The sequence below is a fragment of the Pararhizobium qamdonense genome (genome assembly GCF_029277445.1).
Classification (GTDB): domain Bacteria; phylum Pseudomonadota; class Alphaproteobacteria; order Rhizobiales; family Rhizobiaceae; genus Pararhizobium; species Pararhizobium qamdonense.
The window spans coordinates 378,173-435,049 of record NZ_CP119568.1; the positions used below are offsets into that span (position 1 = coordinate 378,173).

The following is a 56,877-nucleotide window of genomic DNA, read 5'->3' on the forward strand; positions in this document are numbered from 1 at the left end:
AGCGGCGGCAAATGCGCTCGCATCTTATAGCGGTGCCATTCAGGCGCATTTGGAATCAAAGGCCAGCGAGCGGGACTGTGAGAGCGTTCAGTCGGCCGTCAGCCACAGTGGCGACCCGAACGCGCAGTTCGCGGCAGAAGCTGAAGCGCTTTTCGTTTGGCGATCGGCAGTTTGGAGCTACGCCACAGCCGAGCTGGAAAAGGTGACGGCGGGGGAACGGGCGCAGCCGGGGATCGAGGAATTTGTCGGAGAGCTGCCGGCATTCGTATGGCCGTAGTTATCAAACAAAAACCAGCAGCGGCAATCCCAGTACGAGTAGCGCCAATGCTGCGCCTGTTGTGATGCGTGCCGTAGTGAAGTCGCTTCACTGAATCCGGCGAGACTGCAAGAAGAGGAATACTGCCACCGTGGTGAAATTGACTCGTCTTTCGCCGGAGCGATCGACTATGCGATCATCTCTCTTGACCTCGACGGCTTGGTCACGAGCTGGAACGAAGGCGCTTACCGGATCTTGGGGTGGAGCGCCGAAGAGATGATCGGGATGCCCGCGACGTCTTTCTTTACCGAGGAAGACAGGGCAAATGGCGTTCCTCAACGCGAAATGACCGCAGCACTTGACGAAGGTCGCGGAAACGATGAGCGGTGGCAACCTGCGCAAGGATGGGGCTTGCTTCTGGGCTTCCGGCGAAATGATGGCGCTTAGAGACGAAAACGAGGCCGTCGTGGGGTTGCCGGACTCTTGCCGGTGCCATCAAAGGCCATATCTACACCCACAAGTTCGTCGTATCTGACAGGCAAAGCCATGAAGTTTCTGAAAGACAACGGTCTCACCATCATGCTGATCGGCCTATCCGTCGCGACCATTGTCGGGATGCTGCTGACAGGCTGGTTCGTTTCTAACAATGAACTGGCAGAGCACGGATCGGCTGAGATCGGTCTTCGGTCATACGCATTCTCTGGCCACTTCTTGTCATCGCTGTTCGAGAACTGGGAATCCGAGTTCCTGCAGATGTCGGCTTACGTGATGCTGACGGCATTCCTGTTCCAGCGCGGTTCGGCGGAATCGAAGGATCCGGATGGTCCTTCCAAGGTGGATGAAGATCCGGCCGCGAAAGCAGGCGGTCAGGATGCACCTTGGCCTGTCCGCGTGGGAGGCTGGGCGCGGTCCGCATATTCTTATTCGCTAGGCGTCGCGCTCGCTTCGCTGTTCGTGCTGACATTCCTCCTGCACCTAAGATACAGCGCCGAAGCGGTAAGCGCGGAAGCCCTGATGCACGGACAACCCGCAGTGTCGATGATGGATCATCTGGGCAGCGCGCAGTTTTGGTTCGAGTCCTTGCAGAATTGGCAGAGCGAGTTCCTATCGACTGCTGTTCTGGTCGTGCTGTCGATCTTTCTGCGGTTCAGGGGATCGCCGGAATCCAAGCCTGTTGCCGCGCCACATAGTCAGACAGGCGATTGAGACAACATACCCGCCGGAACCAACCACGAACCCGAAAGTTTCGGCAAGGGAAAGTTGAGTGGGAAGACGGGTCGCACTGGTGACAGGAGCAGGGTCTTGAATCGGACGGGCGTTTGTTCTTTCACTCGCCGCCAATGGTTATGCAATCGGGGGCCTCGGCCACAGCGGTAATGAACTCTAAGACGTGGTCAAGGAAATCGAAAACAATGGTCAAAAGGCTGTTCTGCTCAATGCCGACATCTCAGATGAGGCCCAGATGAGGGACGCGGTCGATAAACTCATTGACAATACGGCCGCTTGGACGTGGTCGTCGCGAACGCGGGCATCAACGGCGTCTGGGCACCCATCGATGATCTCAGCCTGGAGGAGTGGAACAAGACGATCTCGGTAAACTTCACGGGCACCTTCCTGACGATATTTACATCGGTTCCACATCTCAAGGTATCAGGGGGAGGATCGGTTACCCTCGATCAACGAAATCAGAACGTTCACGACGCCGGGCGCAACCGCATATGCCGGGCGCGTCCTCGATGCACCGGAGCGGTGTATGGCGACTGGGAGTTGGGCGCACGAACGCTGCAGCTAAAAGCGAATTTTTCCGACAACGACGTTGTATTGCTGAATAGACTGGGGGGCGGGTTTTTCCGTGAATGACCTCGATGGAGTCCGACTTGGTAAACTCACAGTGGAAATTTTCATTCGTTGAAATCGCATCGCGTGATCCGGTCGATTTCAGATGGGGCCTCATCTGAAGACGGGCGCGGCTCAATGGGGAAGGATTCCGCTGTGGGGACTGGATACAGTTTCCGCTTGCGCCGCTCATCGCGAACGGCCTGATAGAGCCGACGCATTTCAGGCATGTCTATCTCGTGATTTACCCAGCGTTCGGCCAGCGATAAAAAGTCGGCATCGTCCGCGATTGGTCGGCCCGCAATACCTTCAAAGTCGATCAGCTTCTGAATTGTGGCCCGGCGGCTTTCGATAGTCATCTGTTACTCTTTTAACGCAAAAAGGCCCGCCAGAGCGGGCCTCGCATTTCATCATGTAGGGGCTTTTTAAGCAACCTTCTTCTTGCCGGCCTTAGGGTTCGCCGAAGCCTCACCGAGCTGGGTGAGCAGCTCGTCGGTGGCGATTTCCTCCTGGAGATTGGCGTCAAGCAAGGCAACGGCTTCAGTGTAGCCAAGCTGCTCTGCCCACGACTTCAAGGTACCGTAGCGGGCAATCTCGTAATGCTCGACAGCCTGCGCAGAAGAGATCAGTCCAGCGTCAAGCGCAACCGAGCCCTTGTATTCGTCAATGATCTCCTCACCCTCCGCAATAATGCCCTGGATCGCTTCACAGGTCTTGCCGCGGGCTGCCTTGCCGATGATTTCGAACACCTGTTGCAGGCGCTCGATCTGGCCGTCGGTTTCGTCGCGATGCTTCAAGAACGCGGCCTTGCCTTCTTCCGACTGTGCGGCGCGGGCCATTTTCGGGAGTGCTTTCAGGATCTGCTTTTCGGCGAAATAAATGTCCTTGAGCGTGTCGAGGAACAGATCGTCGAGTGTCTTCTCAGCCATGGTGGTTCTCCTCTTGGCGGGGTGGTTTGAATTGCACGACTCAAACCACGCTTGCGAAAAATTGTTCCCTCGGAACCACGACTTGCGCGTAGTTGAAGGTGCCGGAGTCAGCGACATGACAAACTTTGGGAACTGGAGACACCTGGGTTCGACATGCAGCGCATGTTCGCAGACGACACGCCATGGCATGACGAGTGGATAAATGAGGTGCTTTCGCAAATAGAAGAGCTGGCGGAACGATTTCCGGAGAAGACGATCTTCACGCGCTTCATCTCGCCAGTGCGACCGGAGGACATGCCCCGGCGCCTGACAGGCAACGCCCCATGCTCGCCTCTCTGCGCCAGCATCTCGCGTCTGGCGGGCCACGAAAATGATGCGACGCTCTACAGTGGGAGCTGCTCGTCACCCTCCGATTGAATGAAATCAGGCTGTTGGCTGGTAACGTTTAAAGCGTGATAATTTTCGTTGGAAACTGCCGGAGAAATCTTGTCCACGGCATCAATTCCTATCTCGAATCCAAAGCCCTCGACCTGGGAGCCCGAGATGGAAGATCAAATCCAAACCAGTGACGTTATCGACCGCGCCGTCGAATCGTTCGGCCCGCCGCTGATCAACACTGCTTCAGCAAAAGGGGTGCCTGCATGTGTTGTGGACACCATGCCCTAATGGATGAGGATGGGTGCGGGATTTGCGAAGAGTGTCTCGCTCCTGACGAATTTCTCGTCGTCGCGGAGAGCGAGCTCCCTGATCCGCTCTATCGCGACTTCGCGTGAGGAGCCATTTGTCGCTAACTGCCCTGGCCTGTACCACGGACCGAACTGGATTAGTGTCTTGACTGCGAAAATCAGCGGATATGTGGGAACTCTTTCCCCTGCTTTGGCAGGGCGGAACCAATGTTGACCAGTGTCGTGAACGAGGGAAATAGACGAAAGGGAATCATTGCAAAAAATACTCGCGTTGGTGCTGAATCAAAATTGATCAAACTCAGGAACCTAGCGACGTCCCAGTGGTTCTGACCGACACCTTTAAGGAGCGCGTAGATGTCGGACACCAATCGCCCAAAGCCCCTGCAGCCGAAACAGGAACAAGCGCCTCCCGGTCAAACGAAGCTCATGCAGCCGGTCCCTGACCATGGCGAAGAATCGTACAAGGGCTCTGGGCGGCTCTTTGGCAAGGTGGCGCTTATCACTGGAGGTGATTCTGGCATCGGCCGTGCCGTTGCCATCGCCTTTGCGCGGGAAGGTGCGGATGTTCTGATTTCATACTTGAGCGAACACGAGGACGCCGAGGAAACAGAACGCTGGGTCACGGCGTCAGGAAGGAAGGCAATCCTTGTACCCGGAGATATCAAGAGCGAATCATTCTGCATCGAGCTGGTCAGCAGGGCCGTTGGTGAACTCGGCGGTCTCGATATCCTCGTTAACAACGCCGCGTTTCAGCGCAGCTATACGGGCATCGACGAGATTGAAGATGCCGAATGGGACGAAACATTCCGGACAAATATCTATGCACCTTTCTATCTGTCTAAGGCTGCAATTCCGCATATGAAACCCGGCAGCTCGATCATCAATACGACATCGATCCAATCCCGTCAGCCATCGTCGCATCTGCTGGCCTACGCCGCGACAAAGGGAGCCGTTTCCAACTTCACGGCAGGGCTGGCGGAGATGGTCGCGGACAAAGGCATCCGCGTTAATGCGGTTGCTCCTGGCCCGATCTGGACACCGCTGATCCCTTCCACGATGCCGCCGGAGAAAACGGAATCTTTTGGAAAGCAGACGTTGATTGGCAGAGCCGGTCAACCGGCAGAACTCGCTGGTGCGTATGTTCTTCTTGCCTCGAGCGAGGGCAGCTACATGACGGGAGCGGTCATCCCGGTCACCGGCGGCGAGATCATGATCTAGGCGTCCAGAAATCTCGAAGCCGCGATATTCATGGTGATATTCATTCACCTCTCTCGACGGAACAATCGATCAAACCCTTAGTTCCCCGCGCAACAGGAGGCCTCAATGCGTTTCATTCCAACCCTGTTTCATGGAATGGCTGATTATGTCGTCGGCTTTGTAGTCATGATCCTCCCCTTCATGCTTGGCCTTCAGGACACCCCGCGGGTGACGCTCTTCCTATTGGGGGCAATTGTGATCCTCTACAGCCTTGGCACCGACTACGAGCTTGGCGCAATCCGGTTCTTGCGCATTCGCTTTCACCTCGTGTTGGACGCCCTCTTCGGCGTCGCGATGTTGGCAGCGCCTTGGATTGTCTCTTTTCCGTCGGATGCGCGGTGGCCGGTCTATGCGATTGGCGTACTTGCGCTGGTCCTTGCGGCGACAACTGAAATTCGTGCGGTCGGAACAGCCGCCCCAGATCACACATAAGGAGAATTGGCATGAAGGCACTTTGCTGGCACGGCAAGGGCGATATCCGGTGCGACAGCGTACCGGAACCGACGATCGAAGACGGTCGCGACGTGATCATCAAGATGACGGCCTGCGCCATATGCGGGTCGGACTTGCATTTAATGGATGGCTATATCCCCTTTATGGAAAAGGGCGACATTCTTGGCCATGAGTTCATGGGTGAGGTGGTCGAAGTCGGCCGGGATAACAAAAAGCTGAAGGTCGGCGACCGTGTGGTCGTGCCCTTCACGATTTGCTGCGGCGAGTGCCAGCAGTGCCTGAAGGGGAACTGGTCGGTTTGTGAACGAACCAATCGCAATGCCGACAACGCCATCAAGGCGTTCGGATACCAAACGGCCGGCTTGTTTGGCTATTCTCATCTGACGGGCGCGTACGCCGGTGGTCAGGCGGAGTTTGTGCGCGTCCCTTATGCCGACGTCTCACCGATCATCATCCCGAACGGGATGAGCGACGAGCAGGCGCTGTTCCTCGGCGACATCTTTCCGACCGGCTGGATGGCAGCGGCCAACTGCGAGATCGAGCCGACCGACATCGTTGCCGTCTGGGGGTGCGGGCCCGTCGGACAATTCTGCATCAAGAGCGCCTTCTTGCAGGGTGCGGCACGCGTCATTGCCATCGACAACGTCCCGGAACGCCTGGCACTTGCCCAGCAGGCCGGTGCGGAAATTATCAACTTTGACGATGAAGACGCCACGATCCTTGACCGCATCAAGGAAATGACCGGCGGCCATGGGGCGGACAAATGCATTGACGCCGTCGGTGCAGAATCCCACGCGACGGCGTCCTTCGACGCCGTCATCGACAAGGTCAAAGCAGCGACACTCTTGGGGACAGACCGGCCACATGCCCTGCGTGCAGCCATCATGGCTTGTAGGCCGGGCGGAATTGTTTCCGTTCCCGGAGTCTATGGAGGATTTCTGGATAAGATCCCCTTCGGCGCTGCCATGAACAAGGGACTGACGATCCGCACAGGACAGACGCATGTGAACCGTTACTCGCTCGACCTGCTGCGGCGCATCGAGGAAGGCGAGATCGATCCGAGCTTCGTCATTACCCACCGCGCCAAGCTGGAAGACGGACCTGCTCTTTACGAGACGTTCCGGGACAAAAAGGACAACTGCATCAAGGTCGTCCTTACTGCATAGACGACTTCTCACAGTGAATAATTGGATGCGGCGCTGTAGCCGCATCCTTCGCCGATCCAGTCTCACACGGAGCCGAACAATGTCGAACTCGAATAACGATCAGAACAACCTGGGGCCGACCAATGCGACCAGCCCAACAACGTTTGGTCAATCTGTTGAAAGCAAGGCGCAGAAAGACGACGCCGCCACCACAGACGATACACGCGAGCGTCTCAACGTTTACCGGTTGGAGCCGATAGCGGAAGCAAATGACCCCCGGTGGGATAACTCGCCATACCAGGGGGTTGTCGTTGTCGCCGCGCGCACCTCTGGGGATGCGCGCATTGTTGCCTCCGAACGCGAGCTGGATTTTATGGAAATCGATGCCGCTCCCGCCGAAGACGTTACCACCAGCAACGCAAGTGCCTTCCGTTCGGAGAAGCTTTACACGGTCATCGAAATCGATCACGCAAGGTCGGATCTGACACGCGGCGTCTTGGAAGGGGATATTTCGATTGCGACCATCAAGCCGGTTCAGGTTTGACGGTGATGGAGCGCAAATATGCGTTGCCACGACACCCCATTTTTTCTCGTCGTGACCTCGATCTGAAAGCAAGTCAGAAGGCGTCAACCGACCCTGGCGACACCCATACCTTGCGCGTGTAGCAGATGGAGCGCACAGCCGATGTGATCGCAGCGCGACGCCTGAAACGAGCCGAGCGCCGTCAAAAACAACGTGACGCAAATCTTGGTCGTGCGAGCAAGATGCACGACGTCCGGGTCAACGATCTCAATGTCGCAGCCGTTGTCGTAGAGCACAGCCAATTGGCAGGGCGAGTCCATGTTGGGTGCTCCGGTTGGTACTACTGGCATTGGAAGGGAAACTTTTATCCGACGAACACTCCGAGCAGCCAATGGTTCTCAATCTACCAGGGGCACTTTAAAACGGTCGAGCTGAACGCACCGTTTTATTCTTGGCCCACCGTCGCAGCCGTGAAAACATGGATTCGTCAGGCAGATCCAACCTTCGTCTACACCATCAAAGTCTGCGAACTGATCACGCACATCAGACGCTTTGAGGAAACCGAAACACTGGTAGCTGACTTCGGCTATATTGCAGACCTTCTTGGCCCCCAGATGGGCTGTTTCCTGTTTCAACTCCCTCCAAGCGTGCGGTACAGCAATGAACTCCTGCACTCGATTGTGTCGCAGCTTGATCCAAGACGCAGGAATGTCGTTGAATTCCGCCACAAGAGCTGGTGGAATGAGGACGTCTATAGTGCGTTCAGAGCTGCTGGTATCATCTTCTGCTCGTGCAGTGGCCCCCGGTTGCCTGAAGAACTGGTGCGGACGGCCGATGACATCTATGTTCGCTTCCACGGGATTAAACAATGGTATCGTCATGATTACAGTGATGCCGAGCTGGCTGTATGGGCCGAGCGGATAAGAAATAGCGGCGCAACGACGGTCTGGATTTATTTCAACAACGATCGCGATGGCTATGCCATCAAGAACGCAAAAAAGATGGCGGAGGTGCTAGCGGTGGAATGAGGTGCGGTCATCCCGCCTGGGCCGAGAGGCCGGCAGGCGCAATCGAAAGTGTAGACACCTCAATCATCGCTTGTTGAGGGTAGATGAAGCTCAACCTCTCTGCGCCTCTTGTCATCCAACGGGGCAATATTCGCGTTCCAGAATGCGTCAGCCTCCGCCGGTTCGTCTTGCCATTTCCGGGTACTGACGATGTTTATCCGCCCTCACGCGCCGGCTTCCTCCAGGTCCGCATTGGGGCTGACATTGTTGGTCAACACGCTGCAGTACGGAACCATAAACAGGCATTAGAGTTGGGAACGCGCTGTAGCCGCCATTCAGCATCCCGTTGATCAACCCCGCAAGGCTAGGTTCTTTTGCCGAGAGGATGTTTCGTCAAGTTGCGCTATTATTTTCAAATTAAAACCTTGGACGGAATCGAAAGTGACTGGGATGGCATCGAATTTGTCAGCCTTGACGCCGCACTTGACGATGCTAGGGCAAGCCTGTTTGAAATGGTGGCAGAGGATCTGAAAACCGGTCATGCAACCAAGCTTCTCGGTATCGACATTACAGACGGTAACGGTAACTTCCTCGCGAAGGTTAGGATTGAGGATGTGATTCAAAATAATCCCAGAGATGTCTAACCTCGTATTTTAACATCGTCCATGATGATCCTGGGAAAGAAAAAACGTATAACGCGGGGAGAGTTACCCATGGCAGGGAAGGCGCCAAAATCGTTGCAGGTTTGAGTGAACACGATCGCCTTACCGCGGCATGGATGAAAACAGATGCGATGCGAACGGAGGTATTGGGAGGGCGATCTGGCAAAATCACTGCGAACTTCGGGCCTCCCCATCAGAGCGACACCGTATCAGCCTAGCCTCATTTTATTTCATCAACTGCCGAAAGCTGTTCAGCATTTAATTATTGCGCGATACGCTTTGGATGCCTTCGACCTTTCGACGGCGCCTTGCGAACGCTGAGAAGGCGTTGCAACCTGAATGCGTGTACGTCCAGTTGAAGGGGAGGGAGACCCAAAGGGCCTCCCTCCTTTGACGATACTACCGCTGGCCACCGCCCTGCTGGCCACCCTGGCCACTGCCTTGCTGTTGATTGGTCATTGGGTATTCCTCCTTGTGAGCGTCGCTCCTCGGCGACGTAACGGCCTAACCGGGCGCTTTCCGCGCAGTTTCTTCGCCGCAAAAAAAGATTTGATGAAACTGCGCTGGTGGTCCTTCCGAGCGTGCCGAGTGACAACCGGATTGATACGGCTTTCGCCAGAAGCCGAAACATGCCCCACCCTTGTGCAGGCCCGCAGTCATCAACTACTAGCCGTACCCAATTTGGTTCTTGCCGCAACCAACCTCTGTGACATCGCGTTGGTGTTGGTCAGCAGCACCGATCACAAGATAAAGATCGGATAGCGCGTACTGCGCCATTGTCCTCACTGATCATGGGAGGATCGGGGTCGGCGCGGTCCAAGCCAAAGGACTACAATCGCCGCGAGGAGTGGTATGGCACCCGTTAGCAGGAAAAAAATTGCTGATACTGACATTGCCGTCTCCTCCATCCAGCAGGCCTTCAATCGAAAATCAAGCAAGGGCAGGGGACAGCAGCGCTAGCTTCGCACGATGACAGAAGCACGGGCGTTTTCGCGTCCCACCCTACACTGTCTCTCCAACTGCCGATAGACACGATAGTTCATCTTTTGTTTCCAAAAAATTGAATAACGTTACATTGGTCGGCTCGCGTTAAAGGCTGACACTTAAGCGTTGAACGCGAATAGTCTAGGCTCGGGATGTAAGGACCGTCGTGTTTGACTAGCGGACGACAAACGCTCGACGCTCGAGGCCAATGTTTGTGCTTGGATACTTGGGCGAAAGAGGTGCGAGCCAGGGCGGAGGGTTGCTCCGCGTGCACGCATCGCCGTGCGGGAACGCTTCAGACGGCTGCGAACGACGGAATGAGCCCCCAACCACGAGCGATATGTTTAGTAGAAGAAATTCCGATATCAAGCAGGAATGGTCCAGCTCTGCCGTAACCGCCAGCAGTGTCGAGCGGCGTGCCATGCCCCATGTCCTTGATGCGATGAAGTTCGATCATCTCGTGCCCACAAACATCTGACCAGACAAAATGATCATGGCCCTCAACATTCGTGTGCTTTGCCGGAGGGGAACGTACATCATACACCGCGCTCCACTGTTCAACGATCGCCTCCGCATTCACCTGGTCTACAGTCGTATCTGCAGTACCCTGCCACACGGAAATGGAGGGCCAAGGTCCGGCGTGGGAAGAGGCAGCACGGAGTCTTTTCTGCGATGATTCCGGCGACGATAGCCCATATCCACGCATCCGGTCGAATGCCTGTGGGATCGTTACGGCTGCACCATAAGGCAGTGCCGCAATGATTGCGCCGCCAGCAAACACTTCCGGATAGACGGCGAGCATTGCGTTGGCCATCGCGCCGCCTGCTGATAGCCCCGTGACAAAGACGCGCCTTGGGTCAATGCCTTGGTCGGCGATCATCGTCGCAATAATCTCACGGATAGATTTGACCTCGCCATGTTCACGATCAACGTCGCTCCCATAGAACCAGTTGAAGCAAAGGTTCCGATTGTTCTGCCTGGCCTGCTCGGGGAAGAGAACGGCGAACCCGAAGTCGTCCGCCAACTTCGACCATCCTGATCCCTCGTCATAACTCGCAGCGGTCTGCGTACACTCGTGCAGCACGACGACGAGAGCTGGCAATACCAGGCCGTGAGGAACGTGGTGCCACCCCGTCAGTTCGCCAGGGTTCTTCCCAAAATCTTCCAGTTCACACAATCTGCTTTCATCATAAATGGAATCAGGCCGTAGACTATAGCGCTTGAGGCGTTCAACAGTATCGGAAAGGCTTCTCATCTCGGCCCCAGGTTATCGCGGAAAGCTAAATAACTTCAGCGAGGATCAGGAAGTGCTGCATTGGTACAAACGAATACGCCGTGGACATTAGATCGGTTGGCATCTGACGACAGGACTGCTGCGTCGTTCCCGCAGATTGCCCTAGTCAGAATTCATTGTCGGCAAGTTGGTTTCCACCTCGCGCCGCCGTTCGTCTGGCAGCGATTGAATCCGCTCATTCCAGAAAATTGCGGCTTCTTCAGGCTCGTCGTCCCATTGCCTCGTGTCGACAATGTTATCGTCGAGCTTACCGCGACGCGTGCCGCCGAGTTTTAGGTAGTCGGCTGCTAATTGTGCCGCATTTGTTTGAGGCGTGGTCATCGCGATTTCTCCAGACAGTGCAGCAAGAAGACAACCACCAGCGGTGGCTGAAGTTCCATGGCGGCGTCACGAGTTTCTCCAGCGACGTTTATCCCAATGATAATTCGATCAAAACTAAAAGTTGATCTGAAACGCTATTTCCTCTATCAATGGTTTTATCTGCGCTTGGGCGCGCTCATGATCTGGTGCGACCGCTGCCAAACGGGCAGGGCAATGCGGCACTGCTCGGCGATATCATCACCGTGCTGTTGGCGCCGTATGACGACGATGGAGCTTTCGCGGGGCGGGTTAGGGTCGCGGTTCCACGGTTGGGTGTTGGCGAGACGGCCGCCACCGGATTGGCGCTCGTCATCCACGAGCTTGCGACAAACGCCTTGAAATAAGGTGCGTTGTCGTTACCCGAAGGAATGCTCGACGTGTCAGGCAATGTCGTCGGCGACAACGTGGAAATCCAGTGGACGGAACGGGGTGGGCCAGAGGTAAAGAAGCCTAACGGTCCGGGCGGCTACGGAAGCAAACTGCTTCACCGCACGCTGGCTGGACATCTAGGCGGGGAACTGGAACACGACTGGTCTCAGCAGGGCCTGATCGTAAAGCTGAAAATATAGTGCGGCATGCAGCGCCTCCAACCAGTTCAAAAATGACCCCGCCTTAGGGGGGCCCGGTCTTGTGCTGGCTGAGGATTGGCAACAGCTCAGCGATCCCGGGCAACCCACTGATCTGCTCGTTACCTGTTAGCAGAGCCACATGGTGAAATGAACGAATAGTCGCGACTGCGTTACGGGATTCTTCTGTATGGAGTAGCGAAAATGATCACCGGAACAGACTTGCTGCAGATTTCACGCGCTCGCGTAAGTATGAACCGCGCAGACCTTGAGGTGGCCGGGGTTATTGATCGCGGCGAGGCGGGTGATAAGGCCTGGTCGAACTTCGGGCGCGACATGGATACCTTCATTTTGAAGCTTCCCGCGCAGCGCCGTGGCGCGCTCGCGGCGGCCATCCAAGATCAAGCCGGCAGACCAGGCCCGTCGCATTAGTTGGACGGGACGGGACCTATCTCAGTGGCCTGCGCCACGTGCTCGCAGCAGCGCCATTCAGTTTCGTGACCTCGCTCACTTCCTTGCTGCTTTTGGTCCCTCCCAAAGTCGTTACCGTTCGGTGGCACTAGCCGTTGGTTCGCCTTCGCTTCGCGACACGCTTTGAAATGCGTATGACCGATAGATTGCGCGTGCGAACGCTGATAACGCGCTGCAACGTGTATGTGTGCGCCGAGTTCGAGGGGAAGGAGACTGAATGGCCCCCTCGTTCGCCGGTCCTATCGCTGGCCGTCGTCTTGCTGGCCACCTTGGCCGCAACTCTGGCCAGTGTCTTGCTGATAGCTGGTCGTTGGGTATTCCTCCGTGTGATCGTCGCTCCTCGGTGACGTCGAACCGCCCTTAATGTCGTTTGCGTCGGAACCCACCTCTGAGAGATCATGTCTGTCTTGGCCAGCACCAAACACAAGCTAAGGGTCGGATAGCTCTCGGAGCGAGAACTACGAAGGCTGCGGTTCCCGTCACGAGATGGACGCAAAATAGCTCGCATATAAGCCGACAGAAGGAAGAACTAACTCTTCTGAAGTGCAGGCCCTGCCTAAATATTCGTTAGGGGAATAGGCAAGAGCCCCACGCTTCGGTTGCAGCGAACTGCTGTATGCGAAAATGCACAATTTCACTTGATGCAATATGCTTTCTGTTTTTTCATACTCTGATTGTTTGATAGACGTTACCCCAATTTATAGCTTTACAGCGATAAATCGCGGCGCATGCTGTTTTTCATGACAATACACGACCTCACCGAAACGTCTCTCCCTTCGCCCTCAATCTCCGGAGATCTGTGCGTGGTCGGAGGCGGCATTGCGGGCCTTTTATTGGCGATGCGCATTGCGAACGCAGGTCGTAAGGTAATTGTCGTGGAGAGCGGCAAAAGGTTCTCAGATCAAGCAATACAGGCCTTAAATGCTGTAGAAGAGCCTACCGCCCGATATGGGCGCGAATTATCAGGCCGTTCCCGAGGGTTAGGAGGAACTTCAAGCCGTTGGGGAGGACGGATGATACCGATCTCCAATGAAGACGCCGCTGAGCGATCTTACTTAGGAATGCCGGCTTGGCCGATTGATTTGGGCGTTCTTGACAAATATTCTGAGGAAATCGAACGGGTTTTTGGCGTTGCGAGCGGTCCGTTCGAGGGCGAGCCAAACTTTCGTTTTCGAGAGGGCCTATCCACGAACGACGCTCTAAACGTCCGATGGGCAAAATGCCCTTCATTTCGCAAATGTAACCTATCGACACTACTGGCAGGAGAGCTGCGGCAAAACGTTAACCTCCAAATCTGGACTGACGCAACCGTATGCGAGTTTACTCTCAGTCGAGAGACAGGCCTTTTGATGGGCGTGACAGCCCGCAACCTTGGCGGCAAGACGCTGCATGTTTTTGCAAAGCAGTTTGTTTTGGCAGCCGGAACAATTGAGACAACAAGGCTACTGCTGCTGATGGACCGAGGCGCGGACAATCGGATCTTTGGAAAGGCCAGCGTACTTGGCCACTACTTTCAAGACCACCTCAAGCTTGAAGTCGCGAAAATCGAGCGACACAAAGCTGTCGAAACAAATCGGTACTTCGCCTATCGATATTTGCGATCGACCCGGCGCGACCTTCATCTTGAGCTGCCACATGGAGCGCAGGCTGAACATGCCGTCGGGAGTGCATTTGTATACGTCGCGATGGATTTGGGGAGCAGTCCTCTCGCTACACTTAAGGCTTTGATGCAAGGTTTGCAGCGCAGAGAGTTCGACTGGCGAGCGCTGTCGGTTCTCTCACAGAATGCGGGCATTTTGGGGAAAGCAGCTTATTGGCGGGTTGTGAAAAAGCAGCTGTATGTCCCACCCCAGATCAATTTCAAGATTATGCTATGCGGGGAACAGCTGCCCCACTGGCAGAATCGAATTTCCCTTGCGCCTGTTTTAGATCGATTGGGACTTCCGAAGTCACAGCTCGACTGGCGCCCGAGGGACTCTGAGGAGAGGACGTTCAGGGCCATAATATCGCGATTAGGCGACTATTGGCTGCGGACGGGACTTGATCAGGTCTGTCCGCTTATTTGGAACCTAGCCACTTTGGATAACGATATGCCGTTGGTCTCTCAAGCTGAAGCCTGCGCGCATCCTTCCGGCACCACAAGGATGGGTACCGATCCAAAAACGTCGGTGGTGGGCCCTGACCTCAGCTGCCACGCAGTGCCCAATGTTTCGATCGTCAGTGCTTCTGTGTTCCCGACTGCAGGGAGTGCTAATCCCACTTTCACGATAATGAAAATGGCATATTATTTTGCCGATATTTTTTTGGGCAAGCTATGACAAAGCTGTTCAAAATGGCCGCGCGGTCCAAAAGTGCGGCTATGCAAATCCTTGCCACTGAAAATGAACCGACCCCTGGTCATACATCCCGTACATGAGATTTAATCCAATGCTTCGTTCGCTTACGCGATCGACATCGAGTTTGCTTAAAATTAAGTTATGGACGACGGTCAGTTGGCCGCTGAAGAGTCGGCACCGGTCTGAGTTCTTGCTCTTCAAAATGGGCCGCCCCCGCCCCGGCATTTTGTCTATATTATCTCGAAGCCGTTCATCTAGGACCTTTCGCAGCAACGTGGATCCTTCTGTCTATAGTTTGGTCTGGAAAAGCGAAAAGATAGTTCACTTGACGCCTATGATGTCAGAAAAGTGAAGGATACACAGGGTGTCTCTTGGTACGGGGCTGGATGGAAAAAGCTGGCGGCGAGACCAGAATGCTCCATGCGACCGACTATGTTGCGTGCAACTTTGCTTGGAAATCAACGGCTTCAATACCGGTTGTGTGCGGGATTGTAAACGCCTACCTGAAGGAGTATAAATTACCGTTCCCCAGTATTCGGAGGGCATTGTGCACGAGAAACGACCAACGGCGCCGAAATTCGGTTTTGGGTGAGGCGGGTTCGGGTAGAACACGACAGAGATAGATCAATCGAACAGACCAGCGCCGTTTTCCATCAGATGATCGAAAATTGGCGGGCTGTTGAGATTATCTCCGCTGGAGTTACTGAACCCGCCGCAGCGGAGATCATTGCTAGGGATACCACAGCTAAGGCTCCCGGCGCGATTTAGCCTCGAAAAGCCTCGCATTGAAATTTTAACGCGCGCAGCTATTTTAAACGGCGCCTGAACGGCAGAATTACGGCGGATCGCTTCGCCTGATTCCGTCTCGTCATCTCGTAGAAAATGGTTTCATAATCGAGAACGACGCTGTACGCGACGGCGATGCTTTTGTCGTGCATAAGTATTGCTTGATCGACCTCTGTTTGCTTCGCCGCCAAGGCGCTGCGGAGTGACTTAAGTTCTTTTTCTGCACCCATCATCTTCTTGCCGCCCTTGGTGTTCCAGCAGAATCCTAGCCCGAGACCGCATACGAACGCGACGATCACGATAGTCATGATTGATGTTAACATCGAGAGCCACCCGTTCAGGAAAAGGACTACAAAGTATGCAAGTAAAAACAAAATACCGCTTGATGCCGTAGGGAATGCAACTTGAAAAGGATTGGAATATGGCTACATATTATTAGCATAGACTAATAATGTAAACGGCCTAAAAGCACTATTCATGGTGGTACGGATGACTAGCGATGTGGATGATTTGAAACTGACGTCGGCAGCCTCTGTCTTATTGGTAACCCGAATGCCGTAATGGACCGTTTGTCTAAGCTACTTCAAAAGTTGGCTGCATCAGGGCGTCTTGGTCAGCTCGCGACGGTCCCCGGCGTCGATTGCGAGGAGCGCGTGCCCATTTTGAAATCCATGCGGGGTTGCGCTGTAAATGATATCCAGATGAGGTGCTTGGACGTGGGCTTCGTAAGTTTCGTAGACCGTCGGAATGCCTGAGTCGAGGCAATGAACTCACCCGAAGTCCTGAGCGGATGCCGATGGCGGCAATCATTTGCTTTGTATGCGCCATGACCGACTCGGTGAATTTTGCGGCAATCCATCCCAACTCCAAATCCCCATCGAAGGGCCGGCGTTTCAATAGCGGGGCGCAGCCAAGACTGTAGGATGACCTTGGAAACTTTATAGCACCTTATTTCCAGCGTTCGTGTGTATTCATACCTGCCGATAAAACAGCCCTTGATACCCATATGCACTGTCATCTGCCGCTCGATCAGCTGTGCCGCAAAGGGGCGGAGCTGGGTTAGGTTATGAGCTCATCGAATCGTCGCCACGCGACGACTTCATTCCCTGGTGGGTGCGTCCGCGCACTCACAAGAAGCGGATCCTCGAATTCTAGAAAACGTTGACCAAGCACAGCGTCAAGCTGGCCTCAATCTTACCGTTGTACCGTTGGCAAGTCCGTACGAGGATGAGCGGCAGGCGGCTGTCCCCCCCTGGAAGGAAGCCATTCGTATCGCGGTAGAGATGGATCGCGATACGATGAACTCCGCGTTCGGCGGGGGCCTTCCCCGGATTGCGTCCATCGACCAAGCTGTTGCTGCTGCGGCATGCGCACCCGAGCAACGGTTTGACAGCGAAACCGGGGCTCAACTTTCGCCGGACCCCGACTAAAATTCAGCCTTCGGCTTTTTGGTTCACCACAGACGTGGCGATGGCAGTCAGTGCCAAATCGGTGGCTTGTTCCTCGTCGAGCGTCGACTGAAGAATCTCCGCCGCTTCCTCATAGCCGAGCTCAAGCGCCCAAGTGCGTAGTGTACCGTAGCGTGACATCTCATAATGTTCGACTGCCTGAGCAGCTGCCAAGAGCCCAGCATCAAGGGCTGGCGAGCCTTCGTACTCTTCCATGATTTCGGCACCTTCGTCGGTAATGCCTAGAATGGCGTCGCATGTCTTCGCCTCTGGCTCCTCGCCGATCACGTTAAAAATGGCCTCCAGACGCGTCACGTGGATTTTAGTCTCGTCAAGATGCTTGCGGAAGGCGGACTTCAGCTGAGAGTTTGTCGCCGCCTGCTCCATTTCCGGAAGAGTCGCGACAATTTTCTGTTCAGCGAAATAAACGTCCTTGAGGGTGTCGAGGAACAAATCTTCCAGTAATTTAGCCATGAGATGATTTCCCTTAATCATTGCCGCGCCAACCGGGCAACCGTGCGCAAACAACCCGCTGGCGGATCCAATGTTCCGTCATATCATCCCACCATCCGCCATACTTGCAGCACCTGCTTGTTTCGCCAATGCCGCCCTTTATCGACAGTGAGGGGAGTCCGCTTTGTCCTGGCCAAACGATACTGCGGAAACGTTCTGGTTCCTGCGCTTGGATCCCGGCATGGAAACGGCTCGACACGCCCTTGAGATTGTCGAGCCGTACCTGCTTTGCATTATTCAAAGTACGTTAGGGCTGCACAGGTTTTTGTTCGGAAACCCCCTGTTTAAAAGCATCGACCTCGTCAACAACACGGTCCTTGATAGTGTCATGGGTGTCAGACGCTACTTCCACGACCCTTTCGTACACTTCTGACGCAACCTCTTTTCCACGGTCCACCACATCCTGAGAGGCTGCCGTGACTTTCTCCATGGCGGTGTCGGAGGCATCCCCCACCAACTCATCCTCAAGGTCGGTGTGCGGCAGTGCCGCACCTATTGCAGCTCCTACCGCGAAGGCTAGGGCACCCCCGACCAGGGGCTGATCACGAAAATGCGTCAGGATGGCATCGTTCAGCTTGTTGGTTTGTCCACGCAGCGAGCTGGCTGTCGACGAGGTTTGGTCCGACAGTGAACTGGCCGCACCCGAAGCCGCAGCCCCAAGGTTGCTCGCCGCGCCCTTTGCCTGTTCCCATTTTTCCGCGACCCAGCCAGATGCGGCATCCAACATAGCACCAGTCTCGTCAGCGATTTGGTCGATTTGCCTGCCACTGGCGTCGGCAAACCCTCGATACGTCGCGCCCGCTTCGTCCACGAAATGACCGGCACGGCGACCCGTCTCGTCGGTTAGCGCTTTGAGTTTCCGTCCCGAGCTGTCGGAGAAGTGACTATAACTTGACCCGTTCTCGCTTTGTGGTGGGGCCAGACGGCGAACCGGGCCGTCAGCCCGATAGAGTGGGTATTCTGTTGCGTTGTGCGAAGCGGTAGTTGCCGTGGAGGGCGTTGAGCCCTTTGCCATCAGCCAGGCGAGGCTCACGCCCATCAACGCAACAGGAAGCGGATTGTTCTTGAGCGCCTGCCCGAGGTTACTGACATATTCGCCACCACCGCTGCCTTTCGCATAGGTCAGGACCTCATCAATCAACTGTCCCGGCGACATCCGCTCCTGGATAGCGTCGATGCGACTTCCGATACGCTCACGATCCTGATCAATCTCTCTCTGGATGTCAGCTGACGTTTTCTCGTTTGAACTTTCCATCAGATTTTCTCCTTCACGGCATCGACATCACGGCGGAGCGACGTCGCGGTTCGATTGAGGGTCATATTAGTTCCACGAAGAGCCGCCAAGCCGCGAGACACGAATGCCCAAGAGATCACGGCGATGACAACTCCGACGATCAGGGAAGCCAATGCGCTGGCGCCTGTATCGGTGAAACCCTGCGTCACGAGAAATGCCGCGAGACCGCCGACAAGGGCGCCCAGCAGCACGCCAACCGCACCGATGGCCAAGACGAGCCCTATGATAAGGATCTCCACGCTGCTCAATGCCTTGGAAAGTTTTTCGGAAGCCTCGGTTTTAGCGAGATCGATTTCCTTGCGGAAGAGACTTGTCACGTCACTGACAAGCCCGCCGAGTAGCTCAGACAGGGGAGCATTATCTGGAGACTTAGCCATTATCCTGCCCCCCATCTCTGCTGGAATCGAAGGTTGTCGCGGGAGAATTGGCAATCTTGGACGGTGTTCTTTTTGCCGACGCGGTGAGGAAACGACTAGCGGTCAGTCCCGCGAGCGCGGCGATGCCCAAGAAGGCCAGCGGCTGCTTGCGACCGAACTCCTCCGCCATGTTGGCGATCTCACCGACATCTTTGCCTTCCATTTGCTTGGCAAAGCTTTGAACGCTCAGCCCGATCTGTTTCGCATAGCGACCGACCTCCGTCTGGTCAGATCCCTCCAGTTCAGTGCCCACCTTCTGAAGCGCGGTCGCGACGCCGCCGACCTGTCGCGCGGCGTAAGTTGCCTGTTCCGAGACCACGCCCTTCATTTTCTCAACAGCGCTATCCGCGCCCGTCTTGATGGTGTCCTTGGCCGCCGACATATCTTCGCTGACCTTTTCCTTCAGATCGGCGAACGACGCCGGGCTTTCGGACGCGGGAATTTCAGGTTGGGATGAGGGTAATGTTGTTGGCACAACATCTGATCCCATCGCCGGATCGTCAAACTCGTTTGGCATATAAGCCTCCCATGGATAAACAAAACGGCGGTCGCCGCATTGATGAACCATGATTTGTGAGCTTTGTTCCCAGCGACCGCGCGCTTACCGTATCGATCCGGGGAGCGGGCACGCCCTATGGAACGCCTATGATGGTGAGAAGCTGAAGCTGCGACAAGACAAGACTGGCGTGAGGGTAGCAGTGCCCATCGTGCAGCCACTTCGCGAGCTATTGGCCAGGACAGTTAGAGTCGCCCCGACTATCTTGGTAAATGCGCTTGGGAAGCCCTGGGCCTTAGAAGGGTTCAGAGCATCTTGGCGGATTGAAAGGCCGACATCGTCGGGCTCACATTTCATAATCTAAGAGGAACTGCAGTAACTCGGACAGGCCTCACTGGCTGCACTACAGCTGAGATCGGTTCTCTAACAGACCTTAAGCTTTCCGACGTGGACGCAGTTCTCGACGCCCACTATTTTGTATATAGGGCTTACCTAGCCGCAAACACCATGAGGAAACTAGAAGGTTACGTGACTATGACGTGACATGGCCGTGACATCATGCTCGCAGAGGCCAAGAGCCCAGTATTAGTACTTGCAAAACCCCTAAATTAGTAGTGGTATGTGAACACTCTTGGGAGAGTGAGGCAGTGCATTCCATATTGCAGGTTTTATATTGTGAGCCATATTACGCCGCCATTTCCAACCGGGAGTGGCGGCATTTTTTTTTGGCTAGCTGGCCGGCTTAACGCATCGTACGATTCATGAGACGCATATCCTGCCGCTTTGAGATAGTTCCAGCATTAGGTTCTGTTGAAGAGGTTGCAGATGGATCCGAGAGCGTTTTAAAGCGCGTCGAAGGTTCTGGCTTCTGCGGTTCGCAGATGCGCTTTGATTTTTGAAAATGCCATTTCGATTGGATTGAGGTCAGGACTGTATGGCGGTGAACTGCACCCCATTTCGACCGGACAGTCGGCATAAGCAGAAAGGCTCAAGCACAGGCTTGAGGACAGGCTTATGTCTAACGAGTATCGACACGTTGAATTGCTGACGGGTGATGTTCGCCGCAGACGGTGGACAACCGAGCAGAAGCTGACAATCATTGAGCAGAGTTTCGAACCAGGCGAGACGGTATCGTCCACCGCTCGCCGCCATGGCGTTGCGCCCAATCTGCTTTACCGGTGGCGCAGGCTTTTGAGCGAGGGAGGTGCTGCAGCCGTGGATTCAGATGAGCCGGTTGTCGGCAATTCGGAAGTGAAGAAGCTGGAAGACCGCGTCCGCGAGCTGGAGCGCATTCTCGGCCGCAAGACGATGGAGGTGGAAATCCTCCGGGAAGCATTGTCCAAAGCGGACTCAAAAAAACGGATATCGCGGCCGATCTTGTTGCCGAAGGACGGTTCGCCATGAAGACCGTTGCAGACACCCTGGGCGTCTCCCGTTCCAACCTCGTCGAGCGGCTGAAAGGCATCTCAAAACCGCGCGGCTCCTATCACAAGGCCGAGGATGCAGAGCTTCTGCCTGTCATCCGCAGGCTGGTGGATCAAAGGCCAACCTATGGCTATCGGCGGATCGCCGCGCTCCTCAATCGCGAAAGGCGAGCCGCCGATAAGCCTATCGTAAACGCCAAACGAGTTCATCGCATCATGGGCAACCACGCCATGCTGCTGGAGAAGCGTACGGCCGTTCGCAAAGGCCGTCTCCACGACGGCAAGGTCATGGTCATGCGCTCGAACCTGCGCTGGTGCTCGGATGGCCTGGAGTTCTCCTGCTGGAATGGTGAGGTCATTCGGCTCGCCTTCATCATCGATGCCTTCGACCGCGAGATCATCGCCTGGACTGCGGTCGCCAATGCAGGCATCTCCGGTTCGGACGTGCGCGACATGATGCTGGAGGCCATCGAGAAGCGGTTCGCAGCAACCCGGGCCCCGCATGCCATCGAGCATCTCTCGGACAATGGCTCGGCTTACACAGCGCGCGACACGAGGCTATTTGCCCAGGCGCTCAATCTGACGCCCTGCTTCACGCCAGTAGCAAGCCCCCAGTCGAACGGCATGTCGGAAGCCTTCGTCAAAACCTTGAAGCGGGACTACATCCGCATATCTCAAGTTCCGGACGCCGAAACAGCGCTCCGGCTCATCGACGGATGGATCGAGGACTACAACGAAATCCATCCACATTCCGCGCTCAAGATGGCTTCCCCTCGGCAGTTCATCAGGGCTAAATCAAACTAGCCGACCTGTCCGGTGAAACGGGGTGCACTCCAGGCGGCAGAAAGAGAAACCACGCCCGATGGTCTTTGAGGCATTCGATGGCTGTTTTGCTCTTGTGAACCGCCAGATTATCCAGAATGACGACGTCGCCGGGTGAGAGCGTCGGGGCGAGTTGCGTCCCGATGTATGTGTCGAAGGAGACACGGTTCATGGCGTGGTGAATGATCCATGGCGCAGTCAGGCCATAGCAGCGCAGGGCGGCGATGAAGGTCTGCGTTCCCCAATGGCCGAAGGGCGCCTGCATGTGCAGCCGTTCACCGCGCGGGCAACGTCCGCGAAGACGCACCATCATGGTGTTCACGGATGTTTCGTCAATAAAGACAAGACGATGTGGTTCCAGCCGCATCCTTGGCTGGCGCTTTATAATCCAGACGTCACGATCCAGCCGCACCGCTGCGCGTGCGCGTTCCGATGCCATCAGGGCTTTTTTTATATGTGAACCCTTGGGCCACCAGGACACGCGACAGCGAAGAAGGCGGGGACCCGAACACCATGCATCTCGTCAAGCTTGTCGGCCAGTTCCGGCATCGTGATATCAGGCTTGTGCTCCACCTGGGCGATCAGGAACGCCATATAGGCCGAAAGATTGCCGCTCCCCGCCGGGCGGCCTTGCCGTAACGGCGCAACCGTGCCGGTTATCGTGCGACGCCGAAGAAGTTTGATCGCAGCGCTTTCGCTGATACAGAAATGTCGCGCCGCCGCCCCTGGCCGCTGTCGACCATCGACACAATACGATCGCGAATATCCAAAGAATGAAACCTGCTAAGAAGGAACCTTCCGCTCTTCGTCCCGGACTCTTCTTAGAATCTCCCGGTTCGGGCCTGGGTCAGTGATGGGGAGGAGGATTTCGACGTGGGAAGCCATGAACACCGAACGTCCTCGCTTGGATCAGTGGACCGTGTGAAAGCCGTAGAGCGGGGCTTGTTGTCTGGGTGGAACGACCTAAGTTCCTAGCTGAGTTGACGGCCAAACCGTCTAACGAGGGAAATGACGATGAGTGCAGACGTGACCACGCTCCAGACCGATGGGCTGGACGGGCGCTATCGGTTGCTGGTCGATGCCATCACCGACTACGCAATCTATATGCTCGATCCCGAGGGACACGTCAGTAGCTGGAATTCGGGTGCCAACCGCTTCAAGGGCTATACGGAAGCCGAGATCCTTGGCGAGCATTTCTCGCGGTTTTATACGCCTGAAGACCGTGAAGCCGGCATTCCACAGCGGGCGTTGTCGACTGCCGAGAACGAAGGACGCTTCGAGGCTGAGGGCTGGCGCGTGCGAAAGGATGGCGAACGTTTCTGGGCTCATGTCGTGATCGACGCCATCCGCGATCCCGGCGGGAAGCTTATAGGATTCGCCAAGATCACCCGCGACCTGTCTGAACGTAAGATTGCCAAGGAAGTGCTCAGACGTAGCGAAGAACAGTTCCGGCTGTTGGTTCAGGGCGTCACCGACTACGCGATCTACATGCTGACAACTGAAGGTGAGGTGTCGAGTTGGAACCCCGGCGCGCAGCGCATCAAGGGATATGAGCCTAGCGAGATCATCGGCCAACATTTCTCGCGCTTCTACACGGAGGAGGATCGTGCAGCCGAGCTGCCTCAAAAGGCGCTGGAGATCGCGGCGAAGGAAGGGCGGTTTGAGAAAGAAGGCTGGCGTGTGCGCAAGGACGGGACGCGCTTTTGGGCGAGCGTCATCATCGATGCGATCCATGGTGAAGACGGGTCCCTGATCGGCTTCGCCAAGGTGACGCGCGACGTCACCGAGAAGCGGCAAGCTCAGGAAGCCCTGGAGCGCGCACAGCAGGAACTGTTCCAGGCTCAGAAGATGGAGGCGGTCGGCCAACTGACGGGCGGGATTGCCCACGACTTCAACAATCTTTTGACTGCGGTTCTGGGAAGCCTGGAAATCGCCAAGAAGCGCGCGTTGTCGGGCCGACCCAACGCTGACCTGATCGAGAACGCAATTCAAGGCGCAAAACGCGGCGCAGCGCTGACCCAGCGGCTGCTCGCGTTTTCGAGGAAACAGGATCTCAAGCTGGAACGAGTCGATCTTCCAGAGCTTGTGAAGGAAATGGCGTCGCTCATCGAGCGCACCATCGGTCCTGACATCGAAATTGCCACGACGTTCCCGCTAATGATGCCACCGGTCATGTCCGACCCGAACCAGCTCGAGAGCGCGCTGCTTAACCTCGTCGTCAATGCTCGCGATGCGATGCCCCACGGTGGGAGAATATCCATCGAAGCCCGACGCAGGGTTGTCGGGTCGGGACAAGTCGAAGATCTGCCGGCAGGGGACTATATGGTGCTCTCCGTTACCGACGAGGGAGCCGGGATGGACAATGAAACGCTGGAGAAGGCGACGACGCCCTTCTTCACCACCAAGGGTATCGGGAAGGGCACCGGCCTTGGACTGCCGATGATCCAGGGCCTCATGGCGCAGTCGGGCGGCGCCCTCGTGCTCAAGTCGCGCCAAGGGGAAGGAACGAGGGCGGAACTTTGGCTTCCGATCGCTGATCCGGATGAAAAGCAGAACCCAGCTTCTGACGTTGTTGCCGATGTGCCTCCACTCGTTGAGCGGTCGCTGACGGTGCTCGCGGTTGATGACGACGCTCTCGTTCGAATGAATACCGCGTTAATGCTTGAAGATCTCGGCCATGTTGCCATCGAAGCGCAGTCTGGCAAGGAGGCCCTTCGAATGCTTGATGAGGGAGGTCTACCGGACATCGTCATTACGGACCAAGCGATGCCAGAGATGACCGGTGTGGAGTTGATTAAGCAACTCGCTTTGCGGTATCCGCACATTCCCGTTATTCTTGCGACCGGGTACGCGGAACTGCCGAACGGCGTGGGCGCTGGACTCCAACGACTGGCGAAACCATTCATGCAGGAGCAATTGAATGAAGCGTTGGCGCTTTGCCTCGGTCTAAGCAAGCCATAGCTGGCCTTTGAGGTGGATCGTCGGAGAGACTTTCTTGGACAACCTGGTGCCAAGTTTTGTGCGTGGCGAGCTGCGGCACCGGGCGAGGCACCTGCGTTTCAGCGTAGAAAGCCATAATTGTGGAGCTAGTGCCATGAGCACGTGGAAAACAAGGTCGCTCGTTTTCGCGCCGATATGTTCGATGGCTAAGGGGTAACAAGGCAGTGTTCAGTCGGATTACTTGGCTCACTCTACCGGTTGTCACGATGGATTTCTCCGAATTTTTACAGTAAGGACTACGTCTGTCCATGGAGATATCTATGCCATTCAGCGATCCCAGTCATCCACTTTGGAAGCCGGAAAACTTGCGCCGTGCCATCCACGCAGCAGGGGTTGCGCTGTGGTCTTGGAACGTTACCGATGACCATTTTGCAATGGACGAGCATGGGTTCAAGCTATGGGGGCTCGTCAAACGCGGCGAGGTAAAATTCGAAGACCTTTCCGCCCATATCCACCCGGCCGATCGAGATCGGGTGCGCGCGGCATTTACGGCAACACGGGGGATCGTCGGCTCCTACGAGATCGATTTCCGGATTATCGTCGCCAATGAAATACGTTGGATCTCTGCGCGAGGCATAGGCGATGATACCGCTTTGCATGAGGGGCAGATGTTTGGCGTATTCCTGGACGTCACCGGCCGCAAACAGGCTGAAGAAGGCAACGAGCTCCTCGCCGGCGAAATGAGCCACAGGGTCAAAAACCTCCTGGCCATCGCCATGGGTCTCACCAATATCACCGCGCAATCGACGACGACTGCCAAGGAGATGGCCAAGGAGCTGACGGCTCGACTGACGGCCCTTGGAAGGGCACATGACCTCGTTCGCCCTATTCCCGGCGCGCAAGGGCACGCGACCCTGCTAGGCGACCTTTTGTCGGTTCTGCTGGCTCCCTACGAGGATCTCGGTGCTTTCAAGGGGCGCATTCGGGTCGCGGTGCCTCGCATGGGTGTAGGGGAGGGAGCGGCGACCGCCCTGGCGCTTGTTTTCCATGAACTGGCGACAAACTCCATGAAGTATGGCGCCCTCTCCATCGATACCGGAATTTTGGACCTCTCTGGCTCGGCAGAGGGGAACAATGTGACCCTTACCTGGACAGAGCGTGGCGGCCCAGCGGTCGAATCCCCTGATGGCGCTGAGGGGTACGGTAGCAAGTTGCTCAAAAGGAGTGTGTCGGGTCAACTCGGCGGGACAATCAGCTATGACTGGTCAGAAAAAGGCGTTGTCGTTATTTTCACCCTGAGTGGAGAAAAGCTCACTAAGTGACGGAGCCTGTCTCTCGTTTGGAGAATGCTCTCTGCCTGACAAGCAACCTTGCAACCGGTCGCACCCCCTCCGGTTAGCTAGGACTTTCATCGCCCGAGTGCCGCTTGCTTTTCCTATTTAATCGTCTGCCCGGTGCTCTTCCAATCTGCGACAAAGCTTTTGAGCCCCTTGTCCGTCAATGGGTGCTTAACGAGGGCCTTTAAGGTCGCTGCAGGTACCGTTACGACGTCTGCGCCCACAAGCGCCGCCTCACGTACATGATTACCAGTTCGGATGGACGCCGCCAAAATCTGGGTCTCGAAGGAATAATTGTCATAGATGCGACGGATATCGGCAATGAGGTCCATGCCGTTAATGTTGGTATCATCAAGACGACCGACGAACGGCGAGATATAAGTAGCGCTAGCTTTGGCCGCAAGTATTGCCTGGTTGGCAGAAAAGCAGAGAGTGACATTCGTTTTCAAACCCTGCTCCGTAAACCGCTTGCAAGCCTTTAGGCCGGGGAGTGTCAGAGGGAGCTTGATGACAATATTGGGAGCGATGTCGGAAAGAATTTTCCCCTCTCGCATCATGTCGTCCAACTCCAGGGATGCGACCTCTCCGGAAACCGGCCCGTCGGTCACCTCACAAATTTCCTCCAGTAGCTCTTTGATTGGACGGTCCGCTTTGAGCACCAGAGATGGATTGGTTGTGACCCCATCAATCAAGCCCGCTTCCTGGAGTTCACGGATCTCGCCAATATTGCCGGTATCGACGAAAAATTTCATGAATGCCTCGCTTAGAACAGCGATATCGCACGTTTGAGAACGCTTAACGACCGGTATTCTGTCTCTCAAACAGTGAGCAGCCGGTTAGTTCCATATTGACTAATCTCCAGGGAACAATGCTGATCCAATCAAGTTATGCTGCATTGCACAAATTCCATTGCGGGGTTTTAGGTTGGCCGAAATCTTCTGGGAAAAGCCCTTACTTGTGGTCTCGCATGATGGCGGCCAGCTTGTTATTTTAGGACCATCGGAGGCGCTAAGAAACCTTGATACCTGGATTTCTCGCGAGGGTTGGTTTTTTGAGCGTGCGAAAGACAAATGTCACGCTGCGCTCGAAATGGGCTTGTCGCCTAAGGATGCGCGCAGAGCATTTGTAGCCGCCGCGCCCGACATGAACATTCCGTTTGCCTGATTCTGTGGAACTTAAGTGCTGAGCCGTGGTTTAACGACAAGAGTACCAATCATGAACCAGATTTTTTCCAAATTGACCGTCACGGCCATAATAGCAATGGATATAACTATTCTTCCAGGGATATCCCTCGCTCACGGGGATACCCCAGCCCCTCAAGGTTTTGCCGAAAAAGCAGCTATTTCACACACGTTTGAGATCGAAGCCGCAAAGTTGGTTCTTGACCGTGGGAAAGACCCGGCCGCCAAGAGTTTCGCAGCCGATATGATTTCGGACCATGAACAGGCAGGAGTAGGCTGGCAAACGCTGCAGGCGAAGAGCATGTGCAGCTTCCAGCGGGCCTCGACGACGAACACCGTGGAAAGTGAAGCGCTGAAGTCTTCTTCCGATCAGGATTTCGATCGGGCCTATCTTTCAACTCAGATATCTGCTCACGAAGAAGCGGTCAGTCTGTTTGAACATTATGCCAAAAACAGCTCTGGCGGCCCGCTAAAAAGCCTTGCTGAAAAAACGCTGGGCACGTTACGCACCCACACTGTACGAATCCATGGGTTGACCAAGGAATAGACCTTAAAGACAGTCCGTCAGAGTTATCCGTTGAACTCTCCGTCGCCAGCATCCCGCTCCTCGTAATTTAGAGTCCACTCCTTGCTGACGGGCTTTTTTCCAGGCGGCGCTTTGTGGGCGGTGGCATCGTCCGATTCAGTCATAATACGGGGCTAGGCGCTGACGACTCCGTTGTTGTCGCTGTGCTTAAGTCCTCGTGCATATTGTCCCTTGCGTCGTCGTGGATCGCCTTGACGGTAGACTTACCTTTTTTAGACTCTACCATCACTTTTTTCCATTAGCAGCTTTGAGCACTCTTCAACTTCCCGCTCAGTCAGTCGTTCGCTCCGACGACCGAAAAGAGGGAGACTTGTCGCCGCTCATAGCTCTGTCACTCGCGCGATTAACATTTGTAGTATCAAAGTTCGCGAATACCCTGTCTAAGGGGCTATCAGCGCATCCCTTTGGCCAGCTTCTGACAGAGAGACTTCGTGCTCCCGGCAGAACACGGAGTTGCCCTGTATGGCTCGGTATTTTTTTCACGTCTTGAATGGCAAAATGTCTATCGATGATATCGGTGTCGATTATCCCGATATGGACACGATGCGGCGTGAGTCTATGCGCGCAGCCGGCCAGATGCTGAGCGACGGCGAACAAGTCTGGGCGGGCAAGGCATGGCAGATGATGGTAGCCGACGAGAAAGGGACTATCGTCTACGGCCTTTCCTTTTCGGTGGACCGGCACGGTTTGTAATCGGGGCAGGCCGATAGGAGTGGTCTACGCAGCACCATGCTTGCCCCATCGCAAATGAAGATAAGCCGGATCAAAATCAGCATACTCTTTGAGACGGGCAACGTTTGGAATCATCAACCGCTCGTTCTGTCGTGTCACAAGCCCGGTTTCGCGCAGTTCCTTAAGGCTTCGATTAACATGAACGGTCGAAAGCGCCATCGTGTCACCAATTTCGGCTTGGGTTATGGGCAATTCAAACGAACCGTTCTCGGTCATACCTACAACCTCTAGCCGCACATGAAGTTCGCAGAACAGATGCGCAATGCGCTGGGCCGCCGACCGCTGTCCGATGTTGACAAGCCATTCCCGCAGGGTTGCTTCATCCACCAGGGAACACATCCATAATGCCCGCGCCATCGACGGTCGGCGCTCTGTTATCTCGATGATAGTGCTGGGAGAAATTTCGACCACACGGCACGGGGTCAAGGTTGCGATGCTGTGATCCATTTTACGAAGAATCGCCACATGCACGTCGCAGAAATCGCCCGGTATCAAATACGCGAAAATCTGACGCCTGCCCTTTGATGTCAGCTTGTAGCGCATTGCAAAGCCATCCAAAATCAAGTGCACGTTTTCTGGATTATCGCCTTCCCGTATCAGATCCTGATCCGCACCAACTTCCTTCACTCGGCTTGTAATCGAAAGCAGCCACTCACGATCGTCCTCGTGCAAAGGCCCAAAACTTTCAAGTTTCCGAATAAATGGATTGGGCACCTTGTGCATCTCCTGTTTGCCGCTGACGACCACAACAGACGATCATCGCCCGGCACATTCAGCAGCAAACAATTTTTCCCAATATTACCTATGTTAATGCACCACATCGAAAACTGGGTTTTTTTAACCTATTGTCCTCGAAAATGCTGACGCTCCACAGAGGCCTCAAGCATTGGTTTCGGCAATTCGCCCCTGAAATGTATCGCCAGATGGTCGCGATGTAGGGTGATACGAACCGCCTCTGAGAGGAATGTGCGTGAAGCAAAGGCTTTTGAGCGGGGCGGAGCAGGCGCTGTATCGGCGCCGCATGTTGACGGAATTCCAAAAGGGTACCCCACCCGCTGAAACGCTCGCAATAATCACCCAGATGCGAGATGCTCAGCTTGCGGCTGACGATACACCTCCCACAGATCACCACACAGTAATGGAAATTGAGCCAGAAAAAAAGAAGCCGGCGGTGTGATAGCTCGTGGATTTATTAGTTTAGGCGCTTGCTTAACAGAGCGGTTTAAGCAGCATTCTGGCCGACCTTGATTGCGTCACCTTTCGAGTGGGTGATCGCTATTTTAATAAGATAGATCAACAGAAGATCACCCTCTCGGATGTTGCCAGTTTAGCGGCATGAAGCAGGTCGGTTGTATATGACGGTTTTGGTATGAGTTTCCTCCGGTTCGTGTCACGACAAAATATCAGATGTACTACGACGAGGCACTGCGACTTATGGTAGGATATAATTTACACCTCATTACTTTAAAACGAACAATCTTGACAACAGGACCTCACCTGTTCGCTGCAGTAACATCCGCTACGGTTTAAACCGGCGTACCCATTGAGTTACCAAGGAAGTGCAATGTCGGTCTCCAACCCAATGAGAACTCGCAATCTTTTGCTAGCATCCTTGTCAGAACGGTCCTGGCAGCGCATCAATTTGCTTCTGATCCCCGTTTTGTTGCCAAAAGATTTCCTGATCGCGTTAAAAAAAGAGCAGGTCGAGTATGTATATTTTCCAGAATCTGGCGTCGGCTCCGTAACGCTGGAAACTGACGGTGTCGTGGCTGAGGCTGGGGTGTTTGGCCGGGATGGTTTCTCACCCACCGTGGCAGCGGTTGGTGGAGATGTCAGTATGCACGACATCGTCGTGCAAATACCGGGTGACGGCCACAGGATTGATCGGGAAGCCCTGACAGAATTGCTCGACCAGGACAGAGAGCTAGAAAGAGTGCTCACGCGATTTGCGCATAATTTCGCAACGCAGGTCTCCTACACGGCCCTTTCTAACGCTGCCAACAAAATCGACGTCAGGTTGGCGCGGTGGCTGTTGATGTGCCACGACCGTGTCGATGGTAATGGGTTCCACCTGACGCATGAGTATCTGGCTGTGATGCTCGCGGTACGGCGGCCAAGCGTGACGGATGCGCTTCATATCCTTGAGGGAAATGGATTCATCCATTCTACGCGCAATCACATCCACATCGTTGATCGCGAAGGGCTTGAGGCGTTCGCAGGCGCTTCCTATGGGAGCCCTGAACAAGAGTATCGCACGCTGATGGGCACAGACACGCAGGGCAATTCGGGCAAGGTGAAAGACGGACGAGAACAGCACCTAAGCGGCGCCAGTTCAAAAGCGTAGATAGTCACTTTTTCAGCCATCTAGCCGAGCAGCGATCTTGGTAAGCAATCGTACAGAGTGCGGTCATTTAACATAGGTTATATCGACATCCCGGTTTCAGCCCATACTGAGGCTACCAGTCCCACTGAGCATACCTGGCTGAGACTGTTTGAGAGAGACGTGCGCTCTTGCCCAATTGCGGAGCAAAGCTGTGTGTCTCCTTGATCTTCTATACCTAGACGAAACTCAAGCTGACTCAGTTGTTTTTGCAGTCCGGCAATGGTGTGCGGCGCACGATCGGACTATGGGTGATGACGCTGGCAAAATGGCCGCGTCTGTAGCGGTCAGGTTGGTAAAGGGGAACGCGAGCGGCGGTCCAGATCTGCTACATGCCATTTCCCAGGAAATGGCCGCTCTAAACAAGCCTATTGACGTCCAGGCTGTTTTAGTCCTTGAGGATGAGCCCCTTATCCAGCTCGATATTGAGCACATTCTCAGAAAAGCAGGCTATACCGTCAAAGCATGTTCATCCCGCAACGAAGCCAGTGACTGGCTGGCGTCCAGAACGCCAATGGCAGCTGTTTTAGACTTTCGGCTCCGAGACGGAGACTGCACCACAGTCGCAAACATGCTGCAGTCGCGCGGTGTCCCGATCATTTTCTGCTCAGCATCCCATCCAAGCGATCTTCCCTCAGGATTTCAAGCCGCCGCCTGGCTGCATAAGCCATTCGACGATACGCAACTAACATCCATCATTCATCAGGCCGTGGAGATGCGAGAGTTTCATCAGCGGTTGGAGGCAGAGGCATGAGTGATACGGAGGCACTCAAGCGGAGACCGAGGGGATCTTCACCACGCGGCAGTTTCGAAGTCTCAAAGCTTTTTGCCACCGTGAGCGAAGAGGCGCGGGTAGACGCGAACAAGCGCAAAACCGAAGCCCTTCGAGCGGCGCGGCAGATGAACGCCAAGGTTGATAAAGGAAACCCCCATGGCCAGCGAAAAGCGCCGGGAATATCTGAAACTGATGATTGATAACGACGAGATTCATGACGCCTACGCGGTGATAATATCCCAAAAAATCATTGCTGACGGCGAAAACGCACTTACGAGCGAGCAGATACGCCATTTCGAGGAGCAAGTCGTCCGGCGGTTCGACCTTCCCGACTGAACCCGACAGCATTTCTTCCCACGATACCGGAGCAGGCATATGAGTGAACAAGACCAGGACGACTTTGCGATGCTTGCCGAATTGCTGCGCAAGATCGCGGCAAAGCATGGCAGGCCATATACCCTGTCCGATGAGAAACTAAGTCGGGCCCTTATAGAAGCTTGTCGGGCATCGCAGACATCTGTGACCTATTAGTAAGGCATCTCTCTGTCAAAAAAGCTCGTTTGCAATAGGGGATTAAATAATTGGAACTTGATGTTTTTTGGTTGGCTTCCCGCGCATAAAGGAGATAGCAATTATGAAACCATCATCATCGCGACTTCACTGGTGCTCGTCGCAACCTCTGTTTTTGCACAGTCGGCAACCGAGGCTACGGGTGTCAACTCGGCACTCGGAGTAGCCCCCACCACTGAAGATTTTATTATGCAGGCATCGGCAAGCGACGTTCGAAATTGAGTCGAGCAAACTCGCTCTGCAAAAAGGTGGCGAAGCTACAAAAATGTTTGTCCAGCAGATGATCAAGGAACATGAAAACACATCTGCGGAACTGAAAGATATGATTGCAAGCAACAAGGTCAAGGGGGCACCCGTCGCAGATCTGACGGAAGACGATAAGGAACAGGTTGGCGACCTCGCGAAGTTGGACGGCAAAGAATTTGACGAGGAATTGGTCGACGCACAGGTTGAGGCACACGAAAATGCCGTCAATCTTCTCAAGCGATACGGCGAGGAGGGTGACAACGCGGAACTTAAAGCTTGGGCATCGAAGACGCTTCACGCCCTTCAACATCACTAGATGATGGCGCAGGGCCTTGATAAGTAGTCGAAAGCAATCTCACTGGTCCACATTGGTTTCGCCCTGCTTGGCAAGGCGGAACTTTTCAGTCGAGCGTTGTCGTGAACGACGGAAACAGACGAACTTTAGCAGTTTTTGATAGATAAAGCTGCGGCAACCGGTTCGCCGATTGAGCAGGATCGCGCATTCATGCATGTCGTCGATCTGTAGGAGAAAGGCGAAATCGATTTGGCCGAAATGCGCCGCCGTTTCGGCAGCGTGCGGCGGGAGAGACTCGACGCTCTCCGCTTGGCCCGGAAAGGAGAGCCGTCATTGGTGCTTTATCCGTCGGCAAACGAACTCTTATCCCAAATCGTTCGATCGGCGAACCCTGGACAGGATTAGGTCCATTCTCGTTGCCGTAAATTCGACTTGGTCACGGTCGGCCGGGCGGACTTTCTTCGATAGATTTCGAAGGAAGAAAACCCTATGGAGCGACTGCCCACAATGGATATTCCCGGATGTCCCTCATCAAGGCACCGGTATAGAGGTGTCATGCCCAACGATAAAACGCCGATGTAGCGACATTTTTAATCGCGGGAACCCCGATCTTGAATCGGCATCCGAACGGGGAACATCTGCTGGCTCACTCAGTTGTGCCACATCAACAACGGAGGTTTCGATATGCGCGCACTTTGCTGGCACGGAAAAGGTGACGTTCGCGTCGATACAGTTCCCGATCCCAAAATCCAACATTCGCGAGATGCCATTATCAAAATAACTTGCTGCGCCATCTGCGGGTCTGACCTGCATCTTCTGGACGGCTATCAGCCAACGATGGAAAGTGGCGATATCCTTGGCCATGAAAACATGGGCGAAGTTATTGAGTTGGGTTCAGACGTCAAGAACCTCAAAATCGGCGACCGCGTGGTTGTCCCCTTTACGATTAGCTGTGGCGATTGCTGGTTTTGCAAACAGGGAATGTATTCCTGCTGCGATACGACAAACCCCAATGCCGAGATTGCACGTAAGGCCATGGGCCACTCCCCAGCCGGACTGTTCGGGTTTAGCCATATGCTTGGGGGATACAGCGGCGGTCAGGCAGAATACCTCCGCGTCCCCATGGCCGATGTCGGGCCGATCAAGGTGCCTGACAGCGTCTCGGATGAGCAGGCGCTTTTCCTATCCGATATTTTTCCCACAGGGTACATGGCCGCTGAAAATGCGCAGATCCAACCCGGAGACACGGTGGCCATCTGGGGATGTGGCCCGGTCGGTCAGTTCGCAATTCGCTCCGCGCTCATGATGGGCGCAGGCCGCGTGATCGCAATAGATGAAGTGGCTGAACGTCTCGCGATGGCGGAAGCGGGGGGAGCCGAAACGATTAACTTCTCCGAGACCGACGTCTATGACGAACTCATGTCACGCACCGCCAACCGGGGCCCTGACAGTTGCATCGACGCGGTCGGATGCGAGGCATCAGGCCACGGCTCCGCTGATGCGTTACTCGATAGGGCTAAGGCAGCGCTGTATCTCGCCACCGATCGAGTCCATGTGCTGCGGGAAGCCATTATGAGCTGCCGTAAAGGCGGCACGATATCTATTCCGGGCGTTTATGTCGGAATGGGCGATAAAATTCCCATCGGCGCTGCAATGAACAAAGGGCTTACCCTGAAGATGGGACAGACCCATGTGCAGAAATATACAAAACCACTTCTTGAGAAAATCGAAGCGGGAGAGATCGATCCGAGCTTTGTAGTGACACATCCAGCGTCTTTGGAAGACGCTCCGGAGATGTACAAAAAATTCCGGGATAAGGAGGATGGGGTGATCAAGGTCGTGCTCAGGCCATAGCCGCCATGCTGAACATGCTAGCACGAAGAACGCATGGGGAGTTGACATGCAAGATATCAGAGATTGGCTCAAATCCAGAATTCCGGAACTGTTAAGCTTTCAAAGGGATGCGTCGGAAAAATCCAACTTCCAGCTTGAAGCGAAGGCCTCGACGCCCGACAGGATTGTCTCGCAGCGCTGGTAAAAGGCCTGGTCTGAGGCCATGACCTCGAATAGGACCATGACCCGGCAAGGACAAAACAGACTTGACTAAGTTCCGCAATTAAAGGGCGATTGACAGAAATGAGATGTTCTCACTCAAGCTGATCTGGTCAACTAAACTTGCCAAGTTGAAGTTATAATTCGGAACCATAGATCAACCCGCTGGTTGAGCCTGTGTCTCCAACCAAAGGAACATCCCATGTTCATGAGAGTCGACCAGTTGCAGGCCAACCTGCCAGCTCCAGCACGTGCAGATCCCAACGCCGCCGCAGCCCTTCAGGAATTGCTCGGTGGCAAGTATGGCGAAATGTCCACTCTGGGCAATTACATGTTTCAGAGCTTCAACTTCCGCAGCAAGGAAAAGCTCAAGCCGTTTTATAGCCTGGTGGCGAGCATCACAGCCGAAGAACTCGGCCACGTCGAACTCGTTAGCAATGGCGTGGCGATGCTTAACAACGGACCTGACGTCCCAGATGGTGACGAAGGCGATGGCGGAGACATTTCCGGCGCGCCGTGGGAGGGCATGAAAGACATCCGTCTTGCGGCCGCTTTCCTGTCCGGTGCGGGCGGCGCGATGCCCGTCAACAGCAACGGTGTCTCCTGGAACAACGATTTCATCACGACGACGGGCAATGTCGTCATCGATTTGCTCCACAACTTCCACCTGGAATGCGGGGCGCGTCTCCACAAGCTCCGGGTCTATGAAACGCTTTCCGATCCGACGGGCCGCGAAGTCTGCGGCTATCTGCTAGTTCGCGGGTCTGTTCACGCTCACGCTTACGCTCTGGCACTTGAAAAGATCACCGGCGTCGACGTCAAGAAATTCCTGCCGACGCCGAACATTCCCCTCGACAAGATTCCTGAATGCCAAAAATATCTCGACGAGGGATCGCATCGCAGGCTCTACACGTTCAGCCCGGGCGACTACAAGGAAATGTCCGGCATCTGGGGCAACGGCGAGGTCGCACTCCCAACCGATCCGCCAGGTGAGCTCGAAGTCGTAGACGGAATGCCCGAAGGCGGCAAAATCCATCAGCTGGTTGGCGTACCGTCAGCCTTCACGCCAGACTACGCGCCAGAGGAAATGTTCGAGATTGCCGAGAAGCTTTACAAAGCTTCTCGATAAATCTGACACCGGGAGCCTCCGGGCTCCCGGTGCTGTTTCCTGTTATTTCATCAGACCGGCGGACCGCAGCGCGCTTTCAATGACATCCGGAATTCCGGCATCGCCTGCCTTGGACGGGGAGGGGGGCCTTTCCATTTTCTCGTCGCCTCGCTCCCGGCGCTCGAACCATGGGATTATTACCCAGTTCCGTGCGATGTGCACGGTCGAGGAGACACCGACGTCGATTATATACGGCTAGCCATGGCCGTAGCCGCTGGTGCGGTCCACAGGTGCCCCTTGAAAACGGGGTCACTCACATCGCGAAGACAAGACTGGCCTCCATCCGCTCCTGCGAGCAAGGCATTTCATGGGAGCTTGTTTCTGGGCTAACAGTTAGCGCGCATAAATAGGAGTACGCAGATGAATCGTAAAAAATTGAAAACCGGCTCGTTTCCAGCGCCTGCTATTGCCAAGCGGAGTTCGCATCCAGAACCGCTTAACCTCGACGAGATTGATCTAAGCCGCGACGGTGTTCAAGGTGACGTCGTTGTCTCAAAGGGTGACGCAAGCACCTTTGTCAGCAGGAAACCAAAAGTTGACGACGATGAATGAGGCTCATACCTTTTGTTAACGCCCTGATGCGGCTGCATGATCGAGCGAAGTCCAGTTAGTATGAGTGGTAACATGTCGCTGTACACTTGCAAAATCGTGGTTCCCGTAAAGCCGCCCCACGAGAAAAAGCGACACGTCGGATGAGTTGGAAGCGTATCTGGACACGTCAGGCCTTCCGGCTGCCACCTACCTGATTATCGAGCGCACTCGACTAATGCAGTTGGAGGGCCAGGGATCTTACAGAGAACCGACGATGAGGAAAGCTGGTCTCTGCTGTGGGTTGAACTCCCTGCCGGTGGGCAGGGCGAACGCCGCGGACGTTAGGGGCCGGGCGTTCGTCCTGGGTCTTAGAAAAAAGGCTTGAACAGATGAAAGAAGTTCATGACCGACAAGTTGGAAAAGACGATATGGGACTGTGCGGTCATCGGTGGTGGCCCCGCTGGCTTGACGGCAGCGATTTATCTGGCTCGCTATCATCTCTCTGTGATGGTATTCGACGATAATACCAGCCGGGCGGCGATGATCCCGATGTCGCATAACCATGCAGGATTTCCAGACGGGATCAGCGGGCCGGACCTCCTGGCCAAGATGCGTGCACAAGCTCAGCGGTACGGCGCTTTGATCCAGGGCAGCAAGGTCACGGGCATTGAAAAGGACGGCGATTTATTTAAGTTGGAGTTCGGCGGCGACACAGCATCTGCCCGCACTGTTCTTATTGCGACTGGCGTGCTTAACCGCAGACCACCAATGTCGACGACCGCGCATGATGAGGCGGTCGCACGGGGGGTGCTGCGTTATTGCCCAGTTTGCGATGGGTTCGAAGTCTCGGACAGAGCCGTTGGCGTCCTTGGCACTGGCGCGAAGGGCTTCAAGGAGGCGAAGTTCTTGCGGAGTTACACCCAGGATGTGACGCTGGTGGCGCCTGATGGCGGGCATGACCTCGCCGACGCCGAGCGAAGAGGTTTGGAAGAGCTCGGAATCAAGGTCGAGGCGGGACCGGTGATTTCAATCGAACCGGGTGAAGATATCATCACCGTTTCGACAGCCGCACGATCATACGCCTTCGCGTCGCTCTACCCGGCCCTCGGCTCCGATGTCCGTTCGGGGCTTGTCACAACTCTTGGAGCTCGCGTCTCGGACGGGGGCTGCGTCGCCGTCGATGCCCATCAGAGAACGAGCGCCCCAGGCCTTTATGCCGCTGGCGACGTCGTGATCGGTCTGGACCAGATCAGCCACGCGATGGGTCAAGCAGGTGTCGCTGCTACAGCTATTCGCAACGATCTGTGTGAGATCGAAGCGTTGGTTCGCTGACCTGCCGTCAAGTACTGAAGCAACAGTTAAAGACGGCAAGGCCGAACAAAAGCGAGTCAGTGCGCTAATGATGATCAAAACAAGTCGGAGATTGTTGAGATAACGCTGTCTTTCCGCCTTAAGGGGCGCCGTCCCGCCGCCGCCGGACCTCATTCTAGAGAAGCAGTCCAAATTTCCAGGTGGCTCAGTCGAAAAAGATCACGATCTTGCTTGCGTAAGACAATTCGGGTGGAGGCGTCCTCCCGACGGTAGACGGCCTCAAGCTGTTTGAAGACCCTCCTCGTGTAAGCTATCGCCGTGTCGTCGTCCCGCAGATCGAGCGGGACCGCCACCGGCCACGGTGAGTCAATCGAAGTCACCTCGAACATGTACCTCATAGCGATAACCTCTTCGCGATCGTTTACCGTCGTGTTGGTGCCGCGAACTCCGGCAGATGAGAAAAGTTCGAGAAGCGTGAAGTCTTTGCTATCATCCAAGAGTGTGAGCTTTCTTTGGGCTCATCCGAGGACGAAAAAATGTTTGGTTGAAACTGCATTGGCTCTACCTTTGGTGTCTTCAGTTCACGACCGACTCACTTCTCTCGCGGCCTTTTCGAGATCGCGACGCGCCTGTTCAGCCGAGATGCGATCTTAAAATGCTGCTCAGCATGAGATCTTAGCTTGGCGAACGGCGCACCAGCCATCTTCGCCCAACCTTTCGTGAGTAGAGCCTGCGCTTCGAACGGGCCAAATACTACGCGGCGAAACCAGGAGCCTAATCACGAAGGGGTTTTCCCAGTTTGCGATGGCCATAGGCAGATCCTTCGTTAGGTGCGAGACCAGGGTCCTATTTGGTAGCTTCCCGGCAGGGACGCTTACAATTTCGCTTTGATACACAGCGAGCCCAGGGTTGACCTCGGCCGAACATGAAAGTCGGTAGTCATTTCTTGACGTTAGCATAGGTCCGCCGCAGTCGACTCTTCGGCGCAGAGAGGGGTCAGAGTCCCGTGCTTAACACAGCCGACGTTTACCTCAGCAGGTACCCCTAATGCCGGGTTTGTTGCATTAAGTCTCTCACATATCCCGTTTCCGACTCATTGATGATCAACCCGACTGGACTGTCTCTGAAAATCTCCCACAGCGGTATTTCATCTGCGGTCCAGACTTGGTTGGATAAGATGTCGCGAACGGGCGATCTGAACATTTCAGGTAATCGCAAAACGGTATCTTCCCAAAATTCTTGAGGTAACTGTAAGGTCTGCGGTAAGACATGCCCGTAGACCATTCGTGGCGCAGCGGTGATTGCCAATTTTCCATCCAGAATGCGCGCGAAGGCCACGACGTTGTCCCTTCGTCTGCCAAACGCCTCCATCGGGAGATAAATGCCCACGTTGAAAAGCTCAGCATTTCGCCTACGAAAGTTCACCACCTTTCGGATCATCTGCGCCTTTTGACGCCGTACTTCGATCAGCTTGGTTTCCGCGTCCAGTTTGTCACCGCCGTCCGCGGCAAGGGCGGCGAGCGCCGCAAAATCAACGGGTCTGCGGTTGTCCGGGTCAACCAAGCTGAAATCCAGACTTTCGGTTCCCTGGTAGATATCCGGGACGCCGGGCGCGGTCAGTTTGATGAGCGTCTGGGAAAGACTGTTGATAAACCCTGCGTCGATAAACGGCCCTATCGTGCGGCTGAAATCATCGAGAAAGACCTTGTTTTCCGGCGAAACCAATCGGTCCGCATAAGCCAGCACAGCCTTCTCGTAGTTTTCGTTTGGCCCTGCCCATTCCGTGCGAAGTTTTGCTTCCCTAACCGCCTTCTCCGCGTAACCCACAAACCGTTCCCGGAAATTGGTCGATTGCTCGTCAGCGCCACCTTCCATCCAGACGCCTGCCAGCGCCTGGTATAACATCCATTCGACGTTAGATTCTGGGGCAATTCCATCGGGCAAAGTGGCAAGGGCGGATCGGTTCATTTCGCGCCATCGGCTAACCCCTTCGAGCCACCGAGACGGCGCTTCCGAAAGAGTATAGAGCCGTGCACGCGCGTCTTCGCCTCGTTTGGTGTCGTGTGTCGCTGTGGCGGAAAGCGCGGCGGTCCGCGTTTTCGAACGGATCATCATGTTGGAATGGAAAGCTGAGACGCCGTCTGCGGCCTTGTCTGGCTCTCCACCCACCTCGTTTGCGGCGATCAGTCTGTTGAACCGATAGAATAGCGTGTCTTCCAGAGCTTTTGCCATAACCGGGCCGCTCAATTGCTGGAAGCGGACGCGGAACTCGAAGGCTGCATCGCCTTTAAGCTCTCCCAGAACAATCTTCTCGATGAGGTCGACGCCGTTCCCATGGCGCGTCATTCGGCGTGCGTCATCAACGACTTTGTGTAGGACTTGGCTGTCCTGAGCGGAAAGCTTACCTTCGAAACCGTACGTGCGGTAGACCGGAAATGCGATCAGCATTTCGCGGATAGCTTCTAGCAAAGCGGCTGGGTCGATCCCCGTACCAGTTGCAGAAGCCAGATTGACCAGCCTGTCGACTTCGCCTGCGAAGTTTCGCTCGACCATTTCTCGCTTGGCTTTGCGTAGTTCACGCTGGAAGTCTGCTCTTTCAGGCGCGATCGCTGCATAGGCATTTTGCAGCGTTTTCACGCCATCGTCATCGATGTAGAGGTCCGATAGGGCGGAGATGAATTCATATCCCGTCGTTCCCGAAACTGGCCACGATGTGGGTAGCCACTCGCTAGGTCCCAAAATTTTCTCGACCGTGATGTATGTCTGCGGTCCGACCGCGTCTCGAAGAGTGTCGAGATAACCGGTCGGGTCGGCAAGGCCATCCACGTGGTCGATCCGGAGTCCTTGTACTCGCCCAGCTTCTACTAAATCCAGAATCAGGCGGTGGGTATCCTGAAACACCCGTTCGTCTTCGACCTTCATTCCAACGAGGCCCGCGACTTCAAAAAACCGCCTGTAGCTCAGGTTCGACGCCGCCTCTTTGTAGTTCATCAGCATCCAGTGTTGTGCTGCAAGAAGCGCTTGCATTTTCTCGGGGCGGCTCGAAATCTCATCCAGTTTGGAGTCGTCTCGGTTCACCATTGCAGAGACCATGGCTGCGGTTTCGTCGCTTATGGGAAACATGGTCTCGAAATACGCGACGGCCAGCGAGCGATCTCGAGGATCGCGAACGAGTCGAACCTCGTTGGCGGCGATCGCCGGCCCGAGATCTTTGCCAAGGACAGGTAGCGTCAACTTATTCGACCAATCGATGTCGAAATGTCGTGCGTACGGGCTGTGCTCTCCATGACGAAGTACATCGCGCCACCATGCGTTCTCAACCGATGCCGCCATGTGATTGGGCACAATGTCCAGGATCAAATTCAGGCCGGCTTCCTTCAGCCTGCTCGACATCCGCTCGAATCCTTCGCGACCGCCTATTGCCGGATCAATCACATTGGGGTCCACGACGTCGTAACCATGTGTCGAGCCTTCAACCGCGGCAAAAATCGGCGAGGCATAAAGGTGGCTGATGCCGAGGTTCTGTAGATGCGCGATGAGATCAATCGCTGTATCGAATGTCACACCGTTTCGAAACTGCAGGCGATAAGTGGCGGAAGGGATCATATGTTTCTCCTGGGGGGGCCGTGCCGCCCTGTAACTCTTGGCATCGATATCTGTTCCGGAGCCGTTATGAGCAGTGGAACAGATCGACGACGCGATAGTTCATGGGCGCACCTTATCTCGAAACTTTCCAGGAGGCCGACATGGCAAGGTTCGACTTCGGGCCGGTCACAACAGAAAACACAACCGTTTTTAGGCTGTGGGCACCACTTCAGGAGCAGGTAACTTTGCGCATCGTGGACCGCGGTGACCTTGTTATGAACCGGCGCTACGAAGGATGGCATATCGTACAGGTGTCAGATGCGGGACCGGGCACACAGTACGGCTTCGTCCTGGCCGACGGCCTCGTCGTTCCGGATCCGGGGTCTCGCCATCAGCCTGACGACGTTCATGGCCCGAGCGAACTGGCCGATCTCCATTATCAGTGGAAATGTACCCAGTGGTATGGTCGTCCATGGGAAGAAACGGTCATCTATGAATTGCACGTAGGTACGTTTACGCAGGAGGGGACCTTCCTCTCCGCGATCGATCGTCTCGACCATCTCAGGGATCTCGGCGTCACGGCGATCCAGATAATGCCCATCAGCGATTTTCCTGGCCGCTTGAACTGGGGCTACGACGGCGTTTTACCCTACGCTCCCGACAGCGCGTACGGCCGACCGGAAGATCTGCAGCAGCTGATCGACGAGGCGCACCTGCGCGGCATCTGTGTTTTCCTGGACGTGGTCTATAATCACTTCGGTCCAGATGGAAACTACATGCCTTCCTATGCGCCGCTGTTCACGAACAAGCATCGGACACCGTGGGGCAATGGGCTCAACTTTGACGGAGAGCAATCGAAATGGGTGCGTGAATTCATCGTCCAGAACGCAGAATACTGGATTCGAGAGTTCAAGATGGATGGCTTACGGCTCGATGCGGTACACGCGATCGACGATGACAGCGCGCGGCACATTCTTCATGAGATCGCAGATCGCGCGAGGGCAGCAGCGCCCGAACGGCACATTCATCTGATTGTGGAAAATGAGGACAACGACGCGACGCTGCTCGAAAGAAACGACGATGGACGCCCCTTCCTCTATACGGCGCAGTGGAACGACGACATTCATCACGTGCTGCACGTTGATGGTACCGGGGAGACCTTTGGGTACTACAAGGACTACGCAAAGGACGACCCTGCCAAACTGGGCAAGGCTTTGGCCGAGGGTTTTGTCTTCCAGGGGCAGCACATGAATTACCGGGGGAAAGAGAGGGGCACGCCGAGTGCCGATTTGCCCCCGACGGCATTTATTTCCTTTATTCAGAACCACGACCAGATTGGCAACCGCGCAGAGGGGGACAGGGTCGTCGCCGCTCAGTCTCGCGAAAGGCTTAAAGCGCTCGCCGCGGTCTACTTGCTTGCGCCTCAGATCCCGATGATCTTCATGGGAGAGGAGTGGGGTGCTCGCGCACCATTTCCGTATTTTTGCGACTTTGCTCCTGAGCTGAACGAAAAGGTTCGGCAAGGAAGGCGAGAGGAGCTTTCGCGGCTGCCGTGTTTCGACGGCGATGACGCACTGGATCCGACGGATGAAGCCACCTTCCGCAATGCCAAATTGAACTGGGAAGAAACCAGCGGTGTGAACGAGTACCTGGAATTGTACCGCGACTTGCTATCGATAAGGCGGAAATCGATTGTTCCGTTGCTAGCCCATGGTGCGGGTCGACAGGCATCCTATCAGACGGTTGGCCATGCGATCGCGGTAAGCTGGCGGTTCCGAGACAACATACTGCACCTTCTTGCTAACCTCTCTTCCACTCCGGTGACGAATTCAGTAGGGGAGCAGGGAGTTGCTCTTTTTAACCAAGGCGAAGTTGATCGTGAGCAGATCGGAGCTTGGAGCGTCCGCTGGAGCATTGAGGAACACAAAGCACCTGGGGGCTGACGAGCAATGGGTTCTTGCCATCAGGCACTTGAAATGCTCCGGAAAGTCGTCAATGAGAAAAATCAGACAGAGTTAAACAAGAGCTGACGATTGACCCAACGAGGGCACGATTACGATCGCAAAACCGACACGTCGGGCTACGATCCGTGCCTAGACAGGGCTGCGGGAGGTTGGGGGTTTGAATCGATCACCCCATCGCAGAAGGCCATCCCCGACCCAAAGAATTCCAGGGGAATATTGGTGTCCGGATTGGAGGCGGCGATCGCCTCTGCCATTATTTTCGTGGCGGTCAACAGCGATGCCCGTGACTGTGGCTATTCCACGACTTGTTGAGTGCGGATCTATCCAATATGGAACTAACGCGTCAGGCCGCTACGCCTCATTTTGACTTGACACGATCTTTGCATGACGCTCGGCAATCTCGAACAAGGCCGCCGCCGTTTCTTCTCTTGCCCAACCTGCACGAAACGCTTCTTCAAATAGTTGTTGCACCTTACCGTCCAACGCCTCCACGCAGTCTGAGTCGCGCGCTGCATACTGGCCATCAAAAACTGGGAGGTTCACTGGGTGCATTTGCAGATCCTACGCGATTTTTTTCACATCACACTTTCGCTCGATGAAGGTCTAACCTGATTGGGTCCAAGACCAATCCCAACTTCTGCTGCGGCGGATTGGAAAATCGTACGGGCCTCTTCAACCGGCGTGACGCCCTCCAGAGCTTCCATGCAGGCCGCCTTACACTTCATGTAGAGCTCACCATCTTCCGTGGGCCAAATTGCCAAAAGATAATCCAAGGCTTCTTGCGGCCCGCTCACGGATACCCTGCCGCTGCTAGGGAACTGCAGCTCAACGGGTATGTTCCAGGAAATACTCATCGATTCTCCACCGCATCTGTAACGACACCAGATAATTGTCGCGCTTTCAATGCAACAGGTTTGCTTCCTTCGCTGCGACCACGAAAATCTCCCGGGCCTCTTCCGCATCCTTGCGACCTGCGACCTGCGATCGCAGCGCGGCATAGACTGCGAGCTGTTACATAACCTGCTCCACGCAGGTTTGGCCGTTCGTCCATCAGTACTACCAGTGCCTCGAACGGGCCGTCGACCCGGACATCGCCGCTTTTTGGGACTTGGATATTTACGGGCTCGTTCCATTTGGCCGACATGGAATTCTCCGTACATTTTGTAAGACGTGACGGGGCATAAAACTGAGTCATTTGATTTTTGTTCCCAGGCGGCTGACCACTGACATGATCGGCCCACTTCCTTCTTCCACCCCGTAGCGCTCTTCCAGCTTAGCACGATTGGCGGCGCGGCGGCCGAGACTGCGGGTATCGTAGTTCGCCGGAATGTAAGGATCCGTTTCCGGATTCCAAACATCCATGTCAATCCCGTTGACTATCCCTATTAAATTGTCACGCCGCGCCGATAAGATACCCTGGAGGCCCATCCCCAAATCCTCGGTAAGGATTTCGCGCGCGTAGGTGGGGCTTACCGTCGTGACCGCGTCGGCCAAGGTGACGCCAGCTTTGAGAAAGCCGATGCCCCCATAGGATTCAATTTTTTCTGTCGAGAAGAATTCACTCGGCAGCTGAAGCTCGCCGAAGATTTCTTGCGAAAATTGACCTTGAAACGCGAGGTTTTGGATTAAAAGCACGACAGGCACTGAGGCCCCGATCGCCTTCAAATACGCAGCCGCAAGGCCACTTTGCCAATCATGCAGATGCACGATGTCCGGCCGCCAACCACCAAGGCCATTCGCGGCGATCTGTGCCGTCGCAGACGACAGGGCGGAAAAGCGTCTCCAGTTGTCACTGTAGTCCGCTCCTTCGCGATCCAAATAGGGGCCGCCATCGCGGTAGAAGAGAGCCGGGCAGTCAATGATAATCACAGCCATCCCGTCATGGCGACCTGAATAAAACCTTGCAGTCTCGCCTAGCAGCTCCACGTCAGCCTCGTGGCGCACGTCGACCAGTTTTTCGAGAGTACCCGCATAGCCGGGCATGATTGTCCGGGTGTAGATGCCGTACGAGGTCAACGCTTTGGAAGCGCACCAGTCACGTCTGCCAATCAGCCAGTTTTCATGAGCGGATAAACTTCCGATGCGGCTGACAAGACTTGCATGCATTGAACTCCACAAAACTAGCGGCGGCCTTGCCGATGAACAGGCGTCATTTGGTATACAGTCGGCCGATCTAGATCATGATCTCCCCCCCTGTCACTGGGATGACAGCGCCCGTCATATAGCTACCAAGATCGGATGCGAGGAGTACGTAAGCCCCTGCAAGTTCCGCTGGCTGTCCGGCACGGCCGATGAGCGTCTGCTTGCCGAACGATGCAGACTTTTCGGGCGGCATCGTTGATGGGATAAGCGGCGTCCAAATCGGGCCAGGGGCAACCGCATTGACCCGGATCCCCTTGTCGGCAACCATTTCCGCGAGGCCGGCTGTGAAATTTGAAACGGCCCCTTTTGTTGAAGCATAGGCAAGCAAGGATGATGAAGGCTGCCGTGATTGGATCGATGTCGTGTTGATAATGGAGCTGCCAGGCTTCATGTGGCGTACTGCGGCCCTCGAGAGATAAAAGGGGGCGTAGATATTCGTCCGGAAGGTCTCATCCCATTCGTCGGCAGGGATGTCCTCGATGGAATTATAGGTTCGTTGAAAGGCGGCATTGTTAACGAGGACGTCAATGCTTCCCAGTTCTTCGACGGCCCTCTCCACCAAGGCATTGCAGAAGGCCTCGCTCTTGATATCACCAGGGGCGACCGCAGCTTGGCGACCAGCCTTCCGTACCCAGCGGGCCGTCTCTTCCGCGTCTTCGTGCTCGCTCAGATACGACACCAGGATATCTGCGCCCTCGCGGGCAAAAGCGATCGCTACCGCTCGGCCGATACCGGAATCTCCACCTGTGATCAACGCCACTTTGCCTTCAAGACGCCCTGATCCTTTGTATGATTGCTCGCCATGATCAGGCACCGGCTGCATGAGCTTGGTCTCGCCTGGAGGTGCCTGCTCTTGTTTGGGCTGAGGCGGCATTGGGCGATTGTCTTGAGGCATGGCGATCTCCTGATTGATTGGCATCGGAGAACGACCCAAACCAAGAGAGGTTCCCCGGCGTTCGCACACGCGCAAATCATTCGACACGCCATTACAATGGCAAGCCTCGTCCATAATTGGGCGATGCCGTCACCTTAAAGATTTCAAATTTCAATGTACCAGTGTTCATCTAAGTTTCACTCGCCGGTTCGTATCCCTTCGAGAACACTGATATGTGACGGCACGGCGCGGAGAAATTTTCCTCCACCGCGCGTGCCAGAGTTTCGAATTCAGATTAAGCCAATGATATAACGGGCCTCAATTTACTTTATGTTCCGATCCCGGATCTTAAGACGGAAGCACCGGATGTCGCTGGAACTATCTGCTACAACTCGGGTTTATTGGCGCGGCGGATCAGCCGACGCCTATTGGGGCTTTCTCTCAGGCGAGATAGTTGGAGATTGCGTTGCGTGTCATTGAGTACACAAGTTCGGTCGATGCCGATGATGTAAACCCAGTCCTCCGACCTACTGCAGCACAGACAGCAGCCGCACTCATCGACCTAATTGTGCATTCGAACAGATCTCGCGGATATGTTTCATTGAGTGAAAACGGCGCCACTAAGGTTGCCGCCGCTGTTCGCTGTCTCGATCCCGAACTCGAAATCGTGGTTCTTCCCCCCTGGGATTGCCTTCCTTACGACCGCGTGCCTCCATCCAGGCAAGCAATGGGACGGCGCATGGACGCGCTTAGAGTCTGGTTACAGCCATCCGAAAACCCCAGGCTATTTATCACTTCATTAGATTCTGTGCTTCAGCGCGTTCCACCCATGCCCTTCATACAGAACAGCTCGTTCAAGCTTGCAGCCGGAGGCGCTTTCGATCGGGACTCGTTTGAACGTTTCGTCCGCCAAACTGGATATCTAGAAGACGGCATTGTCGATGAACCCGGCGAACTTGTATTCCGGGATGATGTGATCGACATTTTCCCTGCAGGCGCATCGAAACCTATGCGTATCGCTCTCACAGAAGATTCGAAAGTGGCCGAACTTCGGTGGTATGATCCCATCACGCAAAGAACCACGAGCACTGTCGAGGAAATGGTCTTCGGCCCGGCGACGGAAGCGATTTCCCGAGACGATCACCTCAATAGCCAAGATCCACAGCCCGAAGTTTCGGAGCAGAACCTTCTTCAGCTTTACGGAAAATTGCAGTCAGTCTTTGAAATATTGGGTAAAGTTGACATCGCCTTTGAAGACGGGGCTGACGAGCGGTTAAGCAGCTACCTCGATATTATCGAGGACGCCCGCCAAGCGCGCCAGCGTTTTGGTGGCGAGGCCGTTGAACGAGTGCACTCACTTTATCTTGGGCCGTCCGAATGGGCTGATGCGTTGGAAGCCATTGCTAGGATAGAACTTGATCTGGGACAGGCGCGCTCGCTTCCAAGGTTTGCTGACGCTTCAAATCCCCATAGAGCGTTGATCGATTTTGTGAAATCAGAAAAGCGAGCGGGCCGCTCCTTTGTTTTCGCCGGGGGCGGCCAAACGTTTGACGGTATCAAGCGCCGGCTAGAACGTGAGACAGAGACCATTTTTAGGCGGATCAGCACCTGGAGAGATGTCCAGGTTGCCGAACCCGGTGCACTGTTGGTGCTGGATTGCCCTTTGGCTAATGGTTTCGCATCAGGCACTCTCAACGTCGTTACCGTGAAGGACGTCCTTGGTGCCCTCGCCGGGACCACAGATAGCGTGGCACGGCTTACGGAGCCCCAACTGCGGCTGGGAGATGTTGTCGTACATGAAGAGCATGGAATTGGCATCTTCAAGTCCTTGGAAAGCGTCACAGTCGACGGGATCACGCGAGACGCTGCCCGGCTCGAATATCGCGGCGGCGCCTCACTTCTCATACCGATCGACGAGTTTGGAAAACTTTGGCGGTATGGATCAGAGCCGGACGCCGTGACTCTCGACCGGTTACATACTGAAGCATGGTCTAAGAGACGGGCTGTTATTGACAAGCACATTCGCGCTGTCGGCCGGCACCTATTGAAACTTGCGAAGAAGCGGCAGGAGGAGAAGGCGGAGCTATTCGTGCCGCCTCGGGGAGACTATAGCAAATTCGTTCGCCGCTTTCCGTATACGGAGACAGTTGATCAAGCTGCGGCGATCGAAGCCGTTCTTAAGGATTTGGCCTCCGGGACCATCATGAGCCGGTTGATTTGCGGTGATGTTGGATTCGGAAAAACAGAAATTGCGCTACGTGCTGCAGCGGCAGTGGCACTGGCCAGCGGCCAGGTCGTCATCATTGCACCGACCACAGTGCTCGTCCGACAGCATTTTACCACATTCGAGCGCCGGTTCGCTGGTACTGGAATCCAGGTGGCAATGTTGTCCCGAGTAGTTGAGCCGAAAAAAGCCGAGCAGGTGAAAGCAGGCATCGCTGATGGTGAAATCGGAATCATTGTCGCAACGCAAGCAATACTGGCCAAAGATATTTCCTTCAGACATCTCGGGCTTTTGATTGTCGACGAGGAACACCGGTTCGGGACACAAGAAAAGCAGACAATGAAGGAGATGGCACCGCTATTGCACACGCTCACCATGTCAGCGACGCCGATCCCCCGGACATTGCAGGCTGCGATGATTGGTGTTCAGGATGTCAGCATTCTTGCGACGCCTCCTTCCAAACGCCGGCCAGTCCGGACAACCCTCAGCACGGCTGATCGCGCCTCGATGCGGGTCACCCTGATGCGGGAATATCGCCGAGGCGGTCAGAGTTTTCTCGTCGTTCCACAAATTGCGGACATTGGGCCGGTCGAGGAGATGCTGGGTGAGATCGCTCCGGAACTTTCTATACGTGTTGCTCATGGCAAGATGAAAGCCGAGTTAATGGATGAGGTAATGGTCGGGTTTGCCAATGGCGTTGGCGATGTCCTTCTGTCCACGAACATCATCGAGAGCGGTCTCGACGTTCCACGGGCGAACACGATCTTCATCTGGCGCGCCGATAGATTCGGGTTGGCGCAACTGCATCAACTCCGCGGACGTGTCGGGAGAGGTAAGGCCCAAGGAATGGCGTATTTTCTTACGGCGAATAATGACGACATTTCCGAGCAAACAAGACTGCGGCTATCGACCATGGTGGAAAACGATCGTCTTGGCGCGGGGTTGGCGATCAGCATGCAAGATCTTGACCTTCGCGGAGCTGGAGACATTGCTGGTTCCGACCAAGCAGGCCACATGAAGTTGATCGGCGTTAGTCTGTATCAAAAGCTGTTAGAACGGGCGATGAATGCAGCAAGGAAAGAAACAGTGATTACCGCGAGGCCGGTTGTTCTCAATCTCGGCATCGCCGGAGTAATCCCGCCCGACTATGTGGCGGATGGGGAAGTGAGGCTCAATCTTTACGCTAGACTGCTCCGAGCCTCGCAAACTAGCGAGGTAGATGGATTTGCGGAGGAGTTCGAGGATCGTTTCGGTGAACTACCTGAGGAGGTATCTATTCTGTTTCGCCTGACCAAGCTGCGGATTGGCGCGAACGGATTTCATATGGGCAAGCTTGACGGAGGACCGCTGGCGATGGCGATAAGCTTTGTCCAACGGCCCACTCAGAAGATGTTCAAGTTGCTAACGCGGTCACATCCGGCAGTGCTTCGGGAAGGCCGTCTGATTTACACACTGAAAACGAACAGTAGTCTGGAAAGGATAGCTTTTTTCGAGCAGCTGTTTGAAGGCATCTGATCATCCTAACACGCCGTTTACGGCCACGCGCTTTCATCCGAGGTACCGTCGCGTCCGCGAAATTTTAGCCTGATATCGTCAAGCTAAACATTGAGTTATCCGTGGAATTGACAAGGATCTGGCGAAGCGCGTCATACCTCGCCATGCCGGACGAGCTTGGCGTCGCGGCCACTTGCGAAAGCAAAGAGACGACCGGCGAGCTGCTACGGCTTAAGGAGCTCGGGGCACGATACATCCAAGGCTACGTGCTGGCTTGCCCAGGCTTTGAAACACGTCCAAAGCTGCTAGGGCCTCGTCCCGGGGTTCGATAATAATCTCATATTGAACTAAAGACTTTTCTCCGCGTTGTGTCGCACACAGCGAGGAGCGCAATGGCATTGCACGACCAATCGACCGCGGATCTTCACGGGGATACCCCATCTGCCTTTTCAAATAAGGGGTTCGCGGACCGCAAAGAACTTGCGTCGTTTGCATTTGAGCGAACCCGAATGCCGATGGTGGTGGTGGATGCCACAGCGCCGGACCAACCGATTGTACTCGCCAACTCTGCGTTTCTCAAACTGACTGGATACACGGCCGAAGAGGTGATCGGTCGAAACTGCCGCTTTTTGCAGGGACAGGGCACATCGCCCCTTGCCATTGCAGCGATACGCTCCGCCATTCTGGAGGAGCGAGAGGTCACTGTTGAAATTCTCAACTACAGAAAAGGCGGGGCACCGTTCTGGAATCAACTACACACCAGCCCTCTGCGCGCCGATGACGGAACGGTCGACTACATCTTTGCATCGCAGATCGACGTCACGGAGCGCCGCCGTATCGAGCGGCTGGAGGCGTCCGAACACCGGCTTCTGAAAGAAGTGGACCATCGCGCCAAGAACGTCATGGCAATCGTCGACAGCATCGTCAGACTCAGCAATACAGAAGATCCCAAGAGGTATGCCGCCGCCATACAGATGCGCGTCCAAGCGCTGGCGCAGGTCCACACTATGCTCGCGGAGTCTGGCTGGAGCGCGGTCAAGCTGGAGGACGTTGTTCGTCAGCAGGTAGCACCGTTCGCCGAAAAGAGGCTGACGGTTTTTGGTCCACCTGTCATGCTGCCGTCGCCCTTGGTTCAACCCCTAGGCCTTGTTTTGCACGAACTTGCTGTCAACGCGGCACGTCACGGGTGCTTGCGAGCGCAGGGAGGTACCGTTGCCATCCAGTGGGAGCCGTTGCCGGAAGAGTCTGGCTTCGAACTCGCATGGCTCGAGGCTGGGCCGCGCTTAGAGCCGGCGGAGCGCAGACCCGGTTTTGGGTCTATTCTTGTCACGGCGATGATAGAGACACAGTTGAAGGGTCGCGTGCACAGGACATGGACAGACAACGGATTGGAACTGCGCTTATCCATTCCCCTGTCCGGTTCCAGTATGTAGGCTGGGATCAAGATGCTACTCGGTTCGGTTCCAAACCAGGACTACAGGACAATGTCGCGGGGGTAGCGTTGAAATAAAGTACTGGCTCGATTTCGCCGCCCGGATGCAAATCTAAGCTTTACCGCCTGAATATGACGGGACCCCGCTGCGATAGCGATGTCGCGCATTTGTAGCAGCACGGACCCCAAGGTGCTCCTCGAAAAAAGGGGCAACAATAGAAAGCAAAATTGTCCCGATTTTGGTCGATGCACGGGTTTATGCCGGGAGTACTGTCCATGCACCGGGGCAGTGTATCTATGTTGATATCGATGCCGTCAGACTGAACACGGGTTCGATATTTAATCGTTGAAATCGGATCGTGTCATTCGGGCCATTTCGGCTAGGAACTGGTCGGAAGACGGGGGCGGCTCTTCGCGGAGGCATCCCGCTGTGAGGGCTGAATTCGGCTTCAGTTTTTGCCTGCGCCGCTCCTCCCGGACTGCCTGATAGAGCCGACGCATTTCAGCCATGTCGTCTCGTGATTTGCCCAGCGTTCGGCCAGCGATAAGAAGTCTGCATCGGCCGCGATGGATCGGCCCGCGACGCCTTTAAAATACGATCAGCTTCTGAATTTTGGCCTGGCGGGTTTCGATTGTCATCCGTTACTCTGTTAGCACTAAAAGGCCCGCCGAAGCGGGCCTCGTATTTCATCATGCGGAGGGTTATCAAGCAACCTTCTTCTTGCCAGCCTTAGGGTTTGCCGAAGCCTCACCAAGCTGGGTGAGCAGCTCGTCGGTGGTGATTTCCTCTTGGAGATTGGCGTCGAGCAAGGCAACAGCTTCTTTGTATCCAAGCTGTTCAGCCCAGGACTTCAGGGTACCGTAACGCGCGATCTCGTAATGCTCGACAGCTTGTGCTGACGAGATCAGCCCAGCATCGAGGGCGACCGAGCCCTTGTATTCTTCCATAATTTCCTCGCCTTCGGCGATGATACCCTGGATGGCTTCGCAGGTCTTGCCGCGGGCAGCCTTGCCGATGATTTCGAACACCTGCTGCAGGCGTTGGATTTGGCCGTCGGTTTCGTCGCGATGCTTCAAGAACGCGGCCTTGCCTTCTTCCGACTGCGCGGCGCGAGCCATTTTCGGAAGTGCTTTCAGGATCTGCTTCTCAGCGAAGTAAATGTCCTTGAGCGTGTCGAGGAACAGATCGTCAAGTGTCTTCTCAGCCATGTGATCTCCTTTTAGCGGCGAGCTTGAAATGCAGGACTCAACCACGCTTGCGTAAAATTGTTCCCCTCGGAACCGCCAGACCTGCACGTAGTTTCAGGTGCGGAGGTAGCGACATTACAAACTTGGAAACCGGAGAAACTTGTGCATCATAGCTGTGTCTTACCCATCATGAGTGTGGCGATGTGCCGCGCCAATGGCCACTCCTACCGCCATGGTTAGCTGTGAGCTTCTCGACTAGGGGCCGGTTCCTAAAATCCGCAGAATGGCGTCGTTTAGCTTGTCTGGTTGCCAACTGCGCAAGTTGGTTGTCGAGGAGGCCCGGTCTACAAGGTGAACTGGCAGCTCTCGAGGCCGCAGTTTCTTACCCACGGCGTTACCTTGGCTGTGGAACCATTTCCGATAAGACCGGTTTTCGGGTTTGAGCCTAGCATTTGTAGCATGAGTGCGGGTAGCGGAAATATTCGTAACAGATAGATAGGCCGGAGCGACATGAAACAGAATTGGCCGAAACAAATCTGGATTGTTCGTCATGGTGAAAGTGCCGGGAATGTTGCCCGCGACGCCGCAGATTTTGCTGGACATGCACACATCGATATCACCGAACGGGATGTCGACGTACCGCTGAGTACGCTTGGCCAACAACAATCTGACGCGCTAGCAGCATGGTTCGGCGGCTTAAAGATATCAGAACAACCAGATGTTATATTGGCATCACCCTATAAACGGGCACTGCGGACCGCCGAAACCATCGCCCAACAGCTTTCAGAGCCGCCAAAGTTCGCCGTGATTCTGGACGAGCGGCTGCGGGAGAAGGAGTTCGGCATCCTCGATCGATTGACACGTCGTGGGATCGAAGAGCTTCATCCAGATCAGGCTGAGCTTCGGCGGATCATGGGAAAATTCTATCACAGGCCGCCGGCGGGCGAGAGTTGGTGCGATGTGATTCTTCGACTACGAAGTATGCTCGATACGATCAGCTTGCACTACGCCGATCAACGCGTCTTGATCGTCGCTCATCAGGTGGTCGTTTTGTGCATGCGTTATATCATTGAGAATCTGTCTGAAGAGCAAATTCTGGAGATTGATCGGCAAGGCGACGTGTCGAATTGCGGGGTTACCGAATATGTCGCTGAAACTCGCAAGGAAGTCGGGGGGAGCCTGATCTTGAGGCGCTACAATTTCGTGGCACCGCTGATCGAGGCTGGAGCGCCGTTAACGGCTGAAACAGACGCTAACGTGGCTGCCCGATGATGAACTTTCAAATTATCGACTCCAACATGCTCGCGTCCCTTCCGCTGCCGCAACCAGCGGAAGGAAGCAAGGAAGAGCGCGGTCGGGTCTGCATTATCGGTGGAAGCACAGAAGTGCCGGGAGCTGTCCTTTTGGCTGCCCTGGGCGCAATGCGCGCCGGGGCTGGAAAACTTCAGATCTTCTCCGCAGAAAGCCGGGCCGGAGCGCTCGCAGTTGCTATGCCTGAAGCGTTGGTCATCAGCCTGGCAGAAACGCCAAATGGGGGTCTCCAGTGTGCGCCCTTTCAGTCCAGCGCTTCCAGGTGGGCCGACGCGAATGCGCTGCTTGTGGGCCCTGGAATGGTAGAGGAGCCTGATTGTCACGAGATACTGAAATGTCTGCTTGAAACTGCCAACGCAGCCAACATCGTCGTAGATGCCGGGGCTCTTCCCCGAATCACCGAACTCGGCGACAGTCTGTGCAAAAGGGTGGGGCGCATCATCATCACCCCGCATGCCGGAGAGATGGCGAACCTGCTAAGTGTAGACAAAGAGGTCGTTGAAGCCGATCCCGCCTCAGCTGCTTTACGATTGACGCAAGAGTTTGGATTGGTGGTTGTGATGAAAGGTAGCCAGACCATCGTCACTGCACCGGACGGGAACTGGCGTTACACGGGCGGTGGCGTCGGGCTGGCCACGTCTGGCTCAGGCGATGTCCTTGCTGGCATTATTGCAGGATTATTAGCGCGCGGTACCAAACCTGCGGCTGCGGCCATATGGGGCGTTTTCCTTCATGGCGAAGCAGGCTCAAAGCTCGCCAAGTCGGTTGCCCCGCTTGGATTCTTGGCTCGTGAGATTCCCGCCCTGATACCCCAGCTTATGATCGATGCTTCGTTCAAAAGGTAACCGCAATCTCGCCGCATTCCCCTTGCGATTTCGAAGCGTCCGTCGCCTTCATAATGCCATGGGTGTGACCATTCCGTATGTGAAAAAACGGCCGTTTTAATACGTTTGGGATCGCTGAATCAGTTCTTAACCTCAGTTTCGGAAATGATTTTGTCCCGTGTGCACCGAGAGCGACTGTTGCTTTCTCGATGCACGGCGATAAAGAACCGAAATTCAACGCTACATCAGCTTCAAATGAAATTCGGCAAGATCCCCATTGATGATGTCCGCATGCACTATTGACGCGATTTGGAGCCGATCATGACACTGCAGCCGCGGCGGCGTAAAGCGATCTGTTAAGCGCCTGTCACGCGGATCGCACGGCGCGGAACTTTCTCACTCTTGCGTGCGATCCACATGTCTGATCGGAACACCACCGCCGATGGCCATTGCGGGAAAGGTCTAGAAACAGCCATCCGCAATTTGGACCCTGACATGCCCGGATGGGGCGACGCTCACCCTTGGATGTCAGCAACTCTGCGGCTACCCAGCCGATACGGTCGGCGGTCGCATCCAGATGCTCTGCAGGTGAATGCTGCCATTCGATCCTGCCTGCCACACTGAACAATTTTCGTTTCGTCTGAGCGCTCTGTACCACATTGTTGAGAAGTGCCAGATCTGCCTCGCCGACCGAGCTCTCCTCCGATTCCGTCAGAAAAATGCGATGCAGGGCCTCTCGCAGTGCTCTTGCGTGGATCAGTTCTTTTTGAGCTTTGGAGGGCGATTTCATTGCGTTCGACCGCAGAACGGTGCGCTCGTCCTCGTCGATCAGATCGACGCGCCGCGCCCAGGTGACCAGATCATTGGGAGTATTCAAGAAATCGGGACCCCAGCGCTCACCGCGGCAGTCGACAGTGTTGACGAAGTCGAGGGCTGGGTGGCCGCCAAGTAGACTGATATCGGCGATGGTCTTCTGATTTGTCATTTCTTCAATATCGGATGAGGGAACGATTTGGGCAAGAGGGGGTTGTAACGGTTTATATGTTATTTAGCCGTTACAGAGATTGGACTGCCATGACCCTGGACCGCAAAAAAAACCAGCTTCGCTTTCTGATGCTGTGCATTATCTGGGGAAGCACCTGGATCGGGACCAAGGCGGGCATCGAAGTTGTGCCGCCCCTCTTGTTTGCCGGGACCCGTTTCACTGCGGCAGGCGTTTTGCTGCTACTATATGGGTGGGCCCGGGGCGAGGCAGCGACCTTCAAAGTTGGGGACAGCATCCGTTTTGTCGCCGTCAGTATGTTGATGATCACCCTGTGTTACGGGCCGTTGTTTTGGGGCATGCAGTATATCGATACTGGCACCGCCGCCGTCCTAGAGATGTCGCTGACACCGATCGCTCTTCTATGCTTTGCTCTGTTATTGCGCGAGGAGTGTCTCGACGTAAGGAGGGTTCTTGCAATCTTGCTTGGAGTGTCGGGGCTGATCGTTCTCTTTTGGCCATCTGCCGCAGATGGCGATGTTTCAAAGCCCGAGGCCTTTGCTGGCGCGAGCTTCTGGGGCGGATTGGCGGTCGCGTCGGCGGCGTTCACTTATGGATACGGCTCAGTGCTGGCACGGCCGCTGCTGCGATCCTATCCGGCCCTGTCCGTGGCGGGCATCACGACGTTGGTCGGCGGCATTGCCTTGCTGGCCGTAGCACTGCTGTCAGAGCCGGGTGCACTTTCCGCCCTCTCAGGCAACTGGGGCAAAATCGCCTGGACCGGCTGGT

Annotated in this window: 57 protein-coding genes and 5 pseudogenes (2 of these 62 only partly in view); 40 read left to right on the plus strand and 22 right to left on the minus strand. The window is 55.2% G+C overall.

Annotation, left to right across the window (positions count from 1 at the left end; translation table 11 throughout):
• From PYR65_RS27235 to PYR65_RS27250, 4 genes and pseudogenes are all read left to right on the plus strand, one after another.
• A protein-coding gene (locus PYR65_RS27235; protein ID WP_276122343.1) for a hypothetical protein crosses the window boundary here: on the plus strand, positions 1-277 show its 3' portion. Its footprint begins 38 nt before the window's first position; the window shows 277 of its 315 coding nt (coding positions 39-315); its start codon lies beyond the left edge, outside the window; its stop codon occupies positions 275-277.
• A 105-nt stretch (positions 278-382) separates the two neighbouring features.
• Positions 383-728, plus strand: a pseudogene (locus tag PYR65_RS27240) (PAS domain-containing protein); the annotation flags it as partial.
• Positions 729-802: 74 nt separating this feature from the next.
• Entirely contained in the window at positions 803-1,462 is a 660-nt protein-coding gene (locus tag PYR65_RS27245; protein WP_276121902.1) for a DUF6766 family protein, read from the plus strand.
• A 303-nt stretch (positions 1,463-1,765) separates the two neighbouring features.
• Entirely contained in the window at positions 1,766-2,116 is a 351-nt protein-coding gene (locus PYR65_RS27250) for an SDR family NAD(P)-dependent oxidoreductase (protein ID WP_276122344.1), read from the plus strand.
• A 41-nt stretch (positions 2,117-2,157) separates the two neighbouring features.
• On the opposite strand, the gene PYR65_RS27255 is transcribed toward PYR65_RS27250, so the two are convergent.
• Positions 2,158-2,451, minus strand: a complete 294-nt coding sequence (locus PYR65_RS27255) for a hypothetical protein (RefSeq protein ID WP_276121903.1) — start codon at positions 2,449-2,451, stop codon at positions 2,158-2,160.
• 66 nt (positions 2,452-2,517) lie between these two features.
• Positions 2,518-3,021, minus strand: coding sequence for a YciE/YciF ferroxidase family protein (locus PYR65_RS27260; protein WP_276121904.1), 504 nt, complete (start codon positions 3,019-3,021; stop codon positions 2,518-2,520).
• 115 nt (positions 3,022-3,136) lie between these two features.
• Between PYR65_RS27260 and PYR65_RS30640 the strand changes: the two are divergent.
• The 9 genes and pseudogenes from PYR65_RS30640 to PYR65_RS27300 form a co-directional block, all read left to right on the plus strand.
• A pseudogene (locus PYR65_RS30640) lies at positions 3,137-3,321 on the plus strand (cysteine hydrolase); the annotation flags it as partial.
• Between the two features lie 243 nt (positions 3,322-3,564).
• Complete coding sequence (locus PYR65_RS27265) at positions 3,565-3,687, plus strand: hypothetical protein (RefSeq protein WP_276121905.1); 123 nt, start codon at positions 3,565-3,567, stop codon at positions 3,685-3,687.
• Positions 3,688-4,061: 374 nt separating this feature from the next.
• Positions 4,062-4,925: an SDR family oxidoreductase gene (locus PYR65_RS27270; protein ID WP_276121906.1), complete on the plus strand. Its 864-nt coding sequence runs from the start codon at positions 4,062-4,064 to the stop codon at positions 4,923-4,925.
• Between the two features lie 105 nt (positions 4,926-5,030).
• Complete coding sequence (locus tag PYR65_RS27275) at positions 5,031-5,396, plus strand: SPW repeat domain-containing protein (protein ID WP_276121907.1); 366 nt, start codon at positions 5,031-5,033, stop codon at positions 5,394-5,396.
• Positions 5,397-5,407: 11 nt separating this feature from the next.
• Positions 5,408-6,583, plus strand: a complete 1,176-nt coding sequence (locus tag PYR65_RS27280) for a zinc-dependent alcohol dehydrogenase (protein ID WP_276121908.1) — start codon at positions 5,408-5,410, stop codon at positions 6,581-6,583.
• Positions 6,584-6,662: 79 nt separating this feature from the next.
• Positions 6,663-7,106, plus strand: coding sequence for a hypothetical protein (locus tag PYR65_RS27285; RefSeq protein WP_276121909.1), 444 nt, complete (start codon positions 6,663-6,665; stop codon positions 7,104-7,106).
• Between the two features lie 125 nt (positions 7,107-7,231).
• The gene (locus PYR65_RS27290; RefSeq protein WP_276121910.1) at positions 7,232-8,113 is read left to right on the plus strand and encodes a DUF72 domain-containing protein; all 882 of its coding nucleotides are present in this window, start codon (positions 7,232-7,234) and stop codon (positions 8,111-8,113) included.
• 377 nt (positions 8,114-8,490) lie between these two features.
• Complete coding sequence (locus PYR65_RS27295; protein ID WP_276121911.1) at positions 8,491-8,736, plus strand: DUF6894 family protein; 246 nt, start codon at positions 8,491-8,493, stop codon at positions 8,734-8,736.
• A gap of 408 nt (positions 8,737-9,144) precedes the next feature.
• Positions 9,145-9,516, plus strand: a complete 372-nt coding sequence (locus tag PYR65_RS27300; protein ID WP_276121912.1) for a hypothetical protein — start codon at positions 9,145-9,147, stop codon at positions 9,514-9,516.
• Positions 9,517-10,033: 517 nt separating this feature from the next.
• Here the strand turns inward: PYR65_RS27300 and PYR65_RS27305 are convergent.
• Positions 10,034-10,993, minus strand: a complete 960-nt coding sequence (locus PYR65_RS27305) for an extracellular catalytic domain type 1 short-chain-length polyhydroxyalkanoate depolymerase (RefSeq protein WP_276121913.1) — start codon at positions 10,991-10,993, stop codon at positions 10,034-10,036.
• Between the two features lie 141 nt (positions 10,994-11,134).
• Positions 11,135-11,353 carry a hypothetical protein gene (locus tag PYR65_RS27310; RefSeq protein ID WP_276121914.1) on the minus strand — a complete coding sequence of 73 codons (219 nt, stop codon included), beginning with the start codon at positions 11,351-11,353 and terminating at the stop codon, positions 11,135-11,137.
• A 185-nt stretch (positions 11,354-11,538) separates the two neighbouring features.
• Here PYR65_RS27310 and PYR65_RS30500 point away from each other — a divergent pair, with 185 nt between their 5' ends.
• The 3 genes from PYR65_RS30500 to PYR65_RS27325 all read left to right on the plus strand — a co-directional run bounded on the left by PYR65_RS30500 (position 11,539) and on the right by PYR65_RS27325 (position 14,747).
• Entirely contained in the window at positions 11,539-11,736 is a 198-nt protein-coding gene (locus PYR65_RS30500) for a hypothetical protein (protein WP_328518519.1), read from the plus strand.
• Positions 11,737-12,162: 426 nt separating this feature from the next.
• Complete coding sequence (locus tag PYR65_RS27320; RefSeq protein ID WP_276121915.1) at positions 12,163-12,390, plus strand: hypothetical protein; 228 nt, start codon at positions 12,163-12,165, stop codon at positions 12,388-12,390.
• Between the two features lie 1,052 nt (positions 12,391-13,442).
• Positions 13,443-14,747 (plus strand): GMC oxidoreductase, encoded by a 1,305-nt coding sequence (locus tag PYR65_RS27325; RefSeq protein WP_276121916.1) that lies wholly within the window; start codon positions 13,443-13,445, stop codon positions 14,745-14,747.
• A gap of 824 nt (positions 14,748-15,571) precedes the next feature.
• On the opposite strand, the gene PYR65_RS27330 is transcribed toward PYR65_RS27325, so the two are convergent.
• A complete protein-coding gene (locus tag PYR65_RS27330; RefSeq protein ID WP_276121917.1) occupies positions 15,572-15,859 on the minus strand; it encodes a hypothetical protein in 288 nt (95 codons plus the stop codon).
• Positions 15,860-16,557: 698 nt separating this feature from the next.
• Between PYR65_RS27330 and PYR65_RS27335 the strand changes: the two are divergent.
• Positions 16,558-16,926 (plus strand): annotated as a pseudogene (locus tag PYR65_RS27335) (TIM barrel protein); the annotation flags it as partial.
• Between the two features lie 58 nt (positions 16,927-16,984).
• On the opposite strand, the gene PYR65_RS27340 reads toward PYR65_RS27335, so the two are convergent.
• From PYR65_RS27340 to PYR65_RS27360, 5 genes and pseudogenes are all read right to left on the minus strand, one after another.
• Entirely contained in the window at positions 16,985-17,473 is a 489-nt protein-coding gene (locus tag PYR65_RS27340; RefSeq protein ID WP_276121870.1) for a YciE/YciF ferroxidase family protein, read from the minus strand.
• A gap of 286 nt (positions 17,474-17,759) precedes the next feature.
• Positions 17,760-18,767: a DUF3618 domain-containing protein gene (locus PYR65_RS27345; RefSeq protein ID WP_276121918.1), complete on the minus strand. Its 1,008-nt coding sequence runs from the start codon at positions 18,765-18,767 to the stop codon at positions 17,760-17,762.
• The gene (locus PYR65_RS27350) at positions 18,767-19,183 is read right to left on the minus strand and encodes a phage holin family protein (protein ID WP_276121919.1); all 417 of its coding nucleotides are present in this window, start codon (positions 19,181-19,183) and stop codon (positions 18,767-18,769) included. Before PYR65_RS27350 ends, PYR65_RS27345 begins: the two co-directional genes overlap by 1 nt.
• The gene (locus tag PYR65_RS27355) at positions 19,176-19,739 is read right to left on the minus strand and encodes a nutrient deprivation-induced protein (protein WP_276121920.1); all 564 of its coding nucleotides are present in this window, start codon (positions 19,737-19,739) and stop codon (positions 19,176-19,178) included. Before PYR65_RS27355 ends, PYR65_RS27350 begins: the two co-directional genes overlap by 8 nt.
• Positions 19,740-20,518: 779 nt before the next feature.
• Positions 20,519-20,659, minus strand: a pseudogene (locus PYR65_RS27360) (transposase); the annotation flags it as partial.
• Positions 20,660-20,732: 73 nt separating this feature from the next.
• Here PYR65_RS27360 and PYR65_RS27365 point away from each other — a divergent pair.
• Positions 20,733-21,946 (plus strand): IS3 family transposase gene (locus PYR65_RS27365; RefSeq protein ID WP_276121921.1). Its coding sequence is split into 2 segments (ribosomal slippage): positions 20,733-21,069 and positions 21,069-21,946, totalling 1,215 coding nucleotides; the frame shifts between segments, so codons are not numbered across the junction.
• Here PYR65_RS27365 and PYR65_RS27370 read toward each other — a convergent pair.
• A complete protein-coding gene (locus PYR65_RS27370) occupies positions 21,933-22,403 on the minus strand; it encodes a transposase (protein WP_276121922.1) in 471 nt (156 codons plus the stop codon). The genes PYR65_RS27365 and PYR65_RS27370 overlap by 14 nt on opposite strands.
• Positions 22,404-22,978: 575 nt before the next feature.
• Between PYR65_RS27370 and PYR65_RS27375 the strand changes: the two genes are divergently transcribed.
• Both PYR65_RS27375 and PYR65_RS27380 read left to right on the plus strand, forming a co-directional pair.
• Positions 22,979-24,925, plus strand: a complete 1,947-nt coding sequence (locus PYR65_RS27375; protein WP_276121923.1) for a hybrid sensor histidine kinase/response regulator — start codon at positions 22,979-22,981, stop codon at positions 24,923-24,925.
• 299 nt (positions 24,926-25,224) lie between these two features.
• Positions 25,225-26,226, plus strand: a complete 1,002-nt coding sequence (locus PYR65_RS27380; protein WP_276121924.1) for a sensor histidine kinase — start codon at positions 25,225-25,227, stop codon at positions 26,224-26,226.
• Between the two features lie 113 nt (positions 26,227-26,339).
• Here PYR65_RS27380 and fsa read toward each other — a convergent pair whose 3' ends face one another.
• Positions 26,340-26,993 (minus strand): fructose-6-phosphate aldolase, encoded by a 654-nt coding sequence (fsa, locus tag PYR65_RS27385; protein ID WP_276121925.1) that lies wholly within the window; start codon positions 26,991-26,993, stop codon positions 26,340-26,342.
• Positions 26,994-27,165: 172 nt separating this feature from the next.
• Between fsa and PYR65_RS27390 the strand changes: the two genes are divergently transcribed.
• From PYR65_RS27390 to PYR65_RS27400, 3 genes are all read left to right on the plus strand, one after another.
• Positions 27,166-27,405, plus strand: coding sequence for a DUF982 domain-containing protein (locus tag PYR65_RS27390; RefSeq protein WP_276121926.1), 240 nt, complete (start codon positions 27,166-27,168; stop codon positions 27,403-27,405).
• A gap of 51 nt (positions 27,406-27,456) precedes the next feature.
• Positions 27,457-27,969: a DUF4142 domain-containing protein gene (locus tag PYR65_RS27395; protein WP_276121927.1), complete on the plus strand. Its 513-nt coding sequence runs from the start codon at positions 27,457-27,459 to the stop codon at positions 27,967-27,969.
• Positions 27,970-28,506: 537 nt separating this feature from the next.
• Positions 28,507-28,701, plus strand: coding sequence for a DUF6894 family protein (locus PYR65_RS27400; RefSeq protein WP_276121928.1), 195 nt, complete (start codon positions 28,507-28,509; stop codon positions 28,699-28,701).
• A gap of 24 nt (positions 28,702-28,725) precedes the next feature.
• Here PYR65_RS27400 and PYR65_RS27405 read toward each other — a convergent pair whose 3' ends face one another.
• Positions 28,726-29,454: a Crp/Fnr family transcriptional regulator gene (locus PYR65_RS27405; protein WP_276121929.1), complete on the minus strand. Its 729-nt coding sequence runs from the start codon at positions 29,452-29,454 to the stop codon at positions 28,726-28,728.
• Positions 29,455-29,710: 256 nt separating this feature from the next.
• On the opposite strand from PYR65_RS27405, the gene PYR65_RS27410 reads away from it, so the two are divergent.
• The 11 genes from PYR65_RS27410 (at position 29,711) to PYR65_RS27460 (ending at position 38,089) form a co-directional block, all read left to right on the plus strand.
• On the plus strand, positions 29,711-29,917 hold the full coding sequence (locus tag PYR65_RS27410; protein WP_276121930.1) for a hypothetical protein: 207 nt from the start codon (positions 29,711-29,713) through the stop codon (positions 29,915-29,917).
• A 387-nt stretch (positions 29,918-30,304) separates the two neighbouring features.
• Entirely contained in the window at positions 30,305-31,084 is a 780-nt protein-coding gene (locus tag PYR65_RS27415; RefSeq protein ID WP_276121931.1) for a Crp/Fnr family transcriptional regulator, read from the plus strand.
• Between the two features lie 283 nt (positions 31,085-31,367).
• Positions 31,368-31,874: a response regulator gene (locus tag PYR65_RS27420; protein ID WP_276121932.1), complete on the plus strand. Its 507-nt coding sequence runs from the start codon at positions 31,368-31,370 to the stop codon at positions 31,872-31,874.
• Positions 31,875-32,051: 177 nt separating this feature from the next.
• Positions 32,052-32,231: a hypothetical protein gene (locus tag PYR65_RS27425; RefSeq protein ID WP_276121933.1), complete on the plus strand. Its 180-nt coding sequence runs from the start codon at positions 32,052-32,054 to the stop codon at positions 32,229-32,231.
• Between the two features lie 39 nt (positions 32,232-32,270).
• Positions 32,271-32,426, plus strand: coding sequence for a hypothetical protein (locus PYR65_RS27430; protein WP_276121934.1), 156 nt, complete (start codon positions 32,271-32,273; stop codon positions 32,424-32,426).
• A 277-nt stretch (positions 32,427-32,703) separates the two neighbouring features.
• Positions 32,704-33,027, plus strand: a complete 324-nt coding sequence (locus PYR65_RS30510; protein WP_328518526.1) for a DUF4142 domain-containing protein — start codon at positions 32,704-32,706, stop codon at positions 33,025-33,027.
• A 663-nt stretch (positions 33,028-33,690) separates the two neighbouring features.
• Complete coding sequence (locus tag PYR65_RS27440; protein ID WP_276121935.1) at positions 33,691-34,860, plus strand: zinc-dependent alcohol dehydrogenase; 1,170 nt, start codon at positions 33,691-33,693, stop codon at positions 34,858-34,860.
• Between the two features lie 46 nt (positions 34,861-34,906).
• A complete protein-coding gene (locus PYR65_RS27445; RefSeq protein ID WP_276121936.1) occupies positions 34,907-35,044 on the plus strand; it encodes a hypothetical protein in 138 nt (45 codons plus the stop codon).
• Positions 35,045-35,260: 216 nt separating this feature from the next.
• Positions 35,261-36,187, plus strand: coding sequence for a manganese catalase family protein (locus tag PYR65_RS27450; protein WP_276121937.1), 927 nt, complete (start codon positions 35,261-35,263; stop codon positions 36,185-36,187).
• A 399-nt stretch (positions 36,188-36,586) separates the two neighbouring features.
• A complete protein-coding gene (locus PYR65_RS27455; protein WP_276121938.1) occupies positions 36,587-36,778 on the plus strand; it encodes a hypothetical protein in 192 nt (63 codons plus the stop codon).
• A gap of 381 nt (positions 36,779-37,159) precedes the next feature.
• Positions 37,160-38,089, plus strand: a complete 930-nt coding sequence (locus PYR65_RS27460; RefSeq protein WP_276121939.1) for an NAD(P)/FAD-dependent oxidoreductase — start codon at positions 37,160-37,162, stop codon at positions 38,087-38,089.
• Positions 38,090-38,238: 149 nt separating this feature from the next.
• Here PYR65_RS27460 and PYR65_RS27465 read toward each other — a convergent pair whose 3' ends face one another.
• The gene (locus PYR65_RS27465; RefSeq protein ID WP_276121940.1) at positions 38,239-38,565 is read right to left on the minus strand and encodes a hypothetical protein; all 327 of its coding nucleotides are present in this window, start codon (positions 38,563-38,565) and stop codon (positions 38,239-38,241) included.
• Between the two features lie 547 nt (positions 38,566-39,112).
• Positions 39,113-41,674: a malto-oligosyltrehalose synthase gene (gene treY, locus PYR65_RS27470; protein WP_276121941.1), complete on the minus strand. Its 2,562-nt coding sequence runs from the start codon at positions 41,672-41,674 to the stop codon at positions 39,113-39,115.
• Between the two features lie 140 nt (positions 41,675-41,814).
• On the opposite strand from treY, the gene treZ reads away from it, so the two are divergent.
• A complete protein-coding gene (gene treZ / locus PYR65_RS27475) occupies positions 41,815-43,596 on the plus strand; it encodes a malto-oligosyltrehalose trehalohydrolase (RefSeq protein WP_276121942.1) in 1,782 nt (593 codons plus the stop codon).
• A 372-nt stretch (positions 43,597-43,968) separates the two neighbouring features.
• Here the strand turns inward: treZ and PYR65_RS27480 are convergent, their stop codons facing one another.
• The 5 genes and pseudogenes from PYR65_RS27480 to PYR65_RS27500 all read right to left on the minus strand — a co-directional run bounded on the left by PYR65_RS27480 (position 43,969) and on the right by PYR65_RS27500 (position 46,654).
• Positions 43,969-44,169 carry a hypothetical protein gene (locus PYR65_RS27480; protein ID WP_276121943.1) on the minus strand — a complete coding sequence of 67 codons (201 nt, stop codon included), beginning with the start codon at positions 44,167-44,169 and terminating at the stop codon, positions 43,969-43,971.
• A gap of 23 nt (positions 44,170-44,192) precedes the next feature.
• Positions 44,193-44,471, minus strand: a complete 279-nt coding sequence (locus PYR65_RS27485) for a DUF982 domain-containing protein (RefSeq protein ID WP_276121944.1) — start codon at positions 44,469-44,471, stop codon at positions 44,193-44,195.
• A gap of 170 nt (positions 44,472-44,641) precedes the next feature.
• Positions 44,642-44,812, minus strand: a pseudogene (locus PYR65_RS30520) (hypothetical protein); the annotation flags it as partial.
• Complete coding sequence (locus tag PYR65_RS27495; protein WP_276121946.1) at positions 44,809-45,723, minus strand: glycogen synthase; 915 nt, start codon at positions 45,721-45,723, stop codon at positions 44,809-44,811. The gene PYR65_RS27495 and the pseudogene PYR65_RS30520, both read right to left, overlap by 4 nt.
• A gap of 67 nt (positions 45,724-45,790) precedes the next feature.
• Positions 45,791-46,654 (minus strand): SDR family oxidoreductase, encoded by an 864-nt coding sequence (locus PYR65_RS27500; RefSeq protein WP_200953588.1) that lies wholly within the window; start codon positions 46,652-46,654, stop codon positions 45,791-45,793.
• Between the two features lie 445 nt (positions 46,655-47,099).
• Between PYR65_RS27500 and PYR65_RS27505 the strand changes: the two genes are divergently transcribed.
• A complete protein-coding gene (locus PYR65_RS27505; protein ID WP_276121947.1) occupies positions 47,100-50,372 on the plus strand; it encodes a DEAD/DEAH box helicase in 3,273 nt (1,090 codons plus the stop codon).
• Positions 50,373-50,743: 371 nt separating this feature from the next.
• Positions 50,744-51,784 carry a blue-light-activated histidine kinase gene (lov, locus tag PYR65_RS27510; RefSeq protein ID WP_276121948.1) on the plus strand — a complete coding sequence of 347 codons (1,041 nt, stop codon included), beginning with the start codon at positions 50,744-50,746 and terminating at the stop codon, positions 51,782-51,784.
• Positions 51,785-52,488: 704 nt separating this feature from the next.
• Here the strand turns inward: lov and PYR65_RS27515 are convergent.
• On the minus strand, positions 52,489-52,992 hold the full coding sequence (locus PYR65_RS27515; RefSeq protein WP_276121949.1) for a YciE/YciF ferroxidase family protein: 504 nt from the start codon (positions 52,990-52,992) through the stop codon (positions 52,489-52,491).
• Between the two features lie 489 nt (positions 52,993-53,481).
• Here PYR65_RS27515 and PYR65_RS27520 point away from each other — a divergent pair, with 489 nt between their 5' ends.
• Together PYR65_RS27520 and PYR65_RS27525 are read left to right on the plus strand one after the other, a co-directional pair.
• Positions 53,482-54,243, plus strand: coding sequence for a histidine phosphatase family protein (locus PYR65_RS27520; RefSeq protein WP_276121950.1), 762 nt, complete (start codon positions 53,482-53,484; stop codon positions 54,241-54,243).
• Positions 54,240-55,127 carry an NAD(P)H-hydrate dehydratase gene (locus tag PYR65_RS27525; RefSeq protein WP_276121951.1) on the plus strand — a complete coding sequence of 296 codons (888 nt, stop codon included), beginning with the start codon at positions 54,240-54,242 and terminating at the stop codon, positions 55,125-55,127. The genes PYR65_RS27520 and PYR65_RS27525 overlap by 4 nt, the downstream gene beginning before the upstream one ends.
• A 346-nt stretch (positions 55,128-55,473) precedes the next feature.
• Here the strand turns inward: PYR65_RS27525 and PYR65_RS27530 are convergent, their stop codons facing one another.
• The gene (locus PYR65_RS27530) at positions 55,474-56,091 is read right to left on the minus strand and encodes a CGNR zinc finger domain-containing protein (RefSeq protein ID WP_276121952.1); all 618 of its coding nucleotides are present in this window, start codon (positions 56,089-56,091) and stop codon (positions 55,474-55,476) included.
• An 89-nt stretch (positions 56,092-56,180) separates the two neighbouring features.
• On the opposite strand from PYR65_RS27530, the gene PYR65_RS27535 reads away from it, so the two are divergent.
• Positions 56,181-56,877, plus strand: partial view of a DMT family transporter gene (locus PYR65_RS27535; protein WP_276121953.1) — the 5' portion only. It continues 248 nt past the right edge of the window; the window shows 697 of its 945 coding nt (coding positions 1-697); it begins with the start codon at positions 56,181-56,183; the stop codon falls past the right edge of the window.

Coding starts and splice junctions, on each gene's coding strand:
- PYR65_RS27245 (WP_276121902.1), top strand. CDS start 803: ATGAAGTTTCTGAAAGACAACGGTCTCACCATCATGCTGATCGGCCTA.
- PYR65_RS27255 (WP_276121903.1), bottom strand. CDS start 2,451: ATGACTATCGAAAGCCGCCGGGCCACAATTCAGAAGCTGATCGACTTT.
- PYR65_RS27260 (WP_276121904.1), bottom strand. CDS start 3,021: ATGGCTGAGAAGACACTCGACGATCTGTTCCTCGACACGCTCAAGGAC.
- PYR65_RS27265 (WP_276121905.1), top strand. CDS start 3,565: ATGGAAGATCAAATCCAAACCAGTGACGTTATCGACCGCGCCGTCGAA.
- PYR65_RS27270 (WP_276121906.1), top strand. CDS start 4,062: ATGTCGGACACCAATCGCCCAAAGCCCCTGCAGCCGAAACAGGAACAA.
- PYR65_RS27275 (WP_276121907.1), top strand. CDS start 5,031: ATGCGTTTCATTCCAACCCTGTTTCATGGAATGGCTGATTATGTCGTC.
- PYR65_RS27280 (WP_276121908.1), top strand. CDS start 5,408: ATGAAGGCACTTTGCTGGCACGGCAAGGGCGATATCCGGTGCGACAGC.
- PYR65_RS27285 (WP_276121909.1), top strand. CDS start 6,663: ATGTCGAACTCGAATAACGATCAGAACAACCTGGGGCCGACCAATGCG.
- PYR65_RS27290 (WP_276121910.1), top strand. CDS start 7,232: ATGGAGCGCACAGCCGATGTGATCGCAGCGCGACGCCTGAAACGAGCC.
- PYR65_RS27305 (WP_276121913.1), bottom strand. CDS start 10,993: ATGAGAAGCCTTTCCGATACTGTTGAACGCCTCAAGCGCTATAGTCTA.
- PYR65_RS27310 (WP_276121914.1), bottom strand. CDS start 11,353: ATGACCACGCCTCAAACAAATGCGGCACAATTAGCAGCCGACTACCTA.
- PYR65_RS27320 (WP_276121915.1), top strand. CDS start 12,163: ATGATCACCGGAACAGACTTGCTGCAGATTTCACGCGCTCGCGTAAGT.
- PYR65_RS27325 (WP_276121916.1), top strand. CDS start 13,443: ATGATACCGATCTCCAATGAAGACGCCGCTGAGCGATCTTACTTAGGA.
- PYR65_RS27330 (WP_276121917.1), bottom strand. CDS start 15,859: ATGACTATCGTGATCGTCGCGTTCGTATGCGGTCTCGGGCTAGGATTC.
- PYR65_RS27340 (WP_276121870.1), bottom strand. CDS start 17,473: ATGGCTAAATTACTGGAAGATTTGTTCCTCGACACCCTCAAGGACGTT.
- PYR65_RS27345 (WP_276121918.1), bottom strand. CDS start 18,767: ATGGAAAGTTCAAACGAGAAAACGTCAGCTGACATCCAGAGAGAGATT.
- PYR65_RS27350 (WP_276121919.1), bottom strand. CDS start 19,183: ATGGCTAAGTCTCCAGATAATGCTCCCCTGTCTGAGCTACTCGGCGGG.
- PYR65_RS27355 (WP_276121920.1), bottom strand. CDS start 19,739: ATGCCAAACGAGTTTGACGATCCGGCGATGGGATCAGATGTTGTGCCA.
- PYR65_RS27370 (WP_276121922.1), bottom strand. CDS start 22,403: ATGGCATCGGAACGCGCACGCGCAGCGGTGCGGCTGGATCGTGACGTC.
- PYR65_RS27375 (WP_276121923.1), top strand. CDS start 22,979: ATGAGTGCAGACGTGACCACGCTCCAGACCGATGGGCTGGACGGGCGC.
- PYR65_RS27380 (WP_276121924.1), top strand. CDS start 25,225: ATGCCATTCAGCGATCCCAGTCATCCACTTTGGAAGCCGGAAAACTTG.
- fsa (WP_276121925.1), bottom strand. CDS start 26,993: ATGAAATTTTTCGTCGATACCGGCAATATTGGCGAGATCCGTGAACTC.
- PYR65_RS27395 (WP_276121927.1), top strand. CDS start 27,457: ATGAACCAGATTTTTTCCAAATTGACCGTCACGGCCATAATAGCAATG.
- PYR65_RS27400 (WP_276121928.1), top strand. CDS start 28,507: ATGTCTATCGATGATATCGGTGTCGATTATCCCGATATGGACACGATG.
- PYR65_RS27415 (WP_276121931.1), top strand. CDS start 30,305: ATGTCGGTCTCCAACCCAATGAGAACTCGCAATCTTTTGCTAGCATCC.
- PYR65_RS27420 (WP_276121932.1), top strand. CDS start 31,368: ATGGGTGATGACGCTGGCAAAATGGCCGCGTCTGTAGCGGTCAGGTTG.
- PYR65_RS27425 (WP_276121933.1), top strand. CDS start 32,052: ATGGCCAGCGAAAAGCGCCGGGAATATCTGAAACTGATGATTGATAAC.
- PYR65_RS27430 (WP_276121934.1), top strand. CDS start 32,271: ATGAGTGAACAAGACCAGGACGACTTTGCGATGCTTGCCGAATTGCTG.
- PYR65_RS27440 (WP_276121935.1), top strand. CDS start 33,691: ATGCGCGCACTTTGCTGGCACGGAAAAGGTGACGTTCGCGTCGATACA.
- PYR65_RS27445 (WP_276121936.1), top strand. CDS start 34,907: ATGCAAGATATCAGAGATTGGCTCAAATCCAGAATTCCGGAACTGTTA.
- PYR65_RS27450 (WP_276121937.1), top strand. CDS start 35,261: ATGTTCATGAGAGTCGACCAGTTGCAGGCCAACCTGCCAGCTCCAGCA.
- PYR65_RS27455 (WP_276121938.1), top strand. CDS start 36,587: ATGAATCGTAAAAAATTGAAAACCGGCTCGTTTCCAGCGCCTGCTATT.
- PYR65_RS27460 (WP_276121939.1), top strand. CDS start 37,160: ATGACCGACAAGTTGGAAAAGACGATATGGGACTGTGCGGTCATCGGT.
- treY (WP_276121941.1), bottom strand. CDS start 41,674: ATGATCCCTTCCGCCACTTATCGCCTGCAGTTTCGAAACGGTGTGACA.
- treZ (WP_276121942.1), top strand. CDS start 41,815: ATGGCAAGGTTCGACTTCGGGCCGGTCACAACAGAAAACACAACCGTT.
- PYR65_RS27480 (WP_276121943.1), bottom strand. CDS start 44,169: ATGCACCCAGTGAACCTCCCAGTTTTTGATGGCCAGTATGCAGCGCGC.
- PYR65_RS27485 (WP_276121944.1), bottom strand. CDS start 44,471: ATGAGTATTTCCTGGAACATACCCGTTGAGCTGCAGTTCCCTAGCAGC.
- PYR65_RS27495 (WP_276121946.1), bottom strand. CDS start 45,723: ATGCATGCAAGTCTTGTCAGCCGCATCGGAAGTTTATCCGCTCATGAA.
- PYR65_RS27500 (WP_200953588.1), bottom strand. CDS start 46,654: ATGCCTCAAGACAATCGCCCAATGCCGCCTCAGCCCAAACAAGAGCAG.
- lov (WP_276121948.1), top strand. CDS start 50,744: ATGGCATTGCACGACCAATCGACCGCGGATCTTCACGGGGATACCCCA.
- PYR65_RS27515 (WP_276121949.1), bottom strand. CDS start 52,992: ATGGCTGAGAAGACACTTGACGATCTGTTCCTCGACACGCTCAAGGAC.
- PYR65_RS27520 (WP_276121950.1), top strand. CDS start 53,482: ATGAAACAGAATTGGCCGAAACAAATCTGGATTGTTCGTCATGGTGAA.
- PYR65_RS27525 (WP_276121951.1), top strand. CDS start 54,240: ATGATGAACTTTCAAATTATCGACTCCAACATGCTCGCGTCCCTTCCG.
- PYR65_RS27530 (WP_276121952.1), bottom strand. CDS start 56,091: ATGACAAATCAGAAGACCATCGCCGATATCAGTCTACTTGGCGGCCAC.